Raw genomic sequence first — 57,671 nt, 5'->3', positions numbered from 1 at the left:
GCTAGCTGGGAGACTCACCCTCAACCCACTAGCGCACATTGACCCATGGGGGAGTATCATCGTCCCGCTCATGTGCTTTTTGATGCCGGGTGGATTTTTGATTGGTTGGGCCAAGCCAGTACCGATTGATGTCCGGCAATTGCACAACCCTCGTCGTGACATGGCACTCGTCGCCGCTGCAGGGCCTGCCATGAATTTCGCCTTGGCCATTGGCAGCGCTCTCCTGCTGAGCTTGATATTTCTCATTGATCCATCGATTGCAGAAAATTGGCCCCCTCAACCAGGCTTGGAATCGCGAAGCGACCTGTTGGGCATGGTGTTGTTGCCGCTGGCAGCCATGAGTCTCTTTTCCATCTTGATTAATGTCGTCTTAATGGTGTTTAACTTACTGCCTGTGCCGCCGCTCGATGGGGGAAGAATTATGACCAGCCTTCTTCCACCAGCATCGGCTCTAAGCCTCAGTCGCATTGAACCCTATGGCATGTTTGTGATTCTGGGTATTATCATGATCGAACCACAGGTGCATCTTATCAGCACCATCATTGGGTCAGTGTTTCAGGTCCTCGCGGCCACCGTGCTTCCCAGTGAAATTCTGTAATCTTAAAGGAGTCTTTTCGTGTCGAACCGAGTCTTAAGTGGAATGCAGCCAAGTGGACACCTTCATTTGGGAAATCTTCTCGGAGCGCTCGAAAATTGGAAAGCGCTTCAAGACCAATACCAATGCTTTTTCTTCGTGGCTGATTGGCATGCCCTTTCAACTAACTATGCCGATACGAGTCGGATCAAAGAATACACCCAAGGTCTGCTGGTCGATTGGCTGGCTGCTGGAATTGATCCAGCCCGCTCAACAGTGTTCGTGCAGTCCTCGGTCCCCGATCATGCGATTCTTCATCTTCTTCTTTCCATGATCGTGCCTGTTCCATGGCTGGAACGGAACCCGACCTACAAAGAAAAACAAGAAGAAATCAAAGAAAAAGATCTTTCCACGTATGGATTTCTTGGATATCCCGTTCTTCAGGCCGCAGATATTCTTCTGTATAAACCTGACTTTGTTCCGGTGGGAAAAGACCAACTGCCACATTTAGAATTAACGCGAGAATTGGCCAGACGGTTTAACAACTTGTATCAACCCGTTTTTCCGGAGCCGAAAGAACATCTCACTCAATTCCCCAAGGTGACGGGAACTGACGGCCGTAAAATGAGCAAAAGCTATCACAACACTATTAATTTGTCGGACTCAGAACCTGAAATCCGCAAGAAACTAAAAACAATGGTGACCGATCCAGCCAGAGTACGGCGAACAGACAAAGGGAATCCCGAGGTCTGTCCCGTCTACGATTTCCATAAAATTCTTTCTTCACAGACTGTACAGGAGCAAGTCAATCAGGATTGCCGAACCGCCGCCATCGGCTGCATCGATTGCAAAAAACTCGTGGCAGATGTCATGGTTGAACGATTAGCGCCATCCTGGGAAACCCGAGCCGACTTGATGGCGAAACCCGATTATGTTCAAGACATCATTCATGAAGGAAAACAAAAAGCCTCTATCGTCGCACATGAGACAATGCTGGACGTGAAAGAAGCCATGAGAATTTAAAGACGTTGCCCCAAGACGCTTTGGTACGTTCCATTAGAATAATCGGCATATTTCTTGAAATTCTCATCTTACAGTTCTTGACTTAAGTCACAGGGGTCAGTACCATCCAGACACATTATTTATTTATGAAAATTACAAGAAAAACCTAAACTTATCAATCAATTATGGCTATTCGTGTTGCAATTAATGGCTTTGGCCGTATCGGTCGGAATTTTTTTCGTGCCAGTGTCGGGCATCCTGAAGTTGAAGTGGTCGCGATTAATGACCTCACAGATGCTGCCACTCTCGCCCATCTCTTAACCTACGATTCCGTTCATGGCCGGTTTCAGGGGCAAGTCGAAGCCCAGCCTGGACGTCTCGTCGTCAACGATCAATCCATTGAAATTTTCGATAAGCGCGATCCCAAAGAACTTCCATGGAAACAGCTCAATATTGATGTCGTCATTGAATCAACCGGGCGTTTTACGGATCGTCAAGGTGCCAGCCAACATCTCTCCGCCGGGGCGAAACGAGTTATCATTTCAGCCCCCGCCAAAGATGCCGATTTGACGATTGTGCTCGGTGTTAACGACTCCAAATATAACCCTCAAGAACACTCCATAATTTCCAATGCCTCATGTACCACAAACTGCCTCGCACCGGTCTCCAAAGTTCTGCTCGAACAATTTGGAATTCGGCATGGATTCATGACAACAATCCATTCCTACACGAACGACCAACAACTCCTTGATTTGCCCCATAAAGATTTACGGAGAGCACGCGCGGCAAGTCTGTCGATGATTCCAACATCAACCGGAGCAGCGAAAGCGCTGCACTTGGTCATCCCTGAATTACAAGGGAAGATGGATGGGGTTGCTATTCGTGTTCCCACACCCAACGTTTCCCTCATCGACTTGGCCGTGGAAGTAGAAACAGACTGTGATGTCGCCACTGTCAATAAGGCCTTTCAAACCATGGCGAAAAGTTCATTACAAAATATCCTTGATTACTCAGTCGCGCCCATTGTTTCATCAGATCTCAACGGGAGCCCTTATTCCGCCACACTCGATTCACCCATGACAACGGTGATGGACAAACGATTTGTGAAAGTTTTTGCCTGGTATGATAACGAGTGGGGCTACTCATGTCGCTTACGTGACTTGGTAAAGTTTTTGGCCCAACAATCTTGATTGGGAACCTGCCGTCTCTGGTTCCTTACCCCGTTTTGCGATAAAGTCTTTCGCGTGAAAAAAGGGGGATATATGAACCTCACCAAACAAACCATCGACCACATCGACTTACGCAACAAGCGCGTCATCATACGGGTGGACTTTAACGTCCCTCTCGACGATGCCGGACAGATCACCGATGACTCACGTATTCGGGCGGCGCTACCCACCATCAACCATGCCGTGGACGAAGGCGCAAGCGTCATCCTTTGCTCTCATCTGGGTCGGCCTGATGGAAAGCCTGATCCCAACTTGAGCTTAGCGCCTATCGCTAAGCGACTGCAGCGTCTTCTCGATAAACCTGTCGTCTTTGCTCATGACTGCCTGGGAGACGAGGTCCGTGCATTAGTTGGCCAAATGAAACCCGGCGATGTGTTACTGCTCGAAAATCTTCGATTTCACGCCGAAGAGGAACAAAATGATGAAACATTTGCATCACAACTAGCCTCTCTCGGTGAAGTCTATGTCAATGAAGCCTTTGGAACGGCACATCGTTCCCATGCTTCGACTGTTGGCATCACGAAGTTCATGAAGGTTTCTGCCGCTGGATATCTCATGAAGCGTGAAGTCGAAGCCCTGGAAGGCGTTGTTGAAAATCCAGTACGGCCCTTTGTGGCCATCCTGGGAGGCGCGAAGGTTTCCGGAAAAATCGGTGTCATTGAAAACCTTGGCAAACGTGTGGACAAGGTCATCATTGGCGGCGGAATGGCGTTCACCTTCATTAAGGCCATGGGCCACGAAATTGGTCGGTCACTGGTTGAAAATGATATGTTGGAATTTGCAAAAGGGATTCAAGAGCATGCTCTGAGCCGTGGTGTTAAATTTTATTTACCGGTAGACTGTGTGGTGGCTGCAAGCCAGGAACCCAGTGCCGAGACCAAAATTGTCCCGATTCAAGAAATTCCTGAAGGTTGGTATGGCATGGATATCGGCCCAGCGTCGGTCAAGCTGTTTAGTGAAGCCGTCGAAAATGCGAAAACGATCTTGTGGAACGGCCCTATGGGGGTTTTTGAACGGGATGCGTTTTCTCGCGGTACCCTTTCAATGGCTCATGCCGTCGCCAATGCCTATGCCAAAACCGTAGTAGGAGGTGGCGATACGGCCCTTGCGGTACACCGTGCTGGAGAATCAGACAGTATGGCCTTTATTTCTACGGGTGGAGGAGCGGCTCTGCAACTGCTTGAAGGAAAACACATGCCTGGCTTGGCAGCTCTACCAAATCAACCGTAAGCCACCCCTCCGATTTCGCAAGATTTCGTATCCCTTTATTTTGACCTCATCACACGACATGCAGCCACCTCTTATTGTCGGCAATTGGAAAATGTACAAGACCGCCTCGGAAGGGCGGGAGTTTATTCGCGATTTCCTTAAGCTCCACACTTCACAATCTCCTGTTGATGTTGTGGTTGCCCCACCTTTTACCGCCCTTCAAGCTCTTCATGATGCGTTACAATCGTCTTCTATCTCTCTAGCCGCTCAAAATGTTTTCTGTGAACACGAAGGGGCCTTTACCGGTGAAATTTCACCTCCGATGCTCAGAGATCTCGGATGCACGTCGGTCATTCTAGGACATTCTGAACGGCGACAACATTTCGGTGAAGACAATGACCTGATCAACAGGAAGGTCCATTCAGCCTTAAGCCATCAGCTTCGACCAATCCTCTGCGTTGGGGAATTACTAGAGGAACGTGAAGCGGGGCAGACCAATGCCGTGATTAAAAAACAACTCCTCGGGGGATTGAAGGATGTCAGTGCAGAACACATGGTCCAGGTGACAATCGCCTACGAACCAGTATGGGCAATCGGCACAGGAAAAGCCGCAACAGTTGACCAGGCCACCGAAGTCCATTCGCTCATTGGTGCAATACTAGAAAGTACATGGGAAACCAAACGAGAAGCCATTCGTATTTTGTATGGAGGCAGTGTCAATCCTGACAATGCCGATATTCTCTTTCAATCTCCTCAGATCAATGGAGCTTTGGTTGGAAAAGCTTGTCTCAATCCAGACTCATTTGTTAAGATCATAGGCTCTGCTCATCGTTCCCTAAATTAACCACGATAAATCGAGAGAGATTATGTATACCCTGACCGTCGTGATCCACCTTATTGTGTGCTTTCTGATGATTGCAGCCATTTTATTGCAAGCAGGAAAGGGAGCGGAAATTGGCGCATCATTTGGAGGATCGAGTCAAACGGTCTTTGGGAGTCGAGGACCTGGTACATTTCTCAGTAAGGTGACTGTTGGAGCCGCCATTATTTTCATGATGAGTTCATTGAGTTTGGCCCTGTTATCAAAACAGGAAAACACGGCATCATCCGTGATTGACCTTTCAACACCGGCTAAAAACGAAACACCAGCTAATGAAGTCGAGTCAGCACCGGCAGCAACATCAACGGAAACCTCAGAAGAACCCTCTCCCGCTGCACCTGAGTTAGCGGACCCTGATCCAGAAGCCACAGCGCCACCACCCAAAACAGAATAACACGCACAACACATCCTGAGTGCGTTTCATTCCAGTAACGGCTATTGCTCCCAATACTTAAAAGACAAGTTACGAGGGATGGAAACGTAGGTTAGAAAACAGGGGTGAGCCAGTTTGCGTAGGCAGGATCTTTCCCTTGAACAATATCAAAAAACCCTTTTTGCAAGGTACTTGTTATGGGGCCGGGCTTGCCTTGACCAATCATTCGATCGTCGAGTTCACGAACAGGCGTCACTTCAGCCGCGGTACCCGTTAAAAATATTTCTTCAGCCACGTACATCGCATCTCGCGTAAATCGCTCTTCAAGGACAGGGATTTTCTTATCCTTAGCCAATTGAATGATGGAACTTCGTGTAATCCCCTCTAAAATCGAAGTTAAGGGAGTGGTTTTCAGAATACCCTTACTGACAATAAACACATTTTCACCGGTTCCTTCAGCAACATATCCATCCGGATCTAGAAGAATGGACTCTTCGTATCCAGATTTTTTGGCCTCCCATTTTGCGAGAATAGAATTCACATAGTAACCAGAGATTTTTGCACGCGTCATCGACACATTGACGTGATGACGGGTAAAAGAGGATATTTTGGCCCGGATTCCATTTGCGAGCGCATCATCCCCGAGATACGCGCCCCAAGACCATGCAGCAATCGACAAGCGAACGGGATTCTCACCGGGGTACACACCCATTGGACCATAGCCCAAGTAGACAATCGGTCTGATATAACAGGATTTGAGTTCATTAATTCGAACCGTCTCAATAATGGCATCAGTCACATCTTTCTTCGAATAGGGAATCTTCATCATGGTGATATGCGCCGATTCGAAGAGACGGTCCACATGTTCCGATAAACGAAAAATTGCTGACCCCACCTCGCCTTGATAACAACGGATTCCTTCAAATGCAGCTAACCCATAATGAAGAGAATGCGTTAACACATGGACAGATGCATCATTCCAATCAACAAACGTTCCATCCATCCAAATTTTTTGACTCGGAGTGTCCATATATCAATCCTACCGATAAGGCTACGCGAACCGCTTCCCGAATGGTATATAGCAGTGGTGTGATTGGCTGTCAACGAACGTATCGGACGATGTAAGGTCATTCTAAAATCTTGACACCATTTTAAGTACCGTGATAAAAATCAGTACAATAAGGGAGAATATGTATGTATGCTATTATTGAAACAGGTGGGAAGCAATACCGGGCCGAGCCTGGGGTCGTGCTTCAAGTAGAAACGTTGGTCGGAGACGTAGGGGCAGTTATTGAGCTTCCTGATGTTCGATGTATCCACGGTGACAGTGGAGCAATTTTCGGTTCTCCAAAAATCGACAATGCCTTGGTCAAAGCTGAAATTCTTCGCCACGGGAGGACTCGAACGATTCGTGTTTTTAAGAAAAAACGACGAAAAAATTATCGCCGAACTAAAGGCCACCGCCAAGGATTCACACAAATTCGCATTGGGGAAATCGTAAACCCTTCCTAAACGCATTTACCCGTAACGGAGAATTGACAAATGGCACATAAAAAAGGAGGAGGCTCCTCTCGAAACGGTCGTGATAGTAACCCTCAATACCTGGGAGTCAAGGCTTATGGAGGCGAAGCCGTTTGCGCTGGGAGCATCATTGTTCGACAACGGGGAACCAAGTTTTATCCAGGGCTGAACGTCGGGCTTGGAAAAGACTACACCCTCTTCGCAAAAGTCACCGGCACGGTGAAATTCGAAGGAAGTAAAGACCGGCGAAAAGTGAGTATCTACCCTCCTGCGTGATCAGCACTGAGGCTTCTCGCTTCGATTTCTTCGTCAATCATTAGATTGGCTCCTTCCTGAACATTGCTGCGAAATATCTTCCTGAGCAACAAGGACATCCATGTTTATTGATCAAGCCCGCATCGCTGTGAAAGCTGGTTCGGGAGGCGATGGGGCGTGCAGTTTTCGTCGAGAGAAATTCGTTCCTCGAGGAGGGCCCGATGGCGGTGATGGAGGCCATGGCGGCCATATTATCTTCAAGGCCTCAACACGCGTCTCGACGTTGCTCGACTTCCGATATCTCCGTCATTACGAAGCCCCTTCAGGACACTACGGGCAAGGCTCCAACCGATCAGGTAGCGCAGGAGCTGACGTCATTATCCCCGTCCCTATTGGCACAATTATCAAGGAAGAAGACACAGAGACCATTCTCGCGGATCTCATCAACGATCAACAAACTGTCATTATCGCCCACGGTGGAAAAGGCGGTCGCGGAAACTCTAACTTTGCCACGCCAACCAATCGTGCCCCTCGGGAATTCGAAACTGGCACTCCTGGTGAAGAACGTTCATTGATTTTAGAACTGAAACTTCTTGCGGATGTTGGACTGGTTGGACTTCCCAATGCCGGGAAATCTACACTCATCTCATCGATTTCCTCTGCTCATCCGGAAATTGCCAGCTATCCATTCACCACCCTACGTCCGCATCTCGGCGTCGTGAGTGTCACAGAGGACCAAAGTTTTGTGGTCGCCGATATTCCAGGCTTGATCGAAGGCGCCCATGAAGGCAAAGGCTTAGGCTTTCAATTTCTGCGACATATTCAACGTACAGCCTTTTTGTTATTTCTTCTTGATATTTCAGAATGGTCCGTTGAGGATCCTGTCACGAGCTTACTCACACTGAGACATGAACTCGAATCCTACGATGCCGATTTAGCACAACGCCCCTTTGCCGTTGTGGCCACAAAAATAGATAGTCAAGGCACTGGAGAGTTACGACAAACCTTACAGTCGTATTGTGAATCACACCAGCTTTCGTTCTTCCCAATTTCTGCCGTCACCCGTGAAGGCCTTCCAGCATTGTTAGCCTTTTTAGCGCAGCAAGTCTCCAACGTGAGAAATACATGCGAGACCAGCTCCTAACACAAACCAAACGCCTTGTCGTCAAAATTGGAAGCAGCTTAGTGGCCTCTCGCGATGACGGCCTTCGAATTGCGCAAATTGTATCCATTGCCAACGATCTCGCTCAAATTCATGCGAACAACCGGCAAGTCGTGGTTGTATCATCGGGAGCCATTGTTGCGGGAATTCATCCACTCGGCCTAAAAGCCTACCCGAAATCGATTCCTCTCAAGCAAGCGGCTGCCGCAGTGGGGCAGAGCCGACTCATCCGCGCCTATGAAAAATCCTTTGAAAAAACCGGAGACAAGGTCGCGCAAATTCTCCTCACTCACCAAGACCTTGCAGATCGGAAACGCTTTCTCAATGCCCGTCATACGTTAACCTCTCTCTTAAAGTATGGAGTCATTCCGATCATTAACGAAAATGACACGGTATCTGTTGATGAGATCAGATTTGGTGATAACGATAACTTAGCCGGACAAGTTGCACACCTGATCGATGCAGACCTCTTAGTCATTCTTTCAGATGTTAATGGCCTCTATACCGCAGATCCTCGCCAGAACCCTTCGGCAACTCTGATTCCATTAGTCGAGAAATTCACAAAATCAATAGAGCAAACTGCTGGTCTGTCGAGAAGCCAGGAAAGCCGAGGAGGCATGGTCACAAAAATTCAAGCTGCCAAGCATGTGGCACGATTTGGCGTCTCAACCTTACTCCTGAATGGGGAGATACAGGGACTACTTCCCAACGTGTTAGACGGGAAACCTGGAGGCACGTTCTTTCTCCCTCACATCAGCCCGCTCAAGAGCCGCAAACAGTGGATCGCCTTTACCCTGCGTTCTAAGGGACAGCTCCAATTAGACGATGGTGCCGTTGAGGCATTACAGCAACGCGGGAAAAGTCTTCTCCCCTCTGGAATCCTTGACGTACAAGGCTATTTTAATGCAGGCGATCCCGTCACCTGTACTGATAAGAAGGACAAAGAGTTTGCCAAGGGTTTAGTCAATTACTCTGCTCAAGTTCTTCAACAAATCAAAGGACTCAACACGCGGGATATTCAAAAACAATTCGGGAAACGTGAGTACGAGGAAGTCATTCACCGGGATAACCTGGTCATTCTCTAGCAGAAACGTTTCAGGTTTAAGGTCTAAAATAGACAGCCAATACGTTAAACTTGAGACCTTAAACCTGAAACTTTCTTTATCTCCAGTCTAGACTTTCTTATGCACATCGGACTCTTAGGTGGCTCCTTTAATCCTATTCATTGCGGTCATCTGCACATTGCCGAACAGGCACAAGCCGAGTGCAACCTTGATCACATCCTCTTTATTCCGACAGGGGATCCGCCCCATAAAAAATCCAATTCTCTTGCTCCAGCACACCATCGACTGAGGATGGTTGAAATGGCACTTGAGCACAACCCTGCCTTTACGGCATCGGATATCGAGATTCGATCTACCAACGTCTCCTATACCGTCGACACACTGACAAAGCTTCAACACATGCATCAAGAGGTGACACACTGGTCATTCATTATTGGACTTGATGCATTTTTAGAATTCCATACCTGGAAAGAAGCCCCTCGCTTATTAGAACTATGCAACTTTATTGTGTGCTCACGACCTGATGTCGATTTCACAAATATTTCATCGGTATCGTGCTTACCACCGATCTCACTGCAAAGCCTACAGAATCTTGAGAAGGGCCATATTCACAAATTACCAATCTCCCTCCCCACAGGAAAACAGCTCACATTCCTCTCGCTCCCCCCATGCAAGGCGTCGGCTTCGTTGATTCGGACATATCTACAAGAAAGGCGCACCGTTTCGGATTGGTTGCCGCCTTCTATAGAATCTTATATACTTGAGCATCATTTATTTCAGGCCTAATTTTTGTGACTTCTGATATTCCCTATTCTCAACAGAAAGCTCTTTCCATTACAGAAGCGGCCTTGAGCAAAAAGGCCTCGGATGTGTTGGTTCTTGATGTACAAAACCTCACTTCGATTGCTGACTACTTCATCCTGGCATCAGGTGAATCCGAGCGTCAAGTGAAGGCCATTGCCAATTATATTGCTCAAGAAATAGCTACCAAGTACCACACAACTCCGCTGATAGAAGGGGCAGGAACCTCCATGTGGATCTTGCTGGACTATGAAGATATTGTGGTGCATATCTTTAAAACAGATTTCCGACAATACTATGCTCTAGAAAAGATGTGGTCGGATGCTCCACGCATTCCCATTCCTGAACTAACACATGAAGAACAACCATCTCATCCCTACCAAACCATTAAAAAGACACCATCGCCTACCGCCCGATATGGCAGTTAAGCCTGGTAGTTTAAGCAACGGCATAAGCATTTCAATTGCTGACACAAGGGGACTCACATGACTGACTTGATAGATCTCACAGACCGCGCATTAGCCGATACCTGTCTCACCAGAACAGAGTCCCTTGCCTTGCTTCAAACTCCGGATGAACAATTACTTGACTTGATTAACGCCGCCTACCGTATTCGACGAACTCATTTTGGGAACACGGTACGGCTTCAAATGTTACTCAATGCCAAAAGCGGGGCCTGTCAGGAAGATTGCCACTACTGTTCTCAATCATCGGTTTCAACTGCAGACATTGACCGCTACGCGCTGGTTTCACCCAAAGATATGCTTCAAGGAGCACGACGAGCTGCTGAAGCCAAAGCCCAACGCTTTTGCGTTGTCATTAGCGGCCGTTCCCCGCTTGATCGAGAAATTTCTCAAATTTCAACTGCCGTGAGACAGATTAAAGAAGAAATCCCGATTCAAGTTTGTTGCTCATTGGGCTTACTGAATGAAGGACAAGCCAAAGAATTGAAAGCGGCAGGGGTTGATCGCATCAACCATAATCTCAATACCAGCGAAGCCTATCATGCCTCGATTTGTACGACTCACACTTTTGCAGATCGACTGGCTACTCTGAAGCATGCCAGAACGGCTGGCCTGGAACTCTGCTCAGGCGGGATTATCGGCATGGGTGAATCCGATGAAGATCTCATCGACTTAGCCTTTTCCCTTCGAGACCTTGATCCAGATTCCATACCACTCAATATGCTGCACCCGGTTCCTGGAACACCGTTTGAGGGCACAAGTCAGTTGTCTCCTCGTCGATGCCTCAAAATTCTCTGCATGTTTCGATTCCTCCATCCACGACGAGAGATTCGGGCTGCCGGTGGCCGAGAATGGAACCTTCGATCATTACAACCCTTGGCTCTTTATGTAGCCGACTCACTCTTTGTCGATGGGTATCTCACGACACCAGGCCAACCCGCAGCCGAAGTCCAAAACATGATTGAAGACCTTGGTTTTACCGTTGAAGTCACCTATCAGCCGGAAACCGCAACAGTCCATCAGACCGTCTAAAACAGCACTTGACCTGATAGACGGCGTCAAAACGAGTCGCAACCTGATCGGCAGAACACGACCCAAAGCGGGCATTAGGGTTATGGGGGAGATAGGCCAAAGCCTGTCGCGACAATATCCATTGCTCCGGAGACAGGGCTTGAATTGCGAGGGAGAAGAAGAGGAATGAATAGATTAACATGAAACAGATCGCGTAGGGGAATTGTTACATGGTTGGTCTATATTGACCAATATGTTCACTATTTATGCGATTTGATTTTGAATGGTCGGTGCAATGGCTGAATGGCGTGTACTACTGAATGGTTGTAATTTTTTGCTCGAATTGGAGGGAGAACAAAAACGCCTCGGCTTCTATACGACGATTCGTTGAAGCACAGGACCCTAAGGCTGCGGAAATGGCTGCCGTTCAGATAGTCCGAGAAGATTCCACTTTACAGCAGGTGCTTAATGATCCCTCTGATTCGCCGATGATCTATGCCGAAGAGATTATCGAAGCAACTCGCCAAAACTCCGAGTCCCCGAATACCGGCTACACATTTTACAACGAAGAGAACAAATTGTGAGTAAATATCAAGGAGGATAGGCTTGGTGGAATCTCCCCATCAGCCTCCAAAGCTATCGGGCTCCCGCCAATATCAATTGCCATGCCGTGCTCTCTTTTAACCTGAATCCGTAAGTTTTTTCGTTCAAAAAATCTGTAAAAAGGATACTGAAGACAGGCCACTTTTCCCATGTTCGTTTTCACGAATGGCCGCTATTGGTGGTGAGTTCAACGATACGCACTTATCATGTCAAAGGTCGGCATACTTTTTACGTTGTCCTGGAGTGTCTTGTCCTGCCTCGCTTGTCAGAGATCGTACGCTGTTTGCATATTGGCCCAAAGGTCTGTTCCATTACCGGCGAGTTTGCCAATTTTGTAGCACAGACTCATGGACATGGGCTTCTTGGCATTAACCACATCCCCAAGATACTGACGCGTGACACCAATTAAATCAGCAGCTTTGGCGATACTCAGTTGCATGGCAGATCGTATAGCGTTTTGATTTGTGGCCCGAGAGCATATGAAGGTCGAAGCCTGGAAGTTGCAAATCTTCGAGCTTGCGGGCGACATTGAGAGCATCAAACCGACGGATAATCCGGGCATGAAGTTTTTGATCTACTTTAGATGACAAAAGCTAGTCGGTTAATTGTTGAAATGGCAGTAAGACAGCGTCATAGTCTTTCAACATTCCTGCGTGCCTGTACCACGATTTTGGCGAGCCGTGTCAAGGTGATAATTGTGACTCCGTCAATACTGCGATCATAGAGGTGTCCGAAATCCTGCTTATCACCAGTCACTAGATATTGGCATCCGCAACGAATGGCGGTACAGAGGATCGGTTGATCTTTGTCGGATAGCTTGACCGGCAGATCGAACTGGATTGATGGAACCACCCGAACCTGACGCAGTAACGCATTCAAATTCTCAGCCCATGGCTGTCGTTTGAGTTGAACGTTCCGCCGAGCTTCTTCAGCGGCAAAGTCACTCGTCACGGCCTCTTCTCTTTCAATAAGTAGGTGTACCAGGCGAAAGATGTTGCCGCCAATATTGCTCGCTGAGAACAAGACATTGGCATCCAGAAAGACACAAATCACGAAGTCTCCCTGATCTACTTTTCGGGGGGCAATAGCTTGCCGATGGCCTCTTCCTCACTGGCAAACTCATTGATTCGTGTTTCGGTATAGATTTCAATGGGTACGCTGAAGGCGGGACGTAATAGTAAGCCTTGTTCGGTGTCCTCGATGATCAGCTCGTCATGGGCCTTGATTCCAAGAGTCGCCCGCATTCTGGCTGGAATAGTAAGAGCACCGCGTTCATTGATAGTGACTTTACTCTGCATGGTTTCAGTATAACAGCAATTCTGTAATTCCGCCATTAATCATGTTAAAGGGAAAGGGGGAAACCAAGAAGAGTCACATCCAAGCAATCGGGTTGCTACTCATATCGTAATCCCTCTGCAATGGGCTGCCTTGCGGCCCAGCGAGCAGGAATGTATCCAGCCAGTAGACCAGCGACAGCGGCGACACAGACAGCTTCAATAATGGTTATCGATGGAATCATTAGTTGAATCGTCCACCCAAAAGATTGCTTGTTAATAACTTTTACTAAAAGAATCGATAACGCTAACCCTCCGGCTACACCCAGAATAGCGCCTAATGCTGAAAGATACCCTGATTCCCAAAACACCAGTTTTTGAATTTGGGGTGAACTGGCCCCAAGTGCACGTAACGTCGCCATTTCCCGCTGTCGTTCAAGAATTGCCGTGATCAACGTGTTCACGATGCCTAACACCGCCACACAGAGTGCAATCAGCTCTAGGACATAGGTTACACGGAACGTACGATCAAAAATCTCTAAGATTTCCGCTCTGAGCTCTCCATTACTGATTGTGGTGACAGGCTGCCGCACACCCAAAAGATCTTCAATGTGTTTGCGTGTCTTCGCCAATTCCGTTCCGGGCTCGAGATAAACGGCCAAGACACTGACCTCGTGATCTGCCCAAAAATCCTGATACACACTCTGGTCCATGACGATCTTTCCACCATCTGTCGAGTAGTCATAAAATCTTCCCAGGACGGAAAACTTTTTGAGGCCTTGAGGAGTCGCAATGCGCACGACATCTCCACGCTGCACTCCCAGGCGTTCGCCCAACACCTCCGAGACAATCACGCCATTCAGACTGACCATCTGATTCAAAATCGTGTCAGAATCACCTGATTCGAATAAATACTGGCTGCGTTCAGCATGCAGGCGAATATCGCGAGACACCAATGCAACCTGAACGCCTTCGGCCAAAGCTTGCACTTCACGATATGGATCAATAGCCGTCACACCTGGAATGTCCCGTGCGATGCCTAGCAAATCAGACGAAAGACTCGCGTCTTCTTTGTCGCGATCACTGCCCTCCCACCACAAGGTCGGCGCAACAATCACATCAGCCACCATGGTTTGGTCAATCCACAATTCTACCGTATACCGAAAACTTTGAATCATGGCTCCCACACCCACCATAATCGCAAGGCCAATGACCAACGCAGACAGCGTGACACTACTTCTCCCGGGATTCCGAACCAGTTGCTCGGCAGCCAATGCACTGGCCACACTCCATTCACCAGATGCACGAGCCGACGTAAATACCTGTAAACTGCGAATAAGAAGCGGGCCCAATAATGTGAAACCAAGCAACATCAGAAACACCGCCGCATATCCTAAAACTGGAACACCCCAGAGCGGTTGGAAGAGGCTCAACACTCCCGCAAATCCAAAGAGCCCTAAAGCCACCCATGCCCAAAATCCGCCGCGCCGCGTTGTCACCTCTTCATAATCCCCAGGGGCTAAGGCTTGAGTTGGAATAGTTCCGCTGGCCTCCCAACAGGGGCGAAGCGCTCCTATGAGCGCCACGACAAGCCCCAGACCTGCACCTTCAACCACCATGGATAAAGATAACGTCACAACATCAGCCGTGACTACACCATACAAATCTGTCACGCTTTGACTAACAAGAGATGAAAGCACTTGTGCCATGATGAAGCCAAGACCGCACCCGACAAGTCCTCCGGCCAAGCCCACCACCATGGCTTCGCAAGCAAAAACCAGACTAATCTGAACTCGTGACATACCAATAGCACGCAAAATTCCTATTTCCCGACGGTGTTGCACGACAGAAAAAGACATCGCGTTGTAGACGAGAAAGAGACCGACCAACAACCCTACGGTGCTCAACATCGTCAAATTGAACTGAAAAACCTTCACCATTGCATCAACCTGTTGTGTTCGTTGACTCGTTCGAGTCAGCCTCGTACTAGACGGAAGCATCGCCTTGAGCTCTTCCATCACGGTAGAAATGTCAGCCTGCTTTGAAAGAACAAGATTGACTTGGGTCAATCGGCCTGCATAACCAAATAATGCTTGTGCAGCGGCGATATCGAGGACAGCCATATCATCCAACTGTCGACGGGTGGGACTGGAAGGGGTGAGAAAGGCGCGTATCACCAATTGAACATTTTGTTGCCCAACATCGATCTCAAGAATATCACCGACCTCCCATCCCATTTTTTGACTCAATCCATGCCCTAAAAAAACTGAATCCATGGACAACAGGAACTCAAGATTAGGTTCTTCTTCCTCTACTTCAGAGAAATTCACTCCATCCATATTGGCCAGTTCAAGCAAATCCAGGCCAAGAATAGAGATCTGGTGCTCCCGGGAGTTTTCTCTCTTAGCTGAAGCCAAAGTCTGAAGTACGGGATGGGCTGCCTCTATAGCTGGATGCGTCCTGATAGTGCGTAAAAGACGTTCATCAAGATCACCGTCTTGACCAGAAACCTGAATTGAGGCTTCACCAACCACGGTTTCCACAGAGGCTTCGAATGATCGAAAGACTTCGCCATTCGCCAAGCGAATTGCCAGCCAGGCCGAGACGCCGATCGCAACCCCCAAAATGGTCAAACTCGTGCGAATTGGACGTTGCCTGAGATGTTCTCGGACAAGCAGGAATGTAGCCGTAAACACTGCGTACATAGAGTGTTGTCTCAGGATATAAGCTTATGGTAAATTAACTAGACAAAGATGCGTGAGTTTAAGTGGTCAAGCGTGACCGAAACCCAGCCCTCTAGACGGGATCAAGATGTGAATCCTCCAGCACACCAGAATGACGAGCAGTCCCTAACTACCAGACAAAAAGAAATTCTCCGGCTTGTCGCACAGGGTTACACCAATCGTGAAATCGGGGAACGGCTCGATATCAGTGTTCGAACCGTGGAGGTTCATCGTTTCAATCTAATGCGCCGTCTCCGCGTTCGAAATGTGGCCCAACTCCTTCGCCAAGCTCTTGCGCTTCGCCTAATCCCTAAAGGATCGATGGTAAAATAACCACATCTGGCATCGAATTCGTACCTTACAATGCTTTTAGCTTTCCGCGACATTCGGCTACCGAATCATATCCTTTTTTACGAAGCCAGCCAGCTAATTCGTGCTTGAGGCGTTCGAAGACTTTCACGTCTTCATCTACCAGGACTGTGCCGATTTGCACAGCCGAAGCCCCACACAAGAGATGCTCGAATATATCCTGGCCTGTCTCAACACCTCCAGTACCAATAATCTGAATCTTCTCGCCGACTAATTTCCAAAAGGCTCGAACATTGGCTAAGGCCACGGGTTTAATGATTCGTCCTCCAAGCCCCCCGAATCCGCCTTTTGGTTTAATCACCACGGTTTCCGTCTCAGCATCAAGCACGAGTCCATTTCCCACAGAGTTAATGACGGAAATAAACGAGACCCCGACACGGGTCAGGACTTCGGCCATGGCTTCATGATGGACAGGGTCAAAATATGGAGGCAACTTGACTCCAATGGGGGGAACGGCTAGATCACGAATTTTCATGAGCAATTCTTCAGATGCCTGAAAGTCATAGCCGATTTGCGGTTTACCGGGAATATTAGGACAAGACAAGTTGATTTCCATAAGATCGGGCTTCGCGACGTTGATCGCTTTAACCGCTTCAAGAAAATCGGCAGGTTTGAGACCGGCAATGCTTGCGACAACAGGTTTCTTGTACTGACGAAGGTCTGGAATCAACTGGGCATAGGCTTGATAGCCGAGGTTGGGAAGCCCCATCGAGTTAATAGACCCCCCGTCAAATGAAACATAACGAGGCTCAGGATTCCCACTTCGTTCGTGCGGCGTCATCGACTTCGTCACAATGGCCCCGGCATGAGAATTTCCTAATTTGTGCAGATCGTGTTCCGTTACACATCGAGCACCTGACGCATTCATCAGACAGGTTGGAAAGTGCACACCAGCGATGGTTGTTGAAAGATCCATGGAGTTATAGCGAATCCAATTTAATTTCTCATTTAACTATTCAGACTTCCACAACGAAGTCAGACGTATCAAACGTCGGAAGGTTATACCCGATTGGATTATAGCGAATACAAATACGTTCCATCTAAACCATAATGACTTTCAACGCGATATCCAAGTACGAAAAATCATTGAATCTGCTATAACTGGCAATGATTGACGTGTCATATCACCTATTGGATATAAAATAGTACAAATTGGCGCTTTATCATTTCGGTATAACTCAAACGGCTATTAAGAGAAATGTCCATCACATAATGTCAGTTGGAAATCAGCCGCTGCGGCTGCAGCTTCAGAATGTGTGGCAAGAATAACCGTTTGACCAAATTCTTGAGAGCAGCGTTTCAGAAGCGAGACGATTTCCATACCATTCTGAGAATCTAAATTACCCGTGGGTTCATCCGCTAAAATGAGATTGGGGGCATGGACAAATGCACGTGCAATGGCCACCCGCTGCTGTTCGCCTCCTGACAACTCACTCGACCGATGCTGGGCACGTCCTTGAAGCCCGACAATTTCTAGCATATTTTCAACAGATTGGCGAATCACGCGTGACGGTTTACCTTGCAAACGGAGAGGAAGAGCAACATTTTCCATTGCCGTGAGGCCAGGCACAAGATGAAACGCTTGAAAGACAATCCCTAACCACTCTCTGCGAACAGTTGTCCATTCTCGATCTCCAAATTGACGTGTGGATTGACCTTTGAGCAAGATGTCTCCAGATGTCGGGACATCCAATCCCGCAATAAGGTTTAAAACCGTACTCTTCCCACTACCGCTTGGACCCATGATCGCCAAAAATTGTCCCGCAGTTATTTCAAGGCACACATCGGACAGTGCCGTGATCACCGAAGAGCCCCGAACATAATGTTTGACAACATGTTGAAACGTCACCACGACACATGCCTGCCTTCTATCAAGCCATACACCGTTTGACTCGTGCAAAAACAGTGGCCTAATCTACTCAAGTATCAGCCTCACTTCGTATATCACAGGAAAACCCGTTCTCACAACGAAAAGAAACAGGAATTCCGTGTTTACACCTGCAGACTAAAACAGGTTGAATTATCACCAATGCTAACATACTCCTTCACGGCCAAATCCCAGACACTCGCTCGTCAACTCTCTCATGCACTTCTTCCCGTCAACTGTGCAAGTTGCAAGTGTCTACTCTGGGGTGACCCTATTCCATTTTTCTGTCGATCATGTTGGAACACCATCCATCCAATAATTGGCCCGTCATGTCCTCGCTGCTCTCTCCCCTTTGCTTCGCACATGGCCTTGCGATACAGCCCGAAACATTCTTGCAGCGCCTGCCGAACACGCCCTCCAGCCTTTACCCAAGCCTGGACATTGTATCCTTATCAATCTCCCCTCAAAGAAGCGATTGGATTACTGAAATACTACGGAAAGATTTCTTTAGCTGGCCCAATGGCTCGCCTGATGATTTCGTCATTAAGGTCGCTCCCTCCCATTGATCTCATTATGCCAGTCCCCCTGCATTCCGCTCGTTTACGCGAGCGGGAGTACAATCAATCATTACTGCTTGCCCATCGGCTAAGCACGCACTTTCATATTCCGCTGACCTTCACGACATTGATTCGAACTCGTCAAACCACACCACAGACCGCTCTTTCACGTAAGGACCGCCTCAAAAATCTCCGTCGATCGTTTGCAGTCACTTCGCCTGAATCAATCAAAGGGAAAACAGTACTGCTGGTCGATGATGTCTTTACTACCGGCACGACGGTCAACGAATGTGCCAAAACCATTCGGAAAGCCGGGTCGGGAGACGTCTATGTTGTCACGCTGGCACGAATACTTTGAGTGAGCGACATGGCTTTCTTGCAGAAATCACGTAGAAACCCTAGGATTTAATGAGCAGATGTCCTCAAGCAAAACTACTTGACATTTTTATTTCATACGATATGCTATGACCTAGGTAGATTTAGCTGAACGATTATTGCTTTGCTCTGGAGGCCATTGGGATGTTTGCCGGACAATACCCATGTAAGCTCGATGAAAAAGGACGATTTCTCGTCCCCAGCCCTATTCGCGAACAATTAGAGGCGCAAGGTGAGGGAGGTGTTGTCTTTTTGAAAGGGCAAGATTTACCGCTCTCGGCCTATTCACCAAGCGAATGGCAAAAGGTGCTCGAACGAGCCAGAGAAACGTGCGATGAAGATCAAAGTCGACTCTTCATGCATTACCTTGTTGCTGAGGCAGCATCTTCAGACATGGATAAAGCCGGTCGAATCTTAATCCCTGGACGTCTGAGGAAAACCATTCCCCTGGAAGATGATTTGGAAATTGTGATTGTCGGAATGTACCACCGCCTTGAAATATGGAATCCATCGGATTGGCGGCGATTCGTCATGAAGAATGCAGAAAAATTTGAAGAGATTCAGAGCAAGCTGTTGAATCTTCTGTGATCAACACACCTGGGGTTTTGCGTTCTTGAAACAATCAGCAGCATTTACATTCGTTCCATCATTTCGTATTCCTCCCTCGTGTCAAACCCCATACGTATTCATAGCTTAGAAGACCTTTCAGGACGAGTTCCACGTCCTGGTAAAGGCCTCGCACGAAGCACAACGCGACGCCCCTTGATTCTGTCACTCCCCGGAACTGCTTCCTCAATTCCCTTTCGTGTGACATCTCAAGAACTCTTCCTGACACTCCCTATTCCTCCAAGCATCAATCAGCAGTACGCAACGGTCAATGGACGGCGCATTCTCTCATCGAAAAGTCGACAATATAAAACTATGGTCGCGCAACAAATCCTGTCCACGTTGACATCATCTCCAAACCGTACCGCTCTCCAAGATAACCTCAAAACCCATTCTCTCACACTCTCTGTCTGGTTTTATTTTACGACTGCCCTGAGAAGAGATCTCGACGGAGGGCTTAAAATCTCCCAAGATGCCATCTGCAATGCCCTGGGAATCAACGATAATCGCATCACCGAGATTCATCTCTACAAATCAGTGGATGCCGAATCTCCGCGTATGGAATGTACTCTCTCTCTACACCAACCACACTCTTCCCCTCGCCCCAAAAAGAACACGTCCAATACTAAGAAAAATGGGGCATCTTCTCCACACCCACATCGTCCACACAAAGCATAGCCCCGCGCTCGACGAGCGGCAGTACTTTCGATGATCAAGATCTCTGTATTTCAGATTCAGAACGAAAGAAGAGAAGGGACACTATAGGGAGTGGGAGAAATGCGGAGAAAAACTACTTGGCGTTCTGACGAAGCCAGCCTCGTTCAACGGCTCGCAAAATACGAAAGATAATCTGTTCAGTTGACTTGGCGCTTGCGTGCATGAATTCAGGGAAATGGACTCCAACCCTGTCGGCCCGTTGATGCCTGACCACACCAGGAACCCAGACACTATCTTCCTGACAACAGAGCTTGATTGATACTTTTTCATCAACGTGAAGCGAAGGCACTTGATCTTTAGAAAACTCTAACAAGCAACCGTTGAGGCTGAGGTTCAGCGTCTTACTGGGCCAAGCTTTATTTTTACTACAACGCAATTCCGAGTCAAGGTTCAGCCCCTCAACCACACGCGCTCGAAATCCATCACGTCGCTCTTTGGAGTTCGTCGTCATCTCACAGCTCGTCGAACAAACGGATGTCTGCACCCAGGTTTTTGCTTGTATAACCGAATCATTTATGCCGTAACCGTAGGAATGGATGAAATCGCCTCGTCCTCGGAGTCAAATACTGGAATCCATTCGGATATTTCAGTCAAATCCAGAATGTCTCGAACAAATCCCTGTTGTGCCACAATACACAACTTCCCATGGATTCTTTGAAAACGCCGCTGTGAGAGTACCAGCCATCCCAACGCTGCGCTGTCAATAAATGAAACTTCCGTCATGTTCAAGATGATAAAACGAAGACCGTCGTTGACAGCCGTGTCAATTCTCCATTTAAAATCCTGCCGAGCATTTTGATCGAAACACCCGACAAATTTCTCAATGATGACCTGCTCATTGACTCTCTTTTCAGATATGACCATTTCCAATCCCGTCTTGTGCCATTACCAATAGATGTTCTTTCTTCTATCGGTATATGGTGCACCTGACTTAACACTCAGCAATACCGTTCATGGCATCATTCCAGAAAAACGTCGGGAGCAATAAATTAGGACTGATAACGAAGGGAAAGAACTAGTGAGGGAATAGATTTAGCTGAATATTATCAAGATATTGTTGCGGTGCCTGATCAGGGGAAAGACTTCTAAATGGACGTTGAATGCGAATACGCACTTCATGCATACCTGCCGAAATATGGGCAGTGCCTTCCAACCGCTCATGCTGTGTCGTTGCAGTTGGAATTGGACCGAAGTCATGACTCGCAATAACCTTCCCATCGACTAACAACTCAAAGAGTCCTCCGGCCAAATTTCGGCGATCGTTCGGCGAGAAATACGAAGAAGCAATATCGGCAGCCAATACAATGCGCCCCCCGTCTAATTGAAGAGTTGCATAAATTCCGCCACCCGCTAAAGAAGGCCCTTCCGCTTGATACTGTTGTTGCCCAACCTTAAACACGGCGCTTTTCGACACAAGACCATGTCCCGTGATGTCAAAGTCGACACAACGGGGAAATCCTTCACCGCCTAGTGAACCATTCGGTGTTTCAAAAACCGTCCAGCCGGATAGATCACCCAACTCAAAGTCACCATTCGTAATCAGAAACGCCTCAGCCTCTAGAGGAATGAAGATGAGCAGACAACAGAGTGCCCCCAGATATCTCATAGCAAAATTAGTGGCATACAATATTTTCATAACCATGATCTTTCGTTAATTCGTTCAAGGGGTTTCACCCTAACCATTCACATATGGGGTGAGCAAGCGATCAGCAACGCACACCATCACCGTACAAAAAGTCCATGCATCTCCGGTCAAGAGGCATGAAAGAGGAAATGGGAGTAAAATGGCAGGAACGTTTACTCCGTAGAGATATATTGAATGGATGTCACCTGTGCATCCAGATAGAGTTCAAGGCCAGCACCTTCTTCAAGGTGGTCAAAGCCTTGATTGATTTTTCCGCCAATGGCTGTGAGATAAAAGGTTTTCCCCCAATTACTTACTTGCCCAGGAATGGTGACCGATTGCATGACGCTCATCAAGATATCATCTTTACCATCCTCTCCCATTCTTGACCCGCCAGAATCACTATCATAAAACGTGAAGAGAATATTCATTTGAACGGGATCATTCGCATCGTTATTCCATTGAGTCCACACTTCAAATGTTCGAAGATAATTATTGTGAAAAGGGCCCATTTCATGGAGAGCTAGAGGCATAGGGAACGCTTGCCGATTAAGAAACACAGGGCCGGCCCACACCGTACTCGTCGAAATACCGAGATGCATGAGACAACACACAAGCAACAGAATGACTCGTGATACAAGCGACATCGAACTCCCTCGTGATCATATCCAGTACCACTTGATTGTCGGTCACTTCAAGTGAGTCTTTGAATCGAACACATGAACGATCAGTAGCTACAGACAATGAAGAAAAAATACAAGGAAATCGTTCAAAAATCATAGCGAGACGATCCCTCTGTTCTTCAATGTTGTGACTCGTTTGTGTGTGGAGAATATCAACATACATCACAACCCTGGGCCATCTAATATTGATTGAATGAATAACGATCGTCATCTCGTACTTTTCGAACAACTTGGGGACCTTAAAACACGTTGTCATGCCTTAGTTGATTCACAAAACCATTCGGGGATGACTTGAACCAGTAACCTATTGGGGAGTAAAATGTAATTACCCTTTCTTAGGATCCAGCGTCCTGACTGGGTGCAGCTCTCGAAGAGTCGGGTCTTTGGAGTTGCGGTTGCTCAGCGATCGACTCACCTTACGACTTATCACTGAGCAACCAGTCTTCATTCTACTAGTGGGGCAGTCCTGTCGAATATGTTCTTCAAGGGAGGCCTTCACGTTTATCAAAGGCCCCCACTGCCCCGCTAGATCTTCCGATTCTCGCTACCTCGATTTCACAAACTTCTGACCTCGATACAATTTAGAATCCAGACCAGTTATGAGTGAATAGGAAAAAGGACGGTTTATTGCCGAGCGTTGAAAAAAAGGCAAGAAAGCTCTTCAAGAAATTGGTGAAATCGAGCCTATCTTCGTGGTCGACCATTCGATGGAAATTACGCTCAAATTAGCGAGCACACGAACCAGGGACGTAGTTCCATTACTCGAGAGCTTTCTGAACGAAAGGACACGGGACTGTCCCATATGAACAAAAAATACAGCAATCCCCCGTGTGAGGCTTCAGCATCGATTGACATCCTGCACATTCGTAAAAATACTGACAAGCCTCTCTAGGCATAATCTCAGTCTTCTGCGTTTCGCAATGAGGACAGATTACGGTTGATTCAAGGTGATTGTTTTCAGTATCACTCATGACCATCCACTATTTCTTCAGGTCAAAAAATATGACCCTGCATTGGAGTCGTCGCAATCTATATTGAGACATCCATTATTTCGTTGTCAGAGAAGGATTGTCCAAATTTTGATGCACGGAGTGCGTGAAATGACCCTGAGTGTTATTCGCAAACGCGACTAATGTCAACATCACAGGAACTTCGACTAAGACCCCGACGACCGTGGCCAATGCAGCTCCGGACTGTAACCCAAACAAACTAATCGCCACAGCCACAGCCAGTTCAAAAAAATTCGATGTACCGATCAACGCCGCAGGGGACGCGATGTTATGCGGCACTCCCCATAGATACGACCACCCATATGCCAAAAAGAATATTCCATAGCTTTGTATGAGTAAAGGCACAGAAATAAGGCCAATGACAAATGGCTGGTCAAGGATGGTTTGAGCCTGAAACCCGAAGAGCACGACGACCGTCGCCAGAAGACCAATCATTGAAAAAGGCTCAAGATACTTGGCAAAATGCTGCAGGGCCTCACCATTGTCATCTTTTTTGTTAAGAATACGACGGGTGAAATAGCCGGCCAGGAGAGGGATCACAACATACAGCACAACAGACAGCAGTAACGTTTCCCAAGGCACAATAATATCGGTGAGACCAAGAAGAAAGGCTGCGATGGGGGCAAACGCAAAGACCATGATCAGATCATTAACAGACACTTGCACCAGCGTATAACCCGCATCTCCCCGCGTCAGCTGACTCCACACAAACACCATCGCCGTACAGGGCGCCACCCCCAGGAGAATCATCCCTGCGATATATTCCTTGGCTGTTTGCGGTTCAATCCACCCGGCGAAGACATACTCAAAAAATAGAATTCCCAGGCCTGCCATCGAAAACGGTTTAACCAGCCAATTGATAACCAACGTAATGCACAGTCCACGCGGTTTACGCCCAAGGTCTTTCAGACTCGAAAAATCTACCTGTGTCATCATTGGGTAAATCATCACCCAGATGAGGACCGCCACAATGAAATTGACATTGGCATATTCCAGGTTTGCCACAAATTGAAAGAGTGCGGGAAACACCGAGCCCAACCCAATCCCGGCCAGAATACACAGTCCGACCCACAGGCTTAAATAACGGCCGAAAAATCCAAGAGGCGATGGCTCACTCATATCAACACCTCTTTTTCAATACGGGTTTTCAATAAATGAAAGGCCTTGTCAAAGGCCGCATCAATTTCCTCCTGAGTGCCGATGACGTGAGCTGGATCAGGAATACTCCAATGCAATGTTTTGGGACGACCAGGAAAAAGCGGACAGGTTTCCCCTGCCGCTTGATCGCACACCGTCACAACCAGATCCATCTGTTGGTCGGAAAATTCATTCCAGGACTTGCTGCGTGGCGTTCCAGGATCAAGACCATGACGTTTCAACGTTTCAATCGATTTGGGATTGACTCTTCCTGTCGGAAAGCTTCCAGCACTATAGGCGGAGAACCGCGGTTGACCGGCAGCATTGAGAATCACTTCAGCCATAATGCTGCGCGCTGAATTCCCGGTACAAAGAAATAGAACAGCTACTCTATCTGGAGTCATCATGCGCAACACTCAGTGGTAGTGTTCGACACCTCACAACAATCAGGCTTGCCCTTCGTTTCAGGTGTACAACAGGCACTGTCAGAGTGAACCGCTTCCCCGGAAAAGAGTTCGGCATCCTCCATCGTTCGATAGGCTTCCCAGGGTAGACCTGTCGGGTCTTGAACCCATGTTTTCTCCGATCGTGCATAACAGCAGACCGCTTCCCCTTCATCAAAGACTGCGGCATCAGCCTGACGTAACCGGTTTCGTAATTCGGATAATTCATCGTCCGTGTCGACTTGGATCCCGAGATGATCAACGCCGGATTGAGTCACTCTGGTAGAAATCGCAAAATTGACGCATGGATTGTCTAACATCCATTTCGCATAATCAGATTTTGTTTTTACGGGTTCGGCTCCAAATAGAGTACTGTAAAATTGAATGGACTCATCCAGCTGTTGAACACCAATATGAATGTGAAGACGTTTCATGATGTTTTCTCCTTTTTTGAAGTCTCACAACAATCTGTCAGCTCAATAATGCTGCAGCCTTTCTTCTTGTTGTCTCGAACACTCGCAAATTCTGAACGGCAACAATCCTCCACCATGTACTTAATGAGACTGGTAAAAAAATCAAAATTCGCGCGGTAAATGATGGAACGACCTTTTCGGCGAGACAAAATCAACTTGGCATGACTCATATGGGATAAATGAAACGATAGCGTGTTATGCGGAATATCCAACGCATCACGTAAAGTTCCGGCTGCTGCTCCCTCCTGGCCGTATTCAACCAAAAGCCGAAACACACGTAAGCGCGTTTCCTGCGAAAGAGCATCAAAGGCAATGACCGCTTCTTGAATGTCCATATTTCCAGTATAGTCGACATATTGAGATATGTCAAAGATCCATTTAGAAAGCCAAAGCCCTGTAAATCTATTGAATTATTGGCCTAGCTTGCCCATCTCCAACGTAACGACGGGAAACTTAGTCCTTAGAACGACAAAAAAGACTGCGACTAAAGATAAGGGCCTCCCATGCACGAATGAACATAGAGACGTGAGGAAACCGACAGAATCAAGGCACTTTGTAAAGTCTGGAAAAGCAGTAGAGAACGTCAATAAGATATGGCGCGCCCGGAGGGAGTCGAACCCCCAACCTCCTGATCCGTAGTCAGGTGCTCTATCCATTGAGCTACGGGCGCATTCTGAATTTTTATGCGTGATGCATAAGGTAGCGAACTTTATACAGATCCCTCGATGGGCCCGTCAACTCCAATACACCAGCCTTCGCCTACATATCATTGACTTTCGGCTTTTTCTACCTGACCAACACGCATTTCTTCAAAATCACTCCGTTTACAGAACACTTTCATCGAGAAGTCTGCCAGGAGTGCATATTCGTATGATTCGTTAAAACAATACTGGCCTGTCGATTGATCCTTTGGCATTTTTTGACATTCTCCACGACGCTCGTTCTTCACATAATACCGAATTCATCATTGCGTATGTGCGATACCTTGCTCATAATGCTATCCCTAGTGTTCACTCTAGGACATTTATGGCCAATGACTATAGGAGAACGTATCAGTGGCTACTGATACTGAGTAGCCTGATCGTTGCTCAAGGCTGTAGTGAAGCATTTGATCGACAATCTTGTAAAACTGCGACAAGTCAACAGGGATATGAGGCAATTCTCGATGACCAAATGAAAAACCAGATACCCCCGTCTATTCCCAAACCTCAACAGTCTCCTGGTCGACTCGTGGTTCATCCCACAAATCCTGCCTATTTTCAAGATACCAAGACTGGGAAAGCCATTTTTCTTCATGGATACGATCACTTCCGTGCGTTACAAGAGGTAGACAACCATGGAGCCCCTCCTTTTGATTTTGACGCATTGATCGCACAGCTCAACCACTATAACCACAACTTTTTGCGCCTTTGGGTTTGGGAACACTTCCGACGCATATCCGATGGCGACGAGGTGAGTCCAAAAGGTGAAGAGAGTCTCGTGCTACCTCCTCACGTCTATCAGCGAACAGGGCCGGGAAATGCCATCGACGGCCTTCCGAAGTTTAACCTTGAGGCCTTCGATCAAGCCTATTTTGATCGTCTTCGTCAACGTGTCATCACAGCTGGTGAAAACGGAATCTGGGTCTCGGTCATGCTGTTTCAGGGTTGGAGTATTGAAGGATTAGGTGTTCAAGCCAATACTCAATGGGAAGGACACCCGTTGAATCTCCAGAACAATATCAACGACATCGACGGTGATTACGATCACGATGGAAGGGGATGGGAAGTCCATACTCGTGTCAATCCGAAGGTCAATGCCATCCACGATGCCTACGTGATAAAAGTGATAGAAACGGTTGGGGACTTAGACAATGTCCTGTATGAGATCTCGAACGAAACGGTGGCAACCGACGTGGGTGAAACATGTCACCATGTCACACATGTGAAAGATTGGATGTATCACGTGATCAACCTTATCCACCACTACGAACGTCAGAGAGGATTCGGACCTCATCCCGTCGGGATATCAAACATACGCCCGACGCCAGAGGGATCAATGGCAGATGATTGGAACCCGTATCTGTTTGAAAGTCCTGCCGAGTATGTCTCTCCAAACGGAAACCGCTGGAACGGAGATGAACGTTGGAAGAAAGACCCACCAGCGGCAACGGGGACAAAGGTCGTCATTGCGGATACCGATCATATCCAACCTAGCCTGTACGGAGGACCCGGGATGCGATCGTGGCAATGGCGAACGTTTACACGAGGCCATAGCATGAACGCCGTCGAAGGTGATCCCGAACAGGGGGCAGATTGGGTGACGCCAGATGACTCAGCCGCTATGCAGGCCATCGCACGCTATGTCGATAAAGTCGACCTAGCACGAATGAGACCGCATAACTCCTTATCATCAACAAGATATTGCCTTGCGGATCCCGGTCATACCTACATCGTCTACCAACCTCGTAAAGGATTGGATGGGAGCTCTCAAGGCTTTCCTTTCGAGCTAGATGTCCCGGCTGGAATCTTTCAGTATGAATGGTTTCATCCAGAGATCCATAGAATTATTCAGGCCGGAGAACAACACATAGAACAAAGCATAACAACGTTTACCCCACCGTTTAATGACCATGCCGTACTGTTTTTACAGCGTCAACACGCTGAATAACCCCAAAAACGCTAAAAGCTCTGACCCACCGACAACACAAATTACCGGAAAATCTCATGTCGTCCAATATCCCACACTGATCGTGAACAGGATTTTTTATACTACTCCTTTTGAGGAATGGCGATTTGATTTGTCAGCGGTGAAAAAAGTGACGTTATCCTTTTTGAATAGAATATTGGTGTCGTGGTGAGACCTCCCGAGGTCGTCCACGAGGTCAGGCTTGCCTCGAGCCCCAACGGCTTGCCTGTCCATTGTGTCCATCCCTTCCCCGCCTAAATGGTGTGCTGAGAAAACATGGCGACGCCCCAGGGGATTCAGGCAGTTGCCACTCGTGATCGAGAGCATTTAATTACAGATGTCATGGCAGCAAACATGAGAGACCCGGTCGCCGCGTAAGCAACGGCGCAGACACTACATTTGGCAATATCTCAATGGAACCATTCAGATAAGCTAGGGGTGCGTGAAACAATTCTTTCACTTTTCACTTTTTTTTACAGCCCACTTTGCCCACCTTCGCTAGAAACCTGCAGCTAACTAGGTCTTTTGGGGAATGGCGCATGAGCCTTCTGGTCCTATGTACTGAAGTCATGTCACTTAAGCAAGGGGGAACTTATGACTATCACCGAACATATTTATCAAGACCGGTTAGAGGTGCGCTTCAAAGGTACGTTGGATCACACGGTTGGCCCAGCCTGTGAACGGGCTATTCGTCATGCTCATGCTCTGGGAACCAAACAACTGCAATTGAACCTTGCAGCGGTAACTGCCGTGGAAAACGTCAGCTTAGGAACGCTTTGCTTTGCCCTTCACACCGTGCGGCAACTTGGGATTGAAGGCTCCGTCCTCAATGCTCCCGACTCCGTACAAACGATCCTATCCGAGTTTGACGAAGCGGCTTCCACATAAACACCGGACAGATCGTGTTCATGTCATAAAGCCCAGCTTCCATCCTTCTTAACGTCAGAACTTCTGGCACAATATGACATAATGAATCAACATTCTATTGAATAATTGAGAATTGCCCACAACGAGAAGCCGTGGCGTTGCATGAAATTATCGAAACGATAATGAAATTAGGATGGACTGGGAGTCAGGAGGGCTTGCTCAGCATTAACGACGACACGTTGAATGTCTTCATCGCTGCCTAAATTAATCTGAAAGAAGGAAGAAAATTCTGGAATCACTTCTGCAATTTCGGTCAAGATCGTAATGAAATCCTGAGGTTCCATTTTGAAAGATTGCTGCATTAAAGAGAGTAACTCCTGCGGAGCATTGCTCTTGGAGGGATCACACCATAAGTCGGCCAATCGACCTGACAACATCACGCAGCGTACCGTCATACGAAAGTCTTCCGCGACGTCAACAAGCTCAGGATCATGACTGCCACGCACGGAGGCTTTCATCACATCAGGCAATTCCCACATATCTGCCAGCCATCCCCCCACTTCGCTATGATCACTCCCAAAACGTTCTCGTTCTAACTTCTGCAATTCGTCATGGTTCGTTCCGGCAAGGTTGTAGATTTGTCCATAATCCCCGACATACACTTCACTCAGCACCAACATTCCCAAATCTTGCAACAAAGCCGCAAGAAAAATTTCTTCATAGTTTTCGACTTGCGCCCATTTTCCTAATATCCGTGCCGCCACACTTGATAAAATAGAACGATGCCAATGGCGCGTATGATCAAACGTCGCACCACCATTTTTCTTCAAGTCACGATACAGAGAAAAACAGAACGCAAGCGTCGCAATGGAGTTCATACCCAAGAGCGTCACGGCCTGGGTGACCGTCGTCACTTTATGACGGGCGCCGCCATAGAAGCTCGAGTTCGCGACATTGAGGAGCTTCGCGACAAACGATGGATCTTTATTAATAATGTCTGCCATCCGTTGACAGTCTGCCCCTTCATCCCGACACATTTGAAGGACTTGGAGCGGGAGACTGGGAATGGCCGGAAGCGTTTTACAGTTTTTAATTCGTTGAAGAAGATGTTGATCCATAAGGAATATTGACCGTTAGTTGTGAAACCTTAGAGAGCTAAGGGTTTTGGTCGTCATGATGACCGTGAATAGCTTTATTCATCGGTCAAACCCACATCAACTTGAGCTGTTTTCACGCCAAGCATTTGGCGCAAATGGCTTGGTTTGTGCTAATTGGCCCCCTTTGTTCATTGTACGCTTTTCGTAAGTCACGCTGCCTCTTGAGATCGTTTCGTTCAGAATAGTCACGTGCCATCCTTTAGCGCGATTCGGGTATCAGTTTTTTAAGAATATGAGAAAACAGGAAGAGGAAATGAGAGGAATTTAAGAAGGCAATTTAATTTGGTCGTCCAAATAACGTCGAAGCTGACGCATCCTCGATGAAAACCGAAAGCAGTTCCCCTGGCTGACTTGGCCGACACAATTTATCCCAGACCACGGTGACATGACTTTCCGTATGCCCTACCCATTGCTGACTGGATTTTTTCGCATCGCCTTCAACCAGCACGTCGACCGTTTGACCGATCATGCGACGATTGTTCTTCAGGGAAATCGTCTTTTGCCTATCGATTAACTGCGCGACACGTTCCGTTTTGATCGCCTCGGGAACATCATCCGGAAACTTTCTTGCTGCAATCGTATTTTTCCGTTCTGAGTACTTGAATATATAGGCAGCGTGATAACCGACTTCTTCCATCAACTGTGAGGTCGCAGAATATTCGGTATCCGTTTCTCCGCAAAACCCGCAAATAATATCTGTGGTCAATGGAATATCCCCACGACGTCGAATCGCTTCGACTAATTGGACATATTCCTTTCGGGTGTAGCCCCGTCCCATGGCCTCTAAGACTCGATCGCTCCCAGACTGAAGCGGCAGATGAATTTGGCTGCACACATTGGGGTGTTGAGCCACCGTATCTAATAAGGCCGGAGGAAAATCTTTCGGATGCGGAGACATAAAACGGACTCGTTCAATACCTGGGATATCAGCGACCGCTGTCACAAGTTTGGCAAAGTCCCAATGGTCAAATCGGAAGGAATTGACATTTTGGCCTAACAGGGTAATTTGTTTGAATCCTTGCTCAGCAAGACCTTGGGCTTCAAGAAGAATCCCCTGTGGATCACGTGATCGCTCACGACCCCGTGTATACGGCACGACGCAAAATGTACAAAAATTATCGCATCCACGCATGACGGCAATCCAAGCATTCACCCCGCTCACACGCTCTGGAATGATGTGTTCGTAGGTCTCGTATTCAGAGAGATCAACAGACAGACCTTTCGCTCGGGTTGTGATGGCTGTTGTCAGCAACTTTGGTAACTGGCGGTATCCGTCTGGACCGACTAACACATCGATAAACGGCTGACTGTCGAGCAATTCTTTTTTGAGGTTCTGAGCCATGCACCCCAATACGCCAATCACAACTCCTCGTTCTTGCTTGTGATATTTCAATTTCCCCAAATGTCCATACACACGATTGTGTGCATTTTCACGAATGGCACAGGTGTTCAAGAGAATGACATCAGCCTCGTCACTCTGATCCGTAAAGCCAAATCCTTGCGTTTTCAGCATCGCTCGGATGAGTTCTGAGTCATACTCATTCATCTGGCACCCAAAGGTCTCCATATAGACCTGATAGGATTTAGGACGGACCTCTTGGAAAGGTACATGGATCGAGCCCGGCTGAATTAATTCTTGATGGATCATGGGAAATATTCCTGGTTGCACGCGCTAAGAAGTCATCATGAATGGAGACGAGCGCGTATGATCAAAAGATGCAGGGATGTTCTCGCAGAGGTGACCAATCGCAAGACCATCCGTCACACCAGAAATCGTCACAGTGCGGATTTCATTGGAGAGATCATCAAACGACTGAACGCCAACCTTTACGTAGTGATCCGTGAGGCCTGTCCACATACCCGACGAATTTTTGGCTTCGAACAACACCGAGACCTTTTGCCCAACATATTGTTGATAAAAGACAAATCGTTTACGTTGTGAGAGTTTAGCCAAATCCTGACTCCGTTGCTTGATGATGTGATGTGGAACAGGATTCGCCAGTTTCGTTGCAGCCGTCCCAGGACGGCTCGAAAAACTAAATACATGTAAGTAAGAAAAGGGAAGATCATTGATCAGAGTTTGGGTGTTGGCAAACTCCTGCTCCCCTTCACCAGGAAATCCAACCATCACATCGGTACCGATACAGAGATCAGGAATTTTCTGAGCCGCTTTTTCTATAAATTGTGCGTATTCCCGTACCGTATAGCGACGATTCATGGCTTTGAGTATCGTGTCGTCTCCACTTTGAAGAGGGACATGCAAAAACCGGCAGAGCTTGTCAGAGGTCGTCATGTAATCCAGAAGTTGATCTGGAATCGTCGTCGGTTCAATTGAAGAAATACGAATGCGCTCAATACCGGAAACAACTTCGAGACGTTGAAGCAGCGTCAACAAATCAACTCCCGCGTCGTGATATTGCCCAAGATTGACTCCCGTCAAAACCAGCTCTCGATGGCCACGTTCGGCTAATGCATGAGCTTCACGGACAGCGTCATCTGCCTGACGGCTTCGTTCTCGACCTCGAGCAAAGGGAATCAGGCAAAATGAGCACATAAACTGACACCCGTCTTGAAGTTTAAGATTGGCCCGTGTCGTTGAGTAATCTCCGGTCCCGTCAATGGTGAAGTTCTCATGGTCGATTTTTCGAGTGTGCAGTAAATCTGGCCGTGCTTTTTTATCATATGAGGAAAGAGCTGCGAGATATTCCGGCAGCTGCATTTTGTATTGTGTCCCCAACACCAGGTCAATACCATCAATGGACTGCAGGGTCTCCGCCCCGGTTTGTGCATAACATCCGGTCACGGCAACGAACGCATGGGGAGACTTTCGCAACACTTGACGAACGACACGACGACAATCCGTTTCGGCTCCTTCCGTCACGGAACAAGTATTGACAACCAATACATCGGTCGTCTCTCCAAATTTCACTGGGTTAAACCCTAGGCGGCAGAATTGGTCAGTCAAAATGGCCGTTTCAGCTTGATTGAGTCGGCACCCCACCGTGTAGAAGGCGACGCGTCGAGTTTTTGGACTTTTGAGTTCCATAGGGATTGATTATAGTTTAGCCATCGCGCGACAACAAGAAGATGCTCCTATTTGGCTTGACACTCTGCGAGAGGATTCCTACACGCACGAATTTGAGAGTTGTTTACTTACTCGAAGCCTTTTCGCCAAAGTTCCACCACAGTGATTCATAACCATTTCCATTTATCCACAAATTCCAGGTAGAGTACTCCCAAATATGCGATTGACAACGAATACATGGCTGTCTATCTTGCGATTGAACGTGCAAGAATTGCGTGGTAAGATTCATTCTAAAGGATGTGCGATTGACCTTTCATAGAGAGGGAAGCTCTTTGAAATCCACCGTCTCCGCATTACTTGTGCTGATATTTTTCACTGCCACCTCTTCTGCCACCCATGCGGTCACCGAGCCTTCACTACCGGTAGAGCCTGACGAAGACAGCCGACTCGAGGAAATTTATGATCATGAGGCAAGTATGATCATGTTTCTGTATTCGCTCAAAGGTGACGGAAACGTGGATTATGTGACGGGAAGAAAAGTGGTAGACAATCAACGAAGCGTGTATGGAAATCCCGTCTATTACGTTGAGCCTTACCCTCAGTTTTATTGGTGGAATCACGCAATGTGGAATGACCCAGAGCGGGATGGAGTGAATGGGAACGAAACCCTGTATGCAGAAAATACTGAATTTGATACCAGTCGTTATAAGCCTTGCCTCTTTAATGGCCAACCCTGCTAAGTCAATACCGTCACGTTCTATTTCTTGCCTTAAAACTGTCGATTAGAGTATCGTTGGCCTTCAACTACGTGGCAGCCGTTATTTCCCACTCACATTTGTCCATGAGTCACACGGCTCTTCAGCCCCCTTCTTCGTACTTTCTCTCCTCGATCCATTATGATGTGATCTCTGCCATCGTTCTTTGCAGAGACGATCATGACACCATTAGTATGCTCACTGTCGATCGATTCTTTTAGCTGTTATGTCCTATGATAACGATGCGGAATAAACAACCGTGATCAGCATTGAACGAAGCACATTATTCGGACGCTCAATTCTTGCGCGGTTTTTCGCGTTCAAACTTCTCCCTGGTCAAACGGTTGCCCTCGCGGCCTTAGCACTCATTCTCATTGGAACCCTCCTGCTTTTACTCCCCTTCTCCACGAATCCTGGCGTCGAGTTGGGGGTTCTTGATGCGATGTTCACTGCCACATCTGCTGTCTGCGTGACCGGCCTCATCGTCATGGATACCCCCAATGACTTTTCAACAGTTGGGCAACTCATCATCTTGCTGCTGATTCAAATCGGTGGGTTGGGCTATGCCCTGATGGCCACACTCATTCTCCTCATCCTTGGACATCGGATAGGATTACGAGACCGCATGATGCTAACTGAAACACTCAGCACCATCGATATGGAAGGCTCGATTCGCTACGTCAAAATGGTCGCCATCATCACCTTCTGCCTTGAAGGGATCGGAACAATTCTTCTGACCATTCACTTTGCCCAGGAAATGAATATTGGGCCAGCCTTGTACGCTGGACTTTTTCATGCCATCTCGGCATTTAATAATGCCGGATTCGCTCTCTTCCCCAACAGCTTCGAAAACTATCAAACGCATATTTCCTTTAATTTTATCATCACCACCCTCGTCATTTTGGGAAGTATTGGATTTCTCGTATTTGAAGATGTCGTGGATAATATAACGGGACGACGATTTCGATTCCAAACACATACGAAACTCGTCGCGATCACAACCGGCATTCTGCTCATTGCAGGAACAGTTGGGATTGCGGTCCTGGAATGGGGCAATACCGCGACATTTCAATCTTTGAACGCTGGGGAACGCGTAATGGCCTCGTATTTCCAAACGGTGTCACGGACCGCCGGATTTACATCGCTTCCCATCAATGAGATGCAGGATGCGACCCTGTATTTTCTGCTCCTCTTAATGGCGATCGGGGGATCGCCGAGTAGTATGGCCGGAGGCATTAAAACGACGACGATCGCCATCGTCTGCCTCACGATTTGGGCTGTCCTCCGCCGAAAAAAAGATGTAGAAATCTTTCATCGACGCATACCGCATGACCTGACGGTTCGCTCACTATGCCTGGCTCTCATAGCCCTTGCCATGATCACCACTATCACGCTTCTCCTTGCCTTTACCGAAGAACAGCGTTTTCTCGGGTTGATGTTTGAAGTGACATCCGCATTAGGCATCGTGGGTATGTCACTCGGCGATGGCGCCAATCACAGTCTCTCAGCTTCGCTCACGGATTTTGGGAAAATCATGATTATGACGTCCATGCTTCTCGGACGATTTGGGCCATTGATGATCGGTCTGTTTGCCGTCAAAACTGTGGTCCATACCCGGTATCGACTCCCGCAATCTCGAATCGTCATTGGGTAATGACGTACACGCATCCTTCACTTGATCTTCCGTTGAAGCACCAGCACAAACGCCACTAACGTCGGAACGGGCGCAATAAAAAACGGGACAATCCAGATCCAAATATTTTTGCCTCGAACTCGCGCCTGATCAAACATCCAGACAGAGACCCAGACCATCAACAGCACATAATTTAGCGCAATCCAACGTGTCGTGCGGGTCTGCAATTGACTGCCATCTCCTCCGCTTGAGGTGAGCCAAAACACCACCTCGAACAACCCAAAGACCACAACTAAGCCTATGACGAGGCGTTTACTCCAAACATACATATGTTCACTCCTCTTCTCTCCGACTGCCAACGATCAATAATTTCTGCTCTTACTGACTATTTCCCCTATAAATGAGGGTAGCGCTCCTGATTCGCCATGATACGATACCGGACTCCTCATGGGGCCGAAAAGTCCGTTCGTGTTTTACAAAATTGCCCTCAATATCGCAATTCGGCTTCACATGAAAAAAGAAAATCTTGCGAAAAGATGAAGCCGCTGTTGAGTAGTAAGTACTTACACTTTGTTGATAACTTGCCTCCCAATTGGAACAAATGCTTAAAATACAAAAGCTTTTTAACTACACACAAGATATACACTTTCATCCCCATAAACCACAGGCTAAACACAATATTTAGTGTTGACATTTTTCACTTACCGCTATACATTGCGTACCTTACACATTATGATAAATATTAATTATCACACTTCATTGACCATTTTTCGTGTTACTCCTAACGCAGGGTCGTTTTGTTCTTCTGAATTCATTTATACCACCCGAGTTTCAACATCCTTCTTTTATACAGAGTCATAAGCCTGCTCAACACATTATTCGGTTAGGAGAATCGTTGAGTCTCTGTATTAATGTCGTCTCTGCTGTCATTCTTGTAAGGTACAAGAAGATTGAGAATGACCCATTTCTCCTCATAAATTGGTCTGAAGACAGGTAAGCTTCACGTCTTAGCGAACTGGAAAGGAGAAGCCTTGTGAAAATTAATCGTCGATTCACGCACTCCGGGGAAAGCCCCTATCAGACTATCCCATTTTCCACACGTTCGTCAGAAATTCGGAACCCGGACGGATCTGTGGTTTTTCAATTGGACGATATTCAAGCACCAAGCCACTGGACACAACTGGCCATCGACATTTTGGCGCAGAAATACTTTCGAAAAGCCGGGGTCCCTCAGGTTGATGATGCCGGGAAGCCCCTCTATGACGAAAATGGCAATCCAGTCATCGGAGGAGAACGGGACGCCCGTCAAGTATTCCACCGCCTCGCTGGCTGCTGGGCTCATTGGGGAGAAACCCACCAATACTTTGACTCGCCTGAAGACGCCAAAGCGTTTTACGATGAGATTTGCTTTATGCTGGCTCAACAAATGGCCGCGCCAAATTCTCCACAATGGTTCAACACCGGCCTGCACTTTGCTTATGGACTCTCAGGTCCAGCACAAGGCCATTATTATGTCGACCCCAAAACACAACGCGTCAGGCAGGCCAAAGATGCGTATGAGCGCCCACAAGTTCATGCATGCTTTATTCAATCGGTTTCCGATGATTTGGTCAATGACGGCGGGATCATGGACCTTTGGGTTCGGGAAGCTCGACTCTTTAAATATGGATCTGGAACCGGCACGAACTTTTCAAAACTACGAGGGGACCGAGAACCGCTTTCCGGTGGTGGCCGATCATCCGGCCTCATGTCGTTCCTGAAAATTGGGGACCGAGCCGCAGGAGCGATTAAATCGGGAGGCACCACTCGACGAGCCGCTAAAATGGTGTGCCTGGACCTTGATCATCCCGACATTGAAGAATTCATTGACTGGAAGGTCATTGAAGAGCAAAAAGTCGCGGCTATGGTAACAGGATCAAAAATTTGTGCCAAACGGCTGAATGCCGTTCTCTCAGCCTGTCACCTCACCAAGGCTGATGGTTCATCCCAAGTCGAAACGGACGTCCAGATGAACCCTGGCTTGAAAGAAGCCATACAAGCCGCACGGGAAGCCATGGTGCCTGAAGCCTATACCCAACGCATGTTTTCTTATGCCAAACAAGGGTTCACACACTTCGTGTTCCATGAATATGACACCAATTGGGATAGCAAAGCCTATCAAACGGTGTCAGGTCAAAACTCCAATAACAGCATCCGTGTCCCCAACGGCTTTTTTGAGGCCATGAAGCAAGATAGTGAATGGACACTGACCCAACGCACTGATGGCGCAACAAGCAAAGTCATTCCAGCCCGTGAGCTGTGGGATCGAATCTCTTGGGCTGCCTGGATCTGTGCAGACCCCGGCATTCAATACGATACGACCATTAACGAATGGCATACCTGCCCGGAAGATGGTCGAATTAATGCGTCGAACCCCTGCAGTGAATATATGTTCCTTGACGATACGGCATGCAATTTAGCCTCGTTGAACTTAGGCCGATTTACGTCACAAGAGGGAGAGTTTGATTTAGACGGCTTCCGCCATGGAGTACGGCTTTGGACAATTGTCCTGGAAATCAGTGTTCTGATGGCTGGATTTCCCAGTCGAGCCATTGCCGAGAAAAGCTTTGTCTATCGGACCCTTGGACTTGGCTATGCCAATCTTGGATCCGTCCTTATGCGGCTGGGCATCCCCTATGACTCGCCCAAAGCCTTAGCGATCTGCGGGGCCATCACTGCCATTATGACTGGAGAATCGTATGCCACCTCCGCTGAGATTGCTGCAGAACTTGGACCGTTTAAGGCGTATCCTCGCAATCGAGAGTCGATGCTTCGTGTGATCAGAAATCACCGTCGTGCCGCTTACAACAAGACAAAAGAAGATGAATACGAAGGGCTGTCCATTCTTCCTCAAGGCATTGATAGCGAGGAATGTCCGAAAAATCTTCTGCATGCCGCTCGGAAAGCCTGGGATCGTGCACTCGACCTTGGTCAAAAACATGGATTTCGAAATGCCCAATCCACCGTCATTGCTCCAACTGGAACCATTGGGTTGGTCATGGACTGTGACACCACCGGCATTGAACCAGATTTCGCGATCGTGAAATTTAAAAAATTAGCCGGCGGAGGCTATTTCAAAATCATTAATCAAAGCCTCCCTCCTGCACTACAGACACTGGGCTACACGCAATCCGAAATCCAGGACATTATTTCCTATGTCTCAGGAACACGCACGCTCAAAGGGGCTCCATTCATTCACCATGAAATTCTTCAATTAAAAGGATTTGATCACGCAGCCATTGATCGAATCGAAGCCGGACTCGACGGAGCCTTCGATATTCAATTCGTCTTTAACAAATGGAATTTAGGCGAAGAGTTTTGCCGGGACACGTTGGGGTTCACTGACAAGCAACTGAATGACCCACAATTCAACATGCTGAAGACACTGGGATTTACCCAAGAAGAAATTTTAGCCGCCACCGACTATTGCTGCGGCACCATGACCGTCGAAGGGGCTCCCCACCTTAAAGCTGAACATTTACCGGTATTCGATTGTGCCAACCGATGTGGACGAACCGGACAACGGTACATTGCGACGCAAGCCCACATTCGCATGATGGCTAGCTCACAACCGTTTATTAGTGGGGCGATCAGTAAAACCATCAATATGCCGGCTGACTCCTCTGTCGACAATGTGAAAGATGCCTACCTAATGGGATGGCAATCGATGCTCAAGGCTGTCGCGCTTTACCGAGACGGCTCAAAATTGAGTCAACCGTTAAATTCTTCGGTCGACGCTGAGAAATCAAGTGGGCAGACCGATCACATCATGGCAACGGCTCAACAAGCGGCCACGCAAGTCTTAGTCCGCTATCTGGCCAAACGCCGTCCCTTGCCAACCCGTCGAGGGGGGTACACCCAAAAAGCCGTTGTGGGTGGGCACAAAATTTACCTGAGAACCGGGGATTATAAAGACGGCACATTAGGTGAAATTTTTCTGGACATGCACAAGGAAGGTGCGGCCTTTCGAAGCCTCATGAACTGCTTTGCTATTTCGATTTCTTTAGGGTTGCAACACGGTGTCCCACTCGAAGAATTTGTGGACGCCTTTCTCTTTACGAGATTTGAACCGAATGGACCGGTCAAACTTAATGATCGCATCAAAATGTCCACATCGATTATTGACTATATTTTCCGTGAATTAGCCATTACCTATTTGGGTCGTCATGATCTCGAACAAGTCGCCCCGGACGATTTGAGGGCAGACTCAGTCAGACATGATGCCGATGATGACGATGACGACCAAGAATTTGTTGATCCGAAGTCTCTAGCTTCGACCTCAGTCAGTCCGGGTTTATTTCCTGCCAGACGTCAAGCTCGAAATGGGGGCAGTCAACCTCATAAAGGCAATGGGGGAAGCATAGCCCATAAAGTCGAAGTCAAACGAGAGACCATGACATACACTGAAGTCCAAATCGCGAGACTGAAAGGCTATGAAGGCGATCCGTGCCAAGAATGCAAACAGTTCAAGATGGTGAGAAATGGTATGTGCCTAAAATGTGATAACTGCGGCGCCACAAACGGGTGTTCGTAGAAAGTTCCTTAAATATCATTTAATGGAATAATGGCGGGAATTGAAAGATGAACCAAGAACGTTTCAAAATTAGGTGCCGGGCTTGTCGCAATACTGTAATCGAAAGTGCTCATGAGGGAAAAGGGCAACTCGTCACAAGATATAAAAAGATCCAGAAGGTGAAAGGGATCATCTATGTTCAATGCAGGTCTTGTAGTGCATGGATCAAGATTCCGAATGGATTGATCTGATAGTCTAGTAATAGTTTTACGCAAAGGCACCGTCGTTTAGATGGAGAGGCCGCGATTGTTTTGGAGGATTTGTCCTTTGGAATGACGCGGCTTTTTTATTTTCACTAACCATAGAACAAAAAAGAGAGTTGTCTATGGGTTACGAAGTCGACTTTTCATCCTGTTGGAGATAGCGGACGCAGTAGCAATGCGACTTCTCTCAGGTTGAGAGATCTAAATGCAGATCACGACCCAGACTGTGTGATAACTCAGTATAAAATTTTGATCTAAAAATTTAGACTCCGAGGACGCCTGTATCCCACGATCTCTGTATAAGCAAGTGGTCAGGAATCCCCTGAATCAAGAGAATTTCGAGTTTTCACACAGCCTGGACCTAAAGCTGACACTAGGCATTTAGTACTATCAGATGACAGATCACACAATGCAGACGTTGAGAGTTTTATAAGTTGTCGAGCATCAAATTAATTCTTGTCATTTAGTAAATGATATTGAATAGTGCGTTGTGTAGCGCAACGCAATACACCATGATTGGATTTTATTTAAAAACAATGCTGAAAGGTGCGTCATGCCTGAAGATGTTTCCCCTGCTCATCCGGGCAGTTACGTTAAAGAAAATGTTATTCCCAAAGGGATTTCTGTAAAGAAAGCTGCAGAAATGATGGGAATTGGCCGTACAGCTCTCTCCAATTTCCTTAATGGAAAAGCGAGCTTGTCCCTGGACATGGCAACAAGGTTAGAAAAGGCTTTTGGCGCAAAAAAGGAGGATTTGCTTGCGCTTCAGCAAGAATACGATTCATTTATTAATAAGGAAGAGGAAAAACGTATTGCTGTAAAAAGTTACACACCATCATTTTTATCGATCACGGCGACCCATATAGAGACATGGGCGGAAAAAATTGAAGCACGCTCTTTGTTGCCCGTACTGTTAAGGCGATTGATTAACTCTACAGGTGGAGAGATAGTTGCTTGTAACTTTTCAGCTTATGATAAATCGCAAACTCCAGGCTGGGACGGAACTATAGAGTCAAATAATGCTACGCCGTGGATACCATCTGGCCTGTCAGGTTGGGAATTTGGTTGTGACAAGGAACCAAGGGCAAAGGCAAATGATGATTTCAAAACACGTACTAAGGCAATTCCAATATCCGAGCGAAAGAAAATAACCTTTGTTTTTGTAACACCAAGAAATTGGCGGAAAAAGGTTGATTGGATAAAAGAGTTCAAAGCAAAAAATGAATGGAAGGATGTTCGTGCTTTTGATGCTGGTGATATTGAGCAGTGGTTAGAAATGTCCGTATCAGCGCAAGTATGGATGGCCGAACAGTTAGGGCTTCCTACAAGTGAATCTCAATCACTAAATAGCTATTGGTTATTCTGGTCTGAAACAGCTATACCAACTATTAGTCAAATGATATTTAATAGTGCAATTTCTGATCACAGTGAAAAGGTTAAAAGCTGGTACCAATCAACCCCTGCAAATTCTCTTGTTATAACTGCGGCATCCAAAGAAGAGGCCAAAGCTTTTCTTTTCTGTATTGTAGAGCAGGTCGATGAACTACAACCACTTCTTGACCAAGCGGTTTTTGTATCCTCCCCTGAAACTGTAAAAAGGCTTGCAGATATTTCTACGGACTTTATTCCAGTAGTCGATACGGATGTAGCTCAGCAAGAACTTGTTGCTTCCTTTGGAAAACGACATTCCATCATAATTTCTGAGCGAAATATTAAAGCAGTAAAGCCGGATATTTGCCTAGATCTACCAAATTTTGAAAGTTTTAATGAAGCCCTTAATGACATGGGGTTTGATGAAGCACAGATAAATGTATATGCAAACCAATCAGGTCATTCACCTACGATACTACGACGCCTGCTAGCAAAAGTACCTGTGCTTAGAAACCCTAAATGGGCGACATCGACGGAAAGGCACAGAACTATGATTCCCTTGGTGTTGGCCGGTTCATGGGACAAAAGCAAAGAAGCAGACAAGGAAATACTTTCTTGCTTAGCTAATAAAACCTACCCGGAGATAGAAAGAGATATAGCTGACCTCGTAAGCTTAGATGATTCGCCTATTTGGAGTGAAGGAAAGTATCGAGGAGTAATTTCTGAATTGGAATGTTTTCATGCCATTTCAGATCATCTAACAGAAGAGGACATAACAAGCTTTTTTGACTTGTCTGAATATGTATTGTCCGAAGACGATCCTGCCCTTGATCTCGAGAAAAAGGACCGTTGGGCTGCAAATATCTACAACAAAGTTCGTGATCATTCTTCTGCGATCAGGCAAAACATATGTCAAAACTTGATTATATTGTCTGTCCACGGGAATGCACTGTTTGGTCAGCGACTCGGGCTTAATATTGTAAGTAGAGTATCGCATTTAATTAAGGCCTTACTTAAGAATAAAGATTCAAGAGTTTGGCAAGCTCAACAAAGTGATTTGCCTCAATATGCTGAAGCCGCACCTGAGATGTTCTTATCCATTGTAGAAGAAGAACTCAAAAGAGATACACCCGCATTCAAAATATTGTTTGAACCTGTCGATAGTGGAATGTTCTCTCGGTGTGACAGAACCGGAATGCTTTGGGCTCTTGAGTTACTTGCGTGGAATCCGTCTTTGCTTGCGAGAGTTGTAAAAGTTCTGGGGAAACTTTCGACATATGAGCTTGAAGATAATTGGAGTAACAAGCCTATCAATTCTTTGGTGGATATATTGCTGATGTGGAGACCGCAGACAGCGGCATCAGTAGAGCAAAGGTGTGAGATATTGGAGATGCTTTGTAGTCAAAATCCCGAAATAGGTTGGAAATTGAGCATCCAGCCTTTTATGCCGGGCGGCGACTTTACATCTGGCACCTATCGTCCGAGTTGGCGTAGCGATGCAAGTGGCGCTGGAAATACTGCAACTCGTGGAGAAGTACGGACCTATGCATTGAAATGTCTTGACCTAGTGCTCTCATGGCCATCACATTCAATGAAAACATTAAAAGATATGGTGGACTGCTTACCATCTATGGAAGTTAAAGACAGGGAAAAAGTTATTGATCAAGTAAAGGCTTGGGTTCAAAGTTCTCCAAATGATGAAGAAGTTATTGAACTTCGAGAGCACGTCAGGACTAGAACGATGACTACGCGTGCATTAAGACGCCAAAAGAAAAAAAATAGCAATCATAATTATGTCTGTGGTAAGGAGTTATATGATCTGCTGGAGCCAAAAGATATACTATTAAAACACCGATGGTTATTTGCTAAAGAGTGGGTAGAATATACCCCCGAAGAGCTAGAAGTAGATGACTTTAATCATGATGCTAGGGGGAAAGGTTTGGCAAGACAGAGGGGAAACGCGTTAAACGAAATCTTTTCTAAATACGGAATTCAAGGACTTATGGATTTAATTAAAAAGAGTGTCTCAAACATTCAAATTGGTATGTATTTGCATAATGACGTTTTGAAAAAGGATGAACTTACGGAATTCGTTTTGTCTGGCTTGAATGTCGATTGGGATAATCCCTATGAATTTGATAATTGTATTTCAGGGATTTTGCTTCAAATGTCTGAAGATGAGCGAGAACAGTTCATTACTAACCTCATAAGACGGTTACCATTCGAGCAAGAAAAAGAAGATATCATTTTGAGAATGTTTTTATCTTCTCCCTTCTGTAGGAGCACATGGAATCAACTTGGGAAATGGAGTCCTGAGGTACAAAGTGAGTATTGGAAGAAAATTCTGCCAGATTTGAGAGATTTATCATCCATAGACTTCAACTTTGCCGTCGACAAATTACTGGAGGCTGAACGCCCTTTTACGGCTTTCAATATGGTGCACTTTGAGTTTGAAAAGATAGAGAGCAAGTGTATTGTGCGGCTACTAAAGGCTATAGCATGCAATACATCTGAAAAAGACACTCATTACAAGCCATCAAAGCATCATATTGAACAGGCGCTGACAACTCTAAATAAAAGAGATGACTTTGATCGCATGGAGTTGACCAAATTGGAATATCTTTATGTAGATATACTGCACTCTCATTCAAGCTATGGAATACCTAATTTAGCAAAAGAGGTCTCTGAATCACCGTTATTCTTTATACAGTTGGTAGCATATAGATTCGAACGCAAGGGAAGTGGTAGTGATCCAGATGAATGGAATATACCACAAGATGAAGAATCAAAAAGGATTACTGCCACTAAAGCCTACCACGTACTTGACTGTCTTAGTGTGATTCCAGGAACCAACAAGAATGGTTCTATAGATGTTAGGCAATTGCGCGAATGGATTTTGCAAGTTAGAAAATTTGCAAAAGAACACGGCAGAGAAGATAATACAGACCGACAGATTGGAAAACTTTTATCAACTTCATCCGAAGGTGAAGATGGCATTTGGCCAAGAGAAGAAATTCGTGAGGTTTTTGAAGAAATAGGGTCATCTGAAATTTCAACTGGTATGGAGATCGGATTTCATAATTCCAGGGGCGCGGAAATGAGAGCAATAGACTCTTCTCGGGAGAGGTCAAAAGCAAAAAAATATCGGGAAATGGGGAATAAAGTTATGAATAAAAATCCATTTGTTGGAAAGATGCTTAATAATATAGCAGATATATATAAGAAACAGGCTGAATGGTGGGATGAAGATCGTAGAGTCAATAAACGCCTTGGTAGATGGTAGTGCTATAAAAATCGACGGGATGACTTAAAAGAAATATATTTGAACGTCTGCTTGACGGGGAAGCTTACGATATGACCTGACGCCTCCTGGCCAGTCCGCTGAGCGAACGCCTCCAAGACCGGGCGGGGCTTGTTTGAGCAAAGCGAGTTGGCCCGCCCCACCAATAGGTGTTCGACTCATCACAGAAGTCTGGTCTGGGCGTCAATGGTTTTGGGCCCTTTTGCCGAAACAAAAGGGCTTCGGACGCTGATCCCCAGCATGCAGCAAGAGGGCTCGGTATCTGTAGAATGGGCAATGCTCTTGGGCTGGAGACACTCTGAGATAAAGGCTTCCACAAATATGTCCTAATGAAAAAGTAAAAGACTATAGAAATATTTTCCCTTCACAATATCCCCAACCTGCGTTAATAGAAACGCTCATAGTTAGAAGACGTTTCAAGTTACAACTAAAGTTGTCCACTGCATTTCACATGTTTTCCACATTAATTCGGCATTGACATGGGTTCGTCAACTGAATATAAGTGGTGACATTCCTTTCGTTTTTTACCCCTGATATTTCAGTCAAGACTTTACCACGTGCCTTGTAAGTTCTGACTTTGGAGATTTTCCCTTGCTTAGAAAATTCCCTGAACTAAAAAATCACAAAATAGAAGACAGAGTCGGTATTTAATCAATGTTGACCTCTACGATTTAACGCCATTGAACAAGACGACTCCTCAACAACTACACGAAGAGATTCATAGAATGTCTACTCACAATTTGGAGGAAGGTCTTATGAAGACCTCAGTCGTTGTCCCTGAACGTTCCGAGGTAGCAAAAAACTGGCATGCGCGAGGCTTTACGTGTGGACTCTGGATTGATCATGCCGGCCGTACATGGAACGGCACAGAAAATAAAGCAGAAGAGTTGTTGATGGTGCTATCCGGCAAGCTTGAAATTGAAATGCAAGGAAATCGAATACAGCCGGATGTTGGAGAAGAAGTCCACATTCCGGCTGACATTCAACATACGATTAGGAACATTGGCGGAAAAACCGCTCGATGGCTCTATGGACAAAAACGAAATACGGGCGTGACCAACAAATAACGAACTTCCAGACAACAAGACATTATTGCTCAGCCTTTGACTCCGTCCCTGTCGCATCCTTCGCACAACGAAACCCAATTGTCAGATCGCTAAACTTTGGATCAGCCTTGGACCGTGCCGTCACTCGAATATTTCTCGGCTCATCTTCCCACGACCCACCTCGTAAGACCTTCCGAGTTCCTGTTTCAGGTCCTTGAGGATTTTTTTCAGGGCTATCCTCATAATAATAACGATCATACCAATCTGACACCCATTCAGCCGCATTCCCGGACATGTGATAGAGACCATAGGGACTTTTCCCACCTGTCTTCAGACCATGACGAACACTCATGCCCTTCACCCCGCCTCTCACTGAGGCCAGTGTCAACGTATAGCTCACCCATCCGGTAATTCCAAGATTATATCGTGCGATATCCACAAACGGCTGCATATGCCCCCAAGGATACCGACGTCCATCAGTCCCTCGCGCCGCCTTCTCCCACTCAGCTTCAGTCGGTAGTCGCTTCTCCACCCACTGACAATATTTATTCGCCGCCTCCCATGTGACTCCAACGGCAGGACGATCGGCAGCCTCATTTAAAGCCATTCCGTCATCCCAGAGTGGCGGAGGTTCAAGTTTGAGATTCTCATCTAAAAATTCTTGATATTTTGACATCGCCACTTCAAAGCGATCGATATAATAATCATCCAGCCAGACTTGGTGTTCTGGTTGCTCATTTCCATGACTCTCATTATCGCCCATCAAAAACTCTCCCGCTGGAATAAGAATCATTGATCCTAATTCATGGATATCTTCAGATTCATTTTCTTGTGGCGCTGCCCCTTCCTCCTCAGCTCCCGCCACTGCTACATAAAAAATTGATGAGGCAAACAACACACCCGCCACGACGAACGTTAGAATGCATTTCATAGTGTCCTCTACAGGCAAGTAATATGGTTGACATGACAACAAACCTTATGAGGGCGCATGATTTTGATCAATACCCTACAAGGCTATCTCATCTGAACTTTTCGCGACTTTGACTTTGAGAAATTTTACCAATCTTTTTCCATAATTAGAAAGCCGCTAGAAGAGGGTCTCTTCTAGCGGCTTATTTCTGGCGTCCCCAACGGGATTTGAACCCGTGTTACCAGCGTGAAAGGCTGGTGTCCTAGGCCAGGCTAGACGATGGGGACAAGACCACTCGCTGTCAATAACTGTAACTGTTTCGTGTATAAAATATGTGCGAAGAATACAGAAAGTGTGGTAGGAGCCCACAAGTTAGGCCAATTGATCCATACACTCTACTCGCGTACACGACTCATGACTTATAGAAAATTTGCTCAACACGGTACTTTCACACAAGCCGCACATTGTAACAATGCGAAAAATGCGAGTCAAACACTGATGAAGCCTATCACACTTTCCCCAGAGCACTAATCATATCACGGTTACATGGCTTTTACTGAAATTTAATTTAAGTGGCGATGGAGTGGACCTGTAAGCCGGATTCTGTTCCAATTGAGTGTGACCTCATATCGGTAGTGATCATTTCTCTGGGACTTAGATCGCTCTAAGCCTCTAGCGACCTACCCGGGAACCTAGATCGGGCCAACCTTTAACAATCCTGTCACTGCTCCGGTTTCCATCGCTGGGCCTAAAGGTGCCAGATTGAATCGTCCCCCTATTTGGTCTTGCTCCAGGTGACGCTTGCCGTGCCACCTGTGTTACCACAGGCGCGGTAGGCTCTTACCCCACCGTTTCACCCTTACCTGACTTGGTCATCGGTTAGAAGACCCAGTCGTTGGCGGTTTGTTTTCTGTGGCGCCGGTGTCGGATCACTCCGCCTGGGTGTTACCCAGCACCCTGCCCTCTGGAGTCCGGACTTTCCTCTTACTCATAAAAAGTAAGCGATCACCCAGCCCACTCCTTTCACGCCTCGTCCATCATAGGGTGCACGGTGAATGGATTGCAAGGATCGACACGGACAGAACTCATCACACAATGATACGGGAGACATGAAAGTCAGAACGCTATGACATGCCCAGGGAGTATTTTCTATCAGAGGTTACTGTTCACCGAATTTCTTGGACATTATCTGCCTCAGAAGCAGAAGTTTGAGAATCAATGACCGCTTCGGGTGTTGGGTCCCAATACAGTATTCGATGACAGTACGAACAATTCAATAACTCATCAGCTCGCTTCACTTCAGCCACCAGTTGAGGTGGTAATTGCAAACGACATCCAGAACAGGCACCATTCTTTACCTTGGCAATCGCAAACCCCTTCCGTAATGACTTGAGCTTCGTATAGCGAACTAACAGTTCTCGATCAACCTGTACGGTTAATTCTCCATGCTGCCGCTCTAATGTCGATAATTCCTGCTCTAACGAGAGACTCTCCGATTCCAACTTATCTTTCGCTTTGGCAAACGCCTGCTCGACTTCCCCCATACGCACTTGAAGTTCTTTTTGCTCATTTTCATTTTGTTCAACTTGCATAAGGACTTCAAGCACCGACTCTTCAATAGCTTCTTTCTTTTTTCTGGCTAACTCAATCTCAAACAAATGCGCTTGATACTCTTTATTAGTTTTTAAATCATTCAACCGACCTCGAATTTTTTGAACATGCTCTTCCTGAAGCGACAGCTCTTGTTCACCGTCACGTCGTTGTCTCGTTAACGCTTCACCGGCATGTTGAAGAACTTCTAGCTGCTTACTGACTTCCAACAATGGGGCTTTGGCGACATGAACGAGATCGGGAAGCTTTTTCTTATGGTCGAGAATTTCAAAGATGCGGAGGTCATACTGTTGCAGTTCAATGAGAAATTGCAGTTGAGAATTCAAGGGAACCTCTGATGAAAAGAAATAAAATAATCGAGACCCAGATTCAGTCGAGGACTCACGGAACTCGTAACACTCTCCTAACATGGTGGGCCCACTAGGACTTGAACCTAGGACCAGCTGATTATGAGTCAGCCGCTCTAACCACCTGAGCTATGGGCCCAAGATGAAACCCAGCATGGTCTCCACTTTAAACGACAAGAGGAGATCTCAGCAACTTTTTTTCTCTTCTCAGTCGGAAATTTATATTTTCTTTATACTTTTTGCTTTTCTTAACTACAACAATCATCATATCAAAAACTTCATTTAATTAAAGTAACTTACATTTATCTATCTAAATATATTTCGTTGAAATGTTAAGGCTCTCCAGGCTTAGCTATGGGCAACGTCGTTGTCAATGCGGCCTTTTTCCCGCGAAGTTCATTAATTTTTTCCATCAAACCTTGGACATCATCGGATTGATCTCCTTGCTCCGCTACCCGAAGTTGAGAAATGAGTTCATTCAAAGAATGTTGAATATGCTGACGCTCCAGTGTGGCCAAACACTCTTGGAAATGGCTCAGATGATCATCAAAATGCGAGTCGGCTAACGTCAGTTGCGTGACGACGGGTCCGAATTCAGGGTCTTGCAGGGCGTCTGCACATAAGGATTCCATATCAATACGGCCCTCGGCATCGACATGTTCAAAGATCAATTCTATCGTTTTTCGATACTGCGGGACCCGAAACATTTCACTGCGGAGCTGTTGAATATGTTGAAAACTGAGAACTCCCTGTAAGGCAAGGATCACAATATCTCGTTCTTCAGGACTCCCCTTTGGTAAGCGCTGAGGCGTGGCAAGTTTGGGCTGTGGATCTTGTGTGCGAATAGGAGCCCTGTTCGGCTTCGCTCGTAACATGGGATACCGGTCCATTAGTGTTTGCACACGAATGCCCAATCTCTCTGAAACCAACTGAATACGCTCTTCTTTTTCGATAGGATTGTTCGTTTTTTGAAGAATGCGGAGAATCTCGTCGACACATCGGACACGATCTTCGATCGATTCCGTTTTTCGATCTTTCAGCGAGGCTTGGATCGCAAAATCTAAGAGCGTTGGCGCACGGGCTTCAAGTTGCGTCAATGCCTCGATTCCCTGTAATCGAATGTAGGTATCAGGATCATCTCCAGGTGAAAGCTCCATCACCTTCACCGTTAGCCCGGTATTCAGAAACAGGTCGAGAGTCCGAAGTGCTGCACGAATACCAGCCGCATCTCCATCAAAAAATAAGAACACCGTCTTGACGATACGCCGAATGGTTTGCACATGATCAGTCGTCAACGCCGTCCCGAGCGGAGCGGCCACATGTTGGACTCCGGCTTGAAACAAAGCCAACACATCAAAATAGCCTTCGACGAGCACCAGTCGATCTAAGCGACTCGCCGCTTCCCGTGTTTTATCAAATCCATAGAGTGTGTGGCCCTTGGCAAATAACGCCGTCTCTGGAGAGTTAAGGTATTTGGGCATTTGCTCATCTGTTAACGCTCGCCCGCCAAAGGCAATCACCTGTCCTCGATGATTCGAAATCGGAAACATGATTCGGTCTCGAAAGCGATCGTATCCCTGGCCTCCGACTTTAGCCTCCTGCGAACGCTCTTCTTTTTTGACAATCAATCCTGACTGAAACATTTCTTCTCGATTCACTCCTGACTTCTCAAGTTTGTCGAGAAGACCATTCCATCCGGCAGGAGAATAGCCGACTCCAAACATGTTGATGGTCTCGTCCGTCATTCCCCGCTGTTCAAGATAACGGCGGGCAGTCTTCCCTCGTTCAGGGTCCGTCAAATTGGCATGGAACCATTCGGCGGCAACAGCATGGATGTGCTGATACCGTTCTCGTCTCGAGTGAGCCTTCTCGTCTTGTCCGCCTCGTGCCTCAAGAATCAACGGCACACTGGCAAGCTTGGCAAGTTCCTGAACTGCTTCCATAAACCCCAGGCCTTCTCGTTTCATAAGAAACGTGAACGCATCACCGCCAACACCGCAACCAAAGCAGTGAAACACCTGACGACTCGGACTCACAGAAAACGATGGACTTTTTTCAGAATGAAAGGGACACAGCCCTTTATAGTTTTGACCCGTTTTCGTGAGGGTCACCGAGCGGGAAATCACATCGATTAAGTCGATGCGATCTCGAATCTGCTGAAGAGTTTCTGGAGGAACACCTTTCCCAACCAATGCCAAGCCTCTCCTCCCAATGTACGGATATATCTTCTAGACTCAATATGACATGATTAAAGTCAATAATGACTCCTTCTCAAAAAAAACACCTGATGCGTGACTGCTGCCTAGATATACATCATCCCATCATCCTGTCCATCATCCTGGTGGCCAATGAAATCCCCTTCCACCCAGTACATGGAAATGAAGATGGAATACGGTTTGCCCAGCCTCTTTCCCAATATTGGTCACAACCCGATAGCCCTGTTCGGCAAGACCTTTTTGTTGAGCGACACGGGAGCACGCAATCATCAACTGTCCAAGCACACTCTGATCACCCTCTTGGATCTTCGCCAAGGAGATAATATGCCGCTTGGGAATCACTAACGCATGCACAGGCGCCTGAGGGTTCAGGTCTTCAAAAGCGAGACAATCCTCATCTTCATACACTGTTGTCGAGGGAATCGACCCGTCGACTATTTGACAAAAAATGCAGTCACTCATGCCTTAGGCTCCGTTTCCGCTCGCAGACCTGACTTCCCAAATCGTTTCCCGAGTTCCTCGAAAATTTCTTTTGGTGGAATTTCCGCCTCTCCAAGCATCACCAGAGTATGAAACCATAAATCGGCCACCTCATACACAATCTCATCTCGATCTTTATTTTTCGCGGCCAAGGCCACCTCTCCGGACTCTTCGATAACTTTTTTCAGAATGCGATCAAGGTCTCCCTGAAGCAATTTTGAGACATAGGAACCTTCCTGAGGAGTATGCTTACGTGACAACACCATATCATAGAGTCGTTCGAGTACCCCTCCCCACGCCGCGTTGGTTGGCCCTACGTCACGAACCCCATGATCTCCTTCCATCTCCGTGTAAAAACAGGATCGATTTCCGGTGTGACATGTCGGACCGACGGGTTCGGCTTTGATCAATACTGTATCATCATCGCAATCAAGAAAGAGTGTTTTGAGAATGAGCTCATGGCCTGATGTTTCGCCTTTTTTCCAAAGCTGTTGTCGAGACCGGCTCCAAAAATGCACCCGCTTCGTATTCCTGGTGGCCTGCAGAGCTTCTTCATTCATAAACCCCACCATCAAGACGGTTCCATCAAGCCAATCCTGAACAATAGCGGGCACCAACCCGCTCTCTCCAAATTGAACCTGCCTGGCTGATAGGGTTTTGTTCATACGGATGACACCGAACAGGCCTCAACCATTCTGACAGGAATCCCCTGTTGAGCCAAATGAGTCTTCGCCTCTGCAATGGAATACGTTTTGAAGTGAAAAATTGACGCAGCTAATACTGCATCAGCCTGACCGATGGCCAGTGCCTCATACAGGTGCTGTAGGGTACCGGCGCCTCCCGAAGCTATGACCGGTATCGGTACGGCTCTCGAAACGGCAGCCGTTAATGGCAAATCGTACCCGTCTTTCTGCCCATCTTGGTCCATACTGGTCAACAAAATTTCTCCTGCACCATCATTGGCCATTCGCTGAGCCCACTCGACAACATCGAGCCCGGTCGCACGACGTCCCCCATGGGTAAAAACTTCCCATGTTTCTGAACTCTGCGTTTGACCTAAAGCCCTCTTGGACTTCGCATCAATGGCGACCACAATACATTGTGATCCAAAACGGCGTGCTGCGGATTTGACGAATTCCGGATCTTGAACAGCAGAGGTATTGATGCTGACCTTATCAGCCCCTGCAACAAGAAGCCGACGGACATCCTCTAACGTCCGAATGCCTCCGCCAACCGTAAGTGGCATAAACGCCTGTTCAGCCGTACGGGCAACCACATCAAGAATCGTGTCACGATTTTCATGAGAAGCCGTAATATCCAAAAAACAGAGTTCATCAGCCCCGGCCTTATCATATTCTTTCGCGACGGCGACTGGATCCCCAGCATCGCGAAGATCAACAAAGGATACACCTTTTACCACACGGCCATCCTTCACATCCAAACATGGAATGATGCGCTTGGCTAACACCGGGCTTCCTCTGAAGTCGATCGAGAGGCCGCCTGAAGCGCAGAAGTCAGCTCAATCGTCCCTTCATACAGGGCTTTACCGATAATCACACCAAAAACGTGCGGTTCAATATTTTTTATTGCGTGAATATCTGACACTTTCGTCACACCTCCTGATGCAATTAATGGATGTGTGGTTAAAGACGTCACATGTTCAAGCGCTTGAATATTGGGACCATCCAACATACCGTCACGTGAAATATCTGTGAAGATGATGCCGGCGAGGGGATACTGCGATAAAAACGGCACCACATCGTCGGGCTTTTTCCCAGACCCCTCAACCCACCCTCGAAGTGCAATCTCACCCTGCTTAATATCAATTCCTACCAAAATCTTTCCGGGAAACTCTTCGCAACTTTTGGCAATCAGTTCGGGCTGCTCAAGTGCAGCCGTTCCAAGCACGACACGAGCCACTCCGATCGACATATAGCGACGAATGGTCTCTAACGATCGAATGCCTCCGCCAACCTGTATAGGGATCGACACCTGTCTCACGATCGCTTCAATATCCGTGACGTGCTGAGGAAGCCCTTCGACCGCACCATCCAAGTCCACAACATGAAGGCATTCGGCTCCCAAAGACTGCCATTGCTTCGCCATCGCCGGCGGATCTTCCGAATAGCGGGTCTCTTGTGCCATATCTCCTTGCCGCAAACGCACACACCGTCCACCCTTGAGATCAATTGCTGGAAAAATTTTCATACACGATCCATCGTTCTCTCTATCAATTTTGCTAACCCTCGACGTGAAGATATCACAATCATTCACCACCCACGGGAAATTCCTTCATGACGTTCTGAACACCATATTGAGCCAGTTCGTCAGCGGTGACAAAGACCCCTCTCCGTTCAATAAAGCCCATAAGATCTTCATTCATGGGTTTTTGTTCTTCGTAGTATTCCCCAGTCCAGTGAATCTTTCCACTGAGCGGATCCACGAGATGAACTTCAAATCCCACAACCGCCGGTGTGGCCCCAATCTTTGTCCCCACACGTTCTCGATAGGTTCGGACAAGACCCATCACGACGGCATCAGCTTCCAAACGCGTTCCAATTTCTTTAACCGTCTCTTTCCAATTTTCCGTTGAATCCGGAGAACTATAAGAGGTCAGTGCCGTAGTCACGTCAAACGATGGGACAAGATGAATGCCAGCTCGATGTTCAAGAGACTCATACACCATCCTTGTAATACGTTGCGCAGCAAGATTGGAAACTTTAAGCGTTTCGGAGTGTGTGAGTTGCTCCCGTTCCGATGGCGAAGTCGGGAATTGAAATTGAGAACGGATCTCTGGAGGATTCACCAAAGCCTGAGATGGACGAGACACGAACTGTTGAGGTGTCGAAAGTGTTTGAAAGGGAAGAACGGCAAGCCGATGAATCGTTGTCGGTCGGAAGCTTGGAGAAGAGGTCACGGTCACTTTTGAAGGCACACAGGCCTCCATGCCCAGGAGACTACTCAGCAAGAGAACCATCCACCCCGGAGACATTGCATATCTCTGCTCATGAAACTGTAAAGAGAATACCCCCATTATTGCCAATTCCCAAAGTTACGAAAGAGTTGCAGGCCGATCGTTTGGCTCTTTTCCGGGTGAAATTGTGCGGCAAAAATATTGTCCTTCCACACACTCGATACGAAGGGAAATCCATATTCCGTGGTCGTGCACGTGACCTGCTGATCTTCAGGTTCGACATAATAAGAATGCACAAAGTAAAGATGACTCTCCGCAGGAATCTGTTCAAGCAAAGGTGAAGATTGATGTATGGTAATCGTATTCCACCCCATATGGGGAATCTTTAATCCTGCAGTCGATGACGAGTCAGCAGGAAATCGTTTCACAACGCCTGGAAGAATGCCTAACCCTTGGTGCTGGCCAAATTCCTCACTTTTTGTAAACAGCAATTGAAGTCCCAAACAAATACCGAGAAACGGTTTACCACTGGAAATGGCTTGACGAAGCGGAACATCTAATTCATAACGCATGAGGTTATCCATACAGTCGCCAAACGCCCCAACTCCTGGAAGCACGACATGACTTGCATCGGCAATTTTTGACGAATCTCGTGTCACGACGGCCTGATGTCCTACCGCTTCGAACGCCTTTTGGACGCTACGAAGATTCCCCATTCCATAGTCAATAATTGCAATCATCGTAACACCATACTGGATCGATTTTGCACACCCGGGTCCATGAATTATAACGACCCTTTCGTTGACAAAACGCCGACCACTCGTTGATCACGACTGATTGCTTGGGCCAACGCTTTCGCGAAGGCTTTAAAAATCGCTTCCATCTTGTGATGCGGGTTTCGCCCATACATAAGGTTAATATGCAGATTCAGCCCACCCTGGCTGACGAAGGCTTGAAAGAAATCTTCAAAGAGTCCCAGGTCTAACGTTTTAATCATCTGCGAGTGAAGATCAACATTATAGACCAAATACGGTCTCCCGCTCAGATCAACCGTGACTTGAGCCAAGGTCTCATCCAATGGGACACTCGCCCATCCGAAACGCACAATGCCTTCTTTTCTGCCAAGCGCTGTGTTGAGGAGTGATCCGAGAACAATCCCAATGTCTTCAATCGTATGATGATCATCAATATCCGTATCCCCCTTAGCCTTGACCGTCAAGTCGAAAAATCCGTGTTTGGCTAACAACGTCAGCATATGATCAAGAAACGGAATCGTCGTCTGAATATCGCTGGTCCCCGTGCCGTCGAGAGTCCAGGAAGCCTGAATAGATGTTTCCGCAGTCGTACGTTCAATCGACGCACCTCGAAAATCCTTTGCTTTACTCATAGCCAGCGACTCTCCATAGATTTTCCATGTGCATCGAGCCCTTCCATTCGGGATAGACACACGACGTGTTCGTTAACAGCCTTCAATTCTTTTCGGGAATAGGAAACAAGATTGCTTTTCTTGACATAATCATCTAACGACAAGCTTGAAAAAAATCGTGCACTCCCTCCTGTCGGAAGAACATGATTCGGTCCGGCCACATAGTCTGCGACGGCCGGAGGCGTATAGCGGCCAAGGAAAATTGCCCCGGCATGTCGAATATGCGGAAGATACTCTTCTGCTCGATCAAGATTGACCGCCAAATGTTCCGGCGCAATTTGATTCGACAGGGCAAAGGCTTTGGCTAGACTTGGCACCACAAACGCAAAAGCATATTTTCGAATGGACTTTGTCGCAATTTTTTTTCGACCTAATTGTGCAAGCTGCTGATCCACCATCATCACCACCTTTTGAGCAAACCTCTTGGATGTGGTGACAAGATAGACACGCGCCTCTTCATCATGCTCAGCCTCACACAAGAGATCGGCAGCCACATGGACAGGATCACTTGTCCCATCAGCAATCACCAATAACTCACTTGGACCGGCCACCATATCAATATCCACCTGTCCATAGACGAGCCGCTTCGCCGTGGCCACATAGAGATTCCCGGGTCCAACAATTTTATCGACAGGTTGAATCGTCTTGGTTCCAAATGCCATCCCCCCGATCGCCTGCACACCACCGACTCGATAGATTTCATCGACCCCGGCGATTTCGGCCGCCACGAGCAAGTAAGGATGAATCTCTCCAGTAGAGGTTGGCGTACACATCACTATTCGCTTAACCCCGGCAACTTTGGCAGGAATGGCATTCATCATCACCGAAGAGGGGTAGAGGGCTTTTCCACCTGGGACATACAGCCCCACGGCATCAAGTGGGGTGACTAACTGCCCAAGCCGCACTCCACCTTTGTTATATGTCCATGTCGAGGTCCGCTGACACTCATGAAACTCTTGGATGCGACTCGCCGCAAATCGAAGGGCACGTTCTTCCTCTTTTCCAATCAGAGTATGGGCTTTGTGAATTTCTTTTCGGGTAACAGGGAATTGCTTTGGCTGAAGATTCAATTGATCGAACTTTTTCACATACTGGGCAATAGCCGTATCTCCATTTTTTTTTAC

At 47.1% G+C, this 57,671-nt stretch carries 58 protein-coding genes, 3 tRNA genes and 1 other RNA gene (2 of these 62 cut by a window edge); 25 read left to right on the top strand and 37 right to left on the bottom strand.

Annotation, left to right across the window (positions count from 1 at the left end):
- The 6 genes from ACWQXP_RS19880 to secG form a co-directional block, all read left to right on the top strand.
- Positions 1–598 carry the 3' portion of a site-2 protease family protein gene (locus ACWQXP_RS19880; RefSeq protein ID WP_454064581.1) on the top strand. It extends 125 nt beyond the left edge of the window, so only the last 598 of its 723 coding nucleotides appear in the window; the start codon falls outside the window, past its left edge; the stop codon is at positions 596–598.
- A 42-nt stretch (positions 599–640) separates the two neighbouring features.
- Positions 641–1,597, top strand: a complete 957-nt coding sequence (trpS, locus tag ACWQXP_RS19875) for a tryptophan--tRNA ligase (RefSeq protein ID WP_454064747.1) — start codon at positions 641–643, stop codon at positions 1,595–1,597.
- A gap of 164 nt (positions 1,598–1,761) precedes the next feature.
- The gene (gene gap / locus ACWQXP_RS19870; RefSeq protein WP_454064580.1) at positions 1,762–2,766 is read left to right on the top strand and encodes a type I glyceraldehyde-3-phosphate dehydrogenase; all 1,005 of its coding nucleotides are present in this window, start codon (positions 1,762–1,764) and stop codon (positions 2,764–2,766) included.
- Between the two features lie 72 nt (positions 2,767–2,838).
- On the top strand, positions 2,839–4,035 hold the full coding sequence (locus ACWQXP_RS19865; protein WP_454064579.1) for a phosphoglycerate kinase: 1,197 nt from the start codon (positions 2,839–2,841) through the stop codon (positions 4,033–4,035).
- Positions 4,036–4,093: 58 nt separating this feature from the next.
- Positions 4,094–4,858, top strand: a complete 765-nt coding sequence (gene tpiA / locus ACWQXP_RS19860) for a triose-phosphate isomerase (RefSeq protein ID WP_454064578.1) — start codon at positions 4,094–4,096, stop codon at positions 4,856–4,858.
- 22 nt (positions 4,859–4,880) lie between these two features.
- Positions 4,881–5,288, top strand: coding sequence for a preprotein translocase subunit SecG (gene secG, locus ACWQXP_RS19855; RefSeq protein ID WP_454064577.1), 408 nt, complete (start codon positions 4,881–4,883; stop codon positions 5,286–5,288).
- Between the two features lie 91 nt (positions 5,289–5,379).
- Here secG and ACWQXP_RS19850 read toward each other — a convergent pair whose 3' ends face one another.
- Positions 5,380–6,297, bottom strand: a complete 918-nt coding sequence (locus ACWQXP_RS19850) for a branched-chain amino acid transaminase (RefSeq protein ID WP_454064576.1) — start codon at positions 6,295–6,297, stop codon at positions 5,380–5,382.
- Between the two features lie 164 nt (positions 6,298–6,461).
- Between ACWQXP_RS19850 and rplU the strand changes: the two genes are divergently transcribed.
- The 8 genes from rplU to ACWQXP_RS19810 all read left to right on the top strand — a co-directional run bounded on the left by rplU (position 6,462) and on the right by ACWQXP_RS19810 (position 12,129).
- Complete coding sequence (gene rplU, locus ACWQXP_RS19845) at positions 6,462–6,779, top strand: 50S ribosomal protein L21 (protein WP_454064575.1); 318 nt, start codon at positions 6,462–6,464, stop codon at positions 6,777–6,779.
- Positions 6,780–6,809: 30 nt separating this feature from the next.
- Complete coding sequence (gene rpmA / locus ACWQXP_RS19840) at positions 6,810–7,064, top strand: 50S ribosomal protein L27 (RefSeq protein ID WP_454064574.1); 255 nt, start codon at positions 6,810–6,812, stop codon at positions 7,062–7,064.
- Between the two features lie 100 nt (positions 7,065–7,164).
- Positions 7,165–8,187 (top strand): GTPase ObgE, encoded by a 1,023-nt coding sequence (gene obgE, locus ACWQXP_RS19835; RefSeq protein WP_454064573.1) that lies wholly within the window; start codon positions 7,165–7,167, stop codon positions 8,185–8,187.
- Positions 8,169–9,290 (top strand): glutamate 5-kinase, encoded by a 1,122-nt coding sequence (gene proB, locus ACWQXP_RS19830; protein WP_454064572.1) that lies wholly within the window; start codon positions 8,169–8,171, stop codon positions 9,288–9,290. The genes obgE and proB overlap by 19 nt, the downstream gene beginning before the upstream one ends.
- A 99-nt stretch (positions 9,291–9,389) precedes the next feature.
- Entirely contained in the window at positions 9,390–10,055 is a 666-nt protein-coding gene (gene nadD, locus ACWQXP_RS19825; protein WP_454064571.1) for a nicotinate-nucleotide adenylyltransferase, read from the top strand.
- A 5-nt stretch (positions 10,056–10,060) separates the two neighbouring features.
- Complete coding sequence (gene rsfS / locus ACWQXP_RS19820) at positions 10,061–10,498, top strand: ribosome silencing factor (RefSeq protein ID WP_454064570.1); 438 nt, start codon at positions 10,061–10,063, stop codon at positions 10,496–10,498.
- Between the two features lie 57 nt (positions 10,499–10,555).
- Positions 10,556–11,566 carry a biotin synthase BioB gene (gene bioB, locus ACWQXP_RS19815; RefSeq protein ID WP_454064569.1) on the top strand — a complete coding sequence of 337 codons (1,011 nt, stop codon included), beginning with the start codon at positions 10,556–10,558 and terminating at the stop codon, positions 11,564–11,566.
- A gap of 299 nt (positions 11,567–11,865) precedes the next feature.
- The gene (locus ACWQXP_RS19810) at positions 11,866–12,129 is read left to right on the top strand and encodes a hypothetical protein (protein WP_454064568.1); all 264 of its coding nucleotides are present in this window, start codon (positions 11,866–11,868) and stop codon (positions 12,127–12,129) included.
- A 284-nt stretch (positions 12,130–12,413) separates the two neighbouring features.
- Here the strand turns inward: ACWQXP_RS19810 and ACWQXP_RS19805 are convergent, their stop codons facing one another.
- The 4 genes from ACWQXP_RS19805 to ACWQXP_RS19790 all read right to left on the bottom strand — a co-directional run bounded on the left by ACWQXP_RS19805 (position 12,414) and on the right by ACWQXP_RS19790 (position 16,127).
- Entirely contained in the window at positions 12,414–12,587 is a 174-nt protein-coding gene (locus tag ACWQXP_RS19805; protein WP_454064567.1) for a hypothetical protein, read from the bottom strand.
- Positions 12,588–12,778: 191 nt separating this feature from the next.
- Positions 12,779–13,201: a PIN domain-containing protein gene (locus ACWQXP_RS19800; protein ID WP_454064566.1), complete on the bottom strand. Its 423-nt coding sequence runs from the start codon at positions 13,199–13,201 to the stop codon at positions 12,779–12,781.
- Between the two features lie 14 nt (positions 13,202–13,215).
- Positions 13,216–13,446, bottom strand: a complete 231-nt coding sequence (locus tag ACWQXP_RS19795) for an AbrB/MazE/SpoVT family DNA-binding domain-containing protein (RefSeq protein WP_454064565.1) — start codon at positions 13,444–13,446, stop codon at positions 13,216–13,218.
- 95 nt (positions 13,447–13,541) lie between these two features.
- The gene (locus ACWQXP_RS19790; protein WP_454064564.1) at positions 13,542–16,127 is read right to left on the bottom strand and encodes an FtsX-like permease family protein; all 2,586 of its coding nucleotides are present in this window, start codon (positions 16,125–16,127) and stop codon (positions 13,542–13,544) included.
- Between the two features lie 48 nt (positions 16,128–16,175).
- Between ACWQXP_RS19790 and ACWQXP_RS19785 the strand changes: the two genes are divergently transcribed.
- Complete coding sequence (locus ACWQXP_RS19785; RefSeq protein WP_454064563.1) at positions 16,176–16,478, top strand: LuxR C-terminal-related transcriptional regulator; 303 nt, start codon at positions 16,176–16,178, stop codon at positions 16,476–16,478.
- 25 nt (positions 16,479–16,503) lie between these two features.
- Here the strand turns inward: ACWQXP_RS19785 and ACWQXP_RS19780 are convergent, their stop codons facing one another.
- Both ACWQXP_RS19780 and ACWQXP_RS19775 read right to left on the bottom strand, forming a co-directional pair.
- The gene (locus ACWQXP_RS19780; RefSeq protein WP_454064562.1) at positions 16,504–17,430 is read right to left on the bottom strand and encodes a dihydroorotate oxidase; all 927 of its coding nucleotides are present in this window, start codon (positions 17,428–17,430) and stop codon (positions 16,504–16,506) included.
- A gap of 273 nt (positions 17,431–17,703) precedes the next feature.
- Positions 17,704–18,366: an ABC transporter ATP-binding protein gene (locus tag ACWQXP_RS19775; RefSeq protein WP_454064561.1), complete on the bottom strand. Its 663-nt coding sequence runs from the start codon at positions 18,364–18,366 to the stop codon at positions 17,704–17,706.
- Positions 18,367–18,543: 177 nt separating this feature from the next.
- On the opposite strand from ACWQXP_RS19775, the gene ACWQXP_RS19770 reads away from it, so the two are divergent.
- From ACWQXP_RS19770 to ACWQXP_RS19760, 3 genes are all read left to right on the top strand, one after another.
- Entirely contained in the window at positions 18,544–19,296 is a 753-nt protein-coding gene (locus tag ACWQXP_RS19770) for a phosphoribosyltransferase family protein (RefSeq protein ID WP_454064560.1), read from the top strand.
- Between the two features lie 161 nt (positions 19,297–19,457).
- Positions 19,458–19,901, top strand: coding sequence for a division/cell wall cluster transcriptional repressor MraZ (locus ACWQXP_RS19765; RefSeq protein WP_454064559.1), 444 nt, complete (start codon positions 19,458–19,460; stop codon positions 19,899–19,901).
- Positions 19,902–20,075: 174 nt separating this feature from the next.
- Positions 20,076–20,597: a RusA family crossover junction endodeoxyribonuclease gene (locus ACWQXP_RS19760; RefSeq protein ID WP_454064558.1), complete on the top strand. Its 522-nt coding sequence runs from the start codon at positions 20,076–20,078 to the stop codon at positions 20,595–20,597.
- Positions 20,598–20,709: 112 nt separating this feature from the next.
- On the opposite strand, the gene ACWQXP_RS19755 is transcribed toward ACWQXP_RS19760, so the two are convergent.
- From ACWQXP_RS19755 to ACWQXP_RS19705, 11 genes are all read right to left on the bottom strand, one after another.
- Positions 20,710–21,087 carry a PilZ domain-containing protein gene (locus ACWQXP_RS19755; protein ID WP_454064557.1) on the bottom strand — a complete coding sequence of 126 codons (378 nt, stop codon included), beginning with the start codon at positions 21,085–21,087 and terminating at the stop codon, positions 20,710–20,712.
- A 62-nt stretch (positions 21,088–21,149) separates the two neighbouring features.
- A complete protein-coding gene (locus ACWQXP_RS19750) occupies positions 21,150–21,500 on the bottom strand; it encodes an STAS domain-containing protein (RefSeq protein ID WP_454064556.1) in 351 nt (116 codons plus the stop codon).
- Positions 21,501–21,651: 151 nt separating this feature from the next.
- Entirely contained in the window at positions 21,652–22,278 is a 627-nt protein-coding gene (locus ACWQXP_RS19745; RefSeq protein ID WP_454064555.1) for a hypothetical protein, read from the bottom strand.
- Between the two features lie 155 nt (positions 22,279–22,433).
- The gene (locus tag ACWQXP_RS19740; RefSeq protein WP_454064554.1) at positions 22,434–22,907 is read right to left on the bottom strand and encodes a hypothetical protein; all 474 of its coding nucleotides are present in this window, start codon (positions 22,905–22,907) and stop codon (positions 22,434–22,436) included.
- A 794-nt stretch (positions 22,908–23,701) separates the two neighbouring features.
- The gene (locus tag ACWQXP_RS19735; RefSeq protein ID WP_454064553.1) at positions 23,702–23,914 is read right to left on the bottom strand and encodes a GDCCVxC domain-containing (seleno)protein; all 213 of its coding nucleotides are present in this window, start codon (positions 23,912–23,914) and stop codon (positions 23,702–23,704) included.
- Between the two features lie 75 nt (positions 23,915–23,989).
- Positions 23,990–25,072: an ACR3 family arsenite efflux transporter gene (gene arsB / locus ACWQXP_RS19730; protein WP_454064552.1), complete on the bottom strand. Its 1,083-nt coding sequence runs from the start codon at positions 25,070–25,072 to the stop codon at positions 23,990–23,992.
- Entirely contained in the window at positions 25,069–25,497 is a 429-nt protein-coding gene (locus ACWQXP_RS19725; protein WP_454064551.1) for an arsenate reductase ArsC, read from the bottom strand. Before ACWQXP_RS19725 ends, arsB begins: the two co-directional genes overlap by 4 nt.
- On the bottom strand, positions 25,494–25,967 hold the full coding sequence (locus ACWQXP_RS19720) for an ArsI/CadI family heavy metal resistance metalloenzyme (RefSeq protein ID WP_454064550.1): 474 nt from the start codon (positions 25,965–25,967) through the stop codon (positions 25,494–25,496). Before ACWQXP_RS19720 ends, ACWQXP_RS19725 begins: the two co-directional genes overlap by 4 nt.
- The gene (locus tag ACWQXP_RS19715) at positions 25,964–26,341 is read right to left on the bottom strand and encodes an ArsR/SmtB family transcription factor (RefSeq protein ID WP_454064549.1); all 378 of its coding nucleotides are present in this window, start codon (positions 26,339–26,341) and stop codon (positions 25,964–25,966) included. Before ACWQXP_RS19715 ends, ACWQXP_RS19720 begins: the two co-directional genes overlap by 4 nt.
- Before the next feature lie 259 nt (positions 26,342–26,600).
- Positions 26,601–26,676: transfer RNA gene (locus ACWQXP_RS19710), tRNA-Arg, on the bottom strand.
- Between the two features lie 96 nt (positions 26,677–26,772).
- Complete coding sequence (locus ACWQXP_RS19705) at positions 26,773–26,922, bottom strand: hypothetical protein (RefSeq protein ID WP_454064548.1); 150 nt, start codon at positions 26,920–26,922, stop codon at positions 26,773–26,775.
- 110 nt (positions 26,923–27,032) lie between these two features.
- On the opposite strand from ACWQXP_RS19705, the gene ACWQXP_RS19700 reads away from it, so the two are divergent.
- Positions 27,033–28,655 carry a DUF6298 domain-containing protein gene (locus tag ACWQXP_RS19700; protein WP_454064547.1) on the top strand — a complete coding sequence of 541 codons (1,623 nt, stop codon included), beginning with the start codon at positions 27,033–27,035 and terminating at the stop codon, positions 28,653–28,655.
- 612 nt (positions 28,656–29,267) lie between these two features.
- Positions 29,268–29,561: an STAS domain-containing protein gene (locus ACWQXP_RS19695; protein ID WP_454064546.1), complete on the top strand. Its 294-nt coding sequence runs from the start codon at positions 29,268–29,270 to the stop codon at positions 29,559–29,561.
- A 167-nt stretch (positions 29,562–29,728) separates the two neighbouring features.
- Here ACWQXP_RS19695 and ACWQXP_RS19690 read toward each other — a convergent pair whose 3' ends face one another.
- The 3 genes from ACWQXP_RS19690 to mtaB form a co-directional block, all read right to left on the bottom strand.
- Complete coding sequence (locus ACWQXP_RS19690) at positions 29,729–30,658, bottom strand: HDOD domain-containing protein (protein WP_454064545.1); 930 nt, start codon at positions 30,656–30,658, stop codon at positions 29,729–29,731.
- Between the two features lie 316 nt (positions 30,659–30,974).
- Entirely contained in the window at positions 30,975–32,345 is a 1,371-nt protein-coding gene (gene miaB / locus ACWQXP_RS19685) for a tRNA (N6-isopentenyl adenosine(37)-C2)-methylthiotransferase MiaB (protein ID WP_454064544.1), read from the bottom strand.
- 24 nt (positions 32,346–32,369) lie between these two features.
- A complete protein-coding gene (gene mtaB / locus ACWQXP_RS19680; protein ID WP_454064543.1) occupies positions 32,370–33,743 on the bottom strand; it encodes a tRNA (N(6)-L-threonylcarbamoyladenosine(37)-C(2))-methylthiotransferase MtaB in 1,374 nt (457 codons plus the stop codon).
- A gap of 311 nt (positions 33,744–34,054) precedes the next feature.
- On the opposite strand from mtaB, the gene ACWQXP_RS19675 reads away from it, so the two are divergent.
- Both ACWQXP_RS19675 and ACWQXP_RS19670 read left to right on the top strand, forming a co-directional pair.
- Positions 34,055–34,462, top strand: coding sequence for a hypothetical protein (locus ACWQXP_RS19675; RefSeq protein ID WP_454064542.1), 408 nt, complete (start codon positions 34,055–34,057; stop codon positions 34,460–34,462).
- 274 nt (positions 34,463–34,736) lie between these two features.
- Positions 34,737–36,131: a TrkH family potassium uptake protein gene (locus ACWQXP_RS19670; protein ID WP_454064541.1), complete on the top strand. Its 1,395-nt coding sequence runs from the start codon at positions 34,737–34,739 to the stop codon at positions 36,129–36,131.
- 17 nt (positions 36,132–36,148) lie between these two features.
- Here the strand turns inward: ACWQXP_RS19670 and ACWQXP_RS19665 are convergent, their stop codons facing one another.
- Positions 36,149–36,439 carry a hypothetical protein gene (locus tag ACWQXP_RS19665; RefSeq protein WP_454064540.1) on the bottom strand — a complete coding sequence of 97 codons (291 nt, stop codon included), beginning with the start codon at positions 36,437–36,439 and terminating at the stop codon, positions 36,149–36,151.
- Between the two features lie 704 nt (positions 36,440–37,143).
- On the opposite strand from ACWQXP_RS19665, the gene ACWQXP_RS19660 reads away from it, so the two are divergent.
- Positions 37,144–40,683: a vitamin B12-dependent ribonucleotide reductase gene (locus tag ACWQXP_RS19660; RefSeq protein WP_454064539.1), complete on the top strand. Its 3,540-nt coding sequence runs from the start codon at positions 37,144–37,146 to the stop codon at positions 40,681–40,683.
- Positions 40,684–41,478: 795 nt separating this feature from the next.
- Positions 41,479–45,579 (top strand): HigA family addiction module antitoxin, encoded by a 4,101-nt coding sequence (locus tag ACWQXP_RS19655; RefSeq protein WP_454064538.1) that lies wholly within the window; start codon positions 41,479–41,481, stop codon positions 45,577–45,579.
- A gap of 24 nt (positions 45,580–45,603) precedes the next feature.
- On the opposite strand, the gene ACWQXP_RS19650 is transcribed toward ACWQXP_RS19655, so the two are convergent.
- Positions 45,604–45,759, bottom strand: a complete 156-nt coding sequence (locus tag ACWQXP_RS19650; protein ID WP_454064537.1) for a hypothetical protein — start codon at positions 45,757–45,759, stop codon at positions 45,604–45,606.
- 593 nt (positions 45,760–46,352) lie between these two features.
- On the opposite strand from ACWQXP_RS19650, the gene ACWQXP_RS19645 reads away from it, so the two are divergent.
- Complete coding sequence (locus tag ACWQXP_RS19645) at positions 46,353–46,664, top strand: cupin domain-containing protein (protein ID WP_454064536.1); 312 nt, start codon at positions 46,353–46,355, stop codon at positions 46,662–46,664.
- Positions 46,665–46,686: 22 nt separating this feature from the next.
- Here the strand turns inward: ACWQXP_RS19645 and ACWQXP_RS19640 are convergent, their stop codons facing one another.
- The 14 genes from ACWQXP_RS19640 to hisD form a co-directional block, all read right to left on the bottom strand.
- Positions 46,687–47,574: a formylglycine-generating enzyme family protein gene (locus tag ACWQXP_RS19640; RefSeq protein ID WP_454064535.1), complete on the bottom strand. Its 888-nt coding sequence runs from the start codon at positions 47,572–47,574 to the stop codon at positions 46,687–46,689.
- A gap of 188 nt (positions 47,575–47,762) precedes the next feature.
- Positions 47,763–47,840, bottom strand: a tRNA-Glu gene (locus ACWQXP_RS19635).
- 289 nt (positions 47,841–48,129) lie between these two features.
- An RNA gene (gene rnpB, locus ACWQXP_RS19630) (RNase P RNA component class A) lies at positions 48,130–48,574 on the bottom strand.
- Positions 48,575–48,719: 145 nt separating this feature from the next.
- Positions 48,720–49,490 carry a zinc ribbon domain-containing protein gene (locus ACWQXP_RS19625; protein WP_454064534.1) on the bottom strand — a complete coding sequence of 257 codons (771 nt, stop codon included), beginning with the start codon at positions 49,488–49,490 and terminating at the stop codon, positions 48,720–48,722.
- An 83-nt stretch (positions 49,491–49,573) separates the two neighbouring features.
- Positions 49,574–49,650: transfer RNA gene (locus tag ACWQXP_RS19620), tRNA-Ile, on the bottom strand.
- Positions 49,651–49,843: 193 nt separating this feature from the next.
- Positions 49,844–51,709, bottom strand: coding sequence for a DNA primase (gene dnaG, locus ACWQXP_RS19615; protein ID WP_454064533.1), 1,866 nt, complete (start codon positions 51,707–51,709; stop codon positions 49,844–49,846).
- Positions 51,710–51,844: 135 nt separating this feature from the next.
- On the bottom strand, positions 51,845–52,189 hold the full coding sequence (locus tag ACWQXP_RS19610) for a histidine triad nucleotide-binding protein (protein WP_454064532.1): 345 nt from the start codon (positions 52,187–52,189) through the stop codon (positions 51,845–51,847).
- Positions 52,186–52,872, bottom strand: a complete 687-nt coding sequence (hisIE, locus tag ACWQXP_RS19605) for a bifunctional phosphoribosyl-AMP cyclohydrolase/phosphoribosyl-ATP diphosphatase HisIE (protein ID WP_454064531.1) — start codon at positions 52,870–52,872, stop codon at positions 52,186–52,188. The genes ACWQXP_RS19610 and hisIE overlap by 4 nt, the downstream gene beginning before the upstream one ends.
- Complete coding sequence (gene hisF / locus ACWQXP_RS19600) at positions 52,869–53,675, bottom strand: imidazole glycerol phosphate synthase subunit HisF (RefSeq protein WP_454064530.1); 807 nt, start codon at positions 53,673–53,675, stop codon at positions 52,869–52,871. The genes hisIE and hisF overlap by 4 nt, the downstream gene beginning before the upstream one ends.
- Positions 53,669–54,415: a 1-(5-phosphoribosyl)-5-[(5-phosphoribosylamino)methylideneamino]imidazole-4-carboxamide isomerase gene (gene hisA, locus ACWQXP_RS19595; RefSeq protein WP_454064529.1), complete on the bottom strand. Its 747-nt coding sequence runs from the start codon at positions 54,413–54,415 to the stop codon at positions 53,669–53,671. Before hisA ends, hisF begins: the two co-directional genes overlap by 7 nt.
- A 58-nt stretch (positions 54,416–54,473) precedes the next feature.
- The gene (locus ACWQXP_RS19590) at positions 54,474–55,142 is read right to left on the bottom strand and encodes a hypothetical protein (protein WP_454064528.1); all 669 of its coding nucleotides are present in this window, start codon (positions 55,140–55,142) and stop codon (positions 54,474–54,476) included.
- A gap of 98 nt (positions 55,143–55,240) precedes the next feature.
- A complete protein-coding gene (hisH, locus tag ACWQXP_RS19585; RefSeq protein ID WP_454064527.1) occupies positions 55,241–55,861 on the bottom strand; it encodes an imidazole glycerol phosphate synthase subunit HisH in 621 nt (206 codons plus the stop codon).
- Between the two features lie 44 nt (positions 55,862–55,905).
- Positions 55,906–56,508: an imidazoleglycerol-phosphate dehydratase HisB gene (hisB, locus tag ACWQXP_RS19580; protein ID WP_454064526.1), complete on the bottom strand. Its 603-nt coding sequence runs from the start codon at positions 56,506–56,508 to the stop codon at positions 55,906–55,908.
- Positions 56,505–57,671 carry the 3' portion of a histidinol dehydrogenase gene (gene hisD / locus ACWQXP_RS19575; protein WP_454064525.1) on the bottom strand. 117 nt of this gene lie beyond the right edge of the window, so only the last 1,167 of its 1,284 coding nucleotides appear in the window; its start codon lies off the right edge, out of view; its stop codon occupies positions 56,505–56,507. The genes hisB and hisD overlap by 4 nt, the downstream gene beginning before the upstream one ends.

The organism is Candidatus Nitrospira salsa (assembly GCF_965152625.1).
This window is presented reverse-complemented; position numbering and strand designations above follow the sequence as displayed.

What these genes read in the sequence shown, in the direction of transcription:
- ACWQXP_RS19790 (WP_454064564.1), bottom strand. Translation starts at nt 16,127, where the DNA reads ATGTACGCAGTGTTTACGGCTACATTCCTGCTTGTCCGAGAACATCTC.
- nadD (WP_454064571.1), top strand. Translation starts at nt 9,390, where the DNA reads ATGCACATCGGACTCTTAGGTGGCTCCTTTAATCCTATTCATTGCGGT.
- arsB (WP_454064552.1), bottom strand. Translation starts at nt 25,072, where the DNA reads ATGAGTGAGCCATCGCCTCTTGGATTTTTCGGCCGTTATTTAAGCCTG.
- ACWQXP_RS19725 (WP_454064551.1), bottom strand. Translation starts at nt 25,497, where the DNA reads ATGATGACTCCAGATAGAGTAGCTGTTCTATTTCTTTGTACCGGGAAT.
- ACWQXP_RS19785 (WP_454064563.1), top strand. Translation starts at nt 16,176, where the DNA reads ATGCGTGAGTTTAAGTGGTCAAGCGTGACCGAAACCCAGCCCTCTAGA.
- obgE (WP_454064573.1), top strand. Translation starts at nt 7,165, where the DNA reads ATGTTTATTGATCAAGCCCGCATCGCTGTGAAAGCTGGTTCGGGAGGC.
- ACWQXP_RS19865 (WP_454064579.1), top strand. Translation starts at nt 2,839, where the DNA reads ATGAACCTCACCAAACAAACCATCGACCACATCGACTTACGCAACAAG.
- rplU (WP_454064575.1), top strand. Translation starts at nt 6,462, where the DNA reads ATGTATGCTATTATTGAAACAGGTGGGAAGCAATACCGGGCCGAGCCT.
- proB (WP_454064572.1), top strand. Translation starts at nt 8,169, where the DNA reads ATGCGAGACCAGCTCCTAACACAAACCAAACGCCTTGTCGTCAAAATT.
- hisIE (WP_454064531.1), bottom strand. Translation starts at nt 52,872, where the DNA reads ATGAACAAAACCCTATCAGCCAGGCAGGTTCAATTTGGAGAGAGCGGG.
- miaB (WP_454064544.1), bottom strand. Translation starts at nt 32,345, where the DNA reads ATGATCCATCAAGAATTAATTCAGCCGGGCTCGATCCATGTACCTTTC.
- bioB (WP_454064569.1), top strand. Translation starts at nt 10,556, where the DNA reads ATGACTGACTTGATAGATCTCACAGACCGCGCATTAGCCGATACCTGT.
- ACWQXP_RS19695 (WP_454064546.1), top strand. Translation starts at nt 29,268, where the DNA reads ATGACTATCACCGAACATATTTATCAAGACCGGTTAGAGGTGCGCTTC.
- ACWQXP_RS19740 (WP_454064554.1), bottom strand. Translation starts at nt 22,907, where the DNA reads ATGTCGCTTGTATCACGAGTCATTCTGTTGCTTGTGTGTTGTCTCATG.
- hisA (WP_454064529.1), bottom strand. Translation starts at nt 54,415, where the DNA reads ATGAAAATTTTTCCAGCAATTGATCTCAAGGGTGGACGGTGTGTGCGT.
- hisB (WP_454064526.1), bottom strand. Translation starts at nt 56,508, where the DNA reads ATGAGTAAAGCAAAGGATTTTCGAGGTGCGTCGATTGAACGTACGACT.
- ACWQXP_RS19755 (WP_454064557.1), bottom strand. Translation starts at nt 21,087, where the DNA reads ATGACGACGAACTCCAAAGAGCGACGTGATGGATTTCGAGCGCGTGTG.
- trpS (WP_454064747.1), top strand. Translation starts at nt 641, where the DNA reads ATGCAGCCAAGTGGACACCTTCATTTGGGAAATCTTCTCGGAGCGCTC.
- ACWQXP_RS19850 (WP_454064576.1), bottom strand. Translation starts at nt 6,297, where the DNA reads ATGGACACTCCGAGTCAAAAAATTTGGATGGATGGAACGTTTGTTGAT.
- secG (WP_454064577.1), top strand. Translation starts at nt 4,881, where the DNA reads ATGTATACCCTGACCGTCGTGATCCACCTTATTGTGTGCTTTCTGATG.
- ACWQXP_RS19765 (WP_454064559.1), top strand. Translation starts at nt 19,458, where the DNA reads ATGTTTGCCGGACAATACCCATGTAAGCTCGATGAAAAAGGACGATTT.
- tpiA (WP_454064578.1), top strand. Translation starts at nt 4,094, where the DNA reads ATGCAGCCACCTCTTATTGTCGGCAATTGGAAAATGTACAAGACCGCC.
- ACWQXP_RS19720 (WP_454064550.1), bottom strand. Translation starts at nt 25,967, where the DNA reads ATGAAACGTCTTCACATTCATATTGGTGTTCAACAGCTGGATGAGTCC.
- ACWQXP_RS19665 (WP_454064540.1), bottom strand. Translation starts at nt 36,439, where the DNA reads ATGTATGTTTGGAGTAAACGCCTCGTCATAGGCTTAGTTGTGGTCTTT.
- ACWQXP_RS19610 (WP_454064532.1), bottom strand. Translation starts at nt 52,189, where the DNA reads ATGAGTGACTGCATTTTTTGTCAAATAGTCGACGGGTCGATTCCCTCG.
- ACWQXP_RS19640 (WP_454064535.1), bottom strand. Translation starts at nt 47,574, where the DNA reads ATGAAATGCATTCTAACGTTCGTCGTGGCGGGTGTGTTGTTTGCCTCA.
- ACWQXP_RS19715 (WP_454064549.1), bottom strand. Translation starts at nt 26,341, where the DNA reads ATGGACATTCAAGAAGCGGTCATTGCCTTTGATGCTCTTTCGCAGGAA.
- ACWQXP_RS19650 (WP_454064537.1), bottom strand. Translation starts at nt 45,759, where the DNA reads ATGAGTCGAACACCTATTGGTGGGGCGGGCCAACTCGCTTTGCTCAAA.
- hisH (WP_454064527.1), bottom strand. Translation starts at nt 55,861, where the DNA reads ATGATTGCAATTATTGACTATGGAATGGGGAATCTTCGTAGCGTCCAA.
- ACWQXP_RS19745 (WP_454064555.1), bottom strand. Translation starts at nt 22,278, where the DNA reads ATGGTTATGAAAATATTGTATGCCACTAATTTTGCTATGAGATATCTG.
- ACWQXP_RS19735 (WP_454064553.1), bottom strand. Translation starts at nt 23,914, where the DNA reads ATGAGTGATACTGAAAACAATCACCTTGAATCAACCGTAATCTGTCCT.
- ACWQXP_RS19655 (WP_454064538.1), top strand. Translation starts at nt 41,479, where the DNA reads ATGCCTGAAGATGTTTCCCCTGCTCATCCGGGCAGTTACGTTAAAGAA.
- ACWQXP_RS19805 (WP_454064567.1), bottom strand. Translation starts at nt 12,587, where the DNA reads ATGCAACTGAGTATCGCCAAAGCTGCTGATTTAATTGGTGTCACGCGT.
- gap (WP_454064580.1), top strand. Translation starts at nt 1,762, where the DNA reads ATGGCTATTCGTGTTGCAATTAATGGCTTTGGCCGTATCGGTCGGAAT.
- ACWQXP_RS19705 (WP_454064548.1), bottom strand. Translation starts at nt 26,922, where the DNA reads ATGCCAAAGGATCAATCGACAGGCCAGTATTGTTTTAACGAATCATAC.
- rpmA (WP_454064574.1), top strand. Translation starts at nt 6,810, where the DNA reads ATGGCACATAAAAAAGGAGGAGGCTCCTCTCGAAACGGTCGTGATAGT.
- ACWQXP_RS19700 (WP_454064547.1), top strand. Translation starts at nt 27,033, where the DNA reads ATGGCCAATGACTATAGGAGAACGTATCAGTGGCTACTGATACTGAGT.
- ACWQXP_RS19795 (WP_454064565.1), bottom strand. Translation starts at nt 13,446, where the DNA reads ATGCAGAGTAAAGTCACTATCAATGAACGCGGTGCTCTTACTATTCCA.
- ACWQXP_RS19645 (WP_454064536.1), top strand. Translation starts at nt 46,353, where the DNA reads ATGAAGACCTCAGTCGTTGTCCCTGAACGTTCCGAGGTAGCAAAAAAC.
- ACWQXP_RS19750 (WP_454064556.1), bottom strand. Translation starts at nt 21,500, where the DNA reads ATGGTCATATCTGAAAAGAGAGTCAATGAGCAGGTCATCATTGAGAAA.
- ACWQXP_RS19770 (WP_454064560.1), top strand. Translation starts at nt 18,544, where the DNA reads ATGCTAACATACTCCTTCACGGCCAAATCCCAGACACTCGCTCGTCAA.
- ACWQXP_RS19690 (WP_454064545.1), bottom strand. Translation starts at nt 30,658, where the DNA reads ATGGATCAACATCTTCTTCAACGAATTAAAAACTGTAAAACGCTTCCG.
- ACWQXP_RS19780 (WP_454064562.1), bottom strand. Translation starts at nt 17,430, where the DNA reads ATGGATCTTTCAACAACCATCGCTGGTGTGCACTTTCCAACCTGTCTG.
- mtaB (WP_454064543.1), bottom strand. Translation starts at nt 33,743, where the DNA reads ATGGAACTCAAAAGTCCAAAAACTCGACGCGTCGCCTTCTACACGGTG.
- ACWQXP_RS19810 (WP_454064568.1), top strand. Translation starts at nt 11,866, where the DNA reads ATGGTTGTAATTTTTTGCTCGAATTGGAGGGAGAACAAAAACGCCTCG.